Origin of the sequence: Actinomadura sp. RB99 (genome assembly GCF_014706005.1) — a bacterium.
In the GTDB taxonomy this organism is placed as follows: domain Bacteria; phylum Actinomycetota; class Actinomycetes; order Streptosporangiales; family Streptosporangiaceae; genus Spirillospora.
Genome location: NZ_JABMCA010000001.1, coordinates 163988 through 220012 on the forward strand (window position 1 = coordinate 163988; position 56025 = coordinate 220012).

Here is a 56025-nt window from a genome sequence, read left to right on the forward strand (position 1 = left end):
CGGCCCGAGCGCCACGAGTACCGGCTCACCCGCAAGGGCGTCGAACTGTGGCCGGCGATGATGACCCTGCTGATGTGGGGCGACCGCCACTACGCCCCCGACGGGCCACCGGTGATCGTCGGGCACCGCGGCTGCGACGGCACCCTAACCGCCCGCTTTACCTGCGACTCCTGCGGCGCCGCCCTGGGCCCCGGGGACGTCGACCCGCGGCCCGGCCCCGGCGCCTAGCGGATCCCGACGAAGAATCGGCCGGCCGTTCATCGGAATGTTGGTTGCTTGACGAAACCCTCTGCGCTCCAATGGGTTTCATGAAGCAACCCATTGGGCGCACCGCCGCGCCCGCGCTGGAGGACGTGCGGATCCGGCCGTACGGGGTCACCGACCACGACCGGCTCGTCCGGATGTCCGACCGGCTCTCCGGCAGCAGCCTCTACACGCGGTTCTTCTCCGGCACGCCGCGCATCCCGGACTACTACGTCGCCGCCATGGACCGCCTCGACCACTGGGACCGCGACGCCCTGGTGGCACTGGTCGGCGGGGAGATGGCGGGGATCGCGGAGTACGTCCGGGACGCACGGGAGCCGTTCCGGGCGGAGATCGCGGTGCTGGTCGCCGATCCGTGGCAGCGCCGCGGCCTCGGCAGCCGCCTCATCGGCTACCTGACGCACCTCGCCGCGCGGCGCGGCATCACCGAGTTCGGCGCCGACGTCATCCTCACCAACCGGGACGCCCTGCTGTTCATCCGGCACGGGTGGCCCGCCGCCCGCTCGCGCATGGAAGAGGGCGCCGCCCGGTTCCGCCTGCCCCTCCGCTCGTGATCCCCGGCGTCCGGGACGGTCACGACCGGTGCAGGCTGCCGTCGATCAACTGGCCGTCGGCCCCCAGCGCCCGGTAGCGCAGCACGTCCGACTGGAGGACGAAGAGCCCGTCACCGCTGACGCAGGCACCGCTCTTAACCTCGATATGGACCTTGATGGACATCGCCTGCGGCTCGGTGAGCGTCACGTCCGACCGGCATCCGGCGATCGGGATCTGGAACGACCCGATGTACCCGCCGGTCGCCCCCTGCTGGACGTAGAGGCCCACGTCGACGGTGGCGCCGTTGCTCACCGCGGTCCCCTGCCATGATCCGAGGAACGCCGGCGGGACGTCCTTCGCCGCACCGTCCGGCCCGCTCGGCGGCGTCGCCCCCGCCACCTGCTGTCCTCCGGCGGGCACGGTCGGCGACGGCGTGGGCTGCGGCGGCCGCAGCAGCCCGAACCCGCCCGTCACCACGGCGCCGCACACGGCGGCGATGACGGCCCCCGTCGCGGTGACGATCGCCGCGATGATCGTTGGTGATCGGTTACCTGGGTCGTGTGTGTTCATGGCACCAGCCGCTCGACGTCGACTCCGGACCGCACACACCCTCACTCGTTCATCCGCCGCCCGGCCGTGCGCGTTACGCACAGGACCGATCGCCGGCCGTGCGGATGGACCGCTCGCGCGCCGAAGGGGGCGCCGCCCGGCTCCGCCTCCCCTTACCCCCGTCTGTGGCCGTAGCGCGGCTCTGAGAGCCGGACGGGGCACGTCAGGACTCGTCGCCCCCGGCCAGGATGCGCCGGCGCTCGGGCGTGTAGTGCCACCAGGGGCGGCCGGGGCCGCCCTCGGCCTGCTCCACGGCGGACATGACGGTGTCCAGCAGGCACGGGTCGAGGCGCTCCCCGTACGCGGCCGACATCCGCTCGTAGAGCTCGACCGGGTCCCGGCCGGCCAGCTGCTCGACGCGGGTGATGCCGATGCGCTCGAAGTAGCGGGCCACCGCCCGTCCCACGTTGACCAGTCCGGTGAGGTCTGAGTCGGTCACGCCGTCCCCCTGCCGTCTTCGCGCTCTCCTTGCAGGTCAGCGTAGGCACGCCCGGCCCGGCGGCGCTTGCAGGAATCGGACGTTCCATATGAACAATCATGTCTGTATGATCGGGGACGCCTCCCGCCGCCGTCCGAGGGGAAACGAGGCCGTCCCATGCCCAGCATGATCACTCGACGAGGCCGCACGGCGGGCGGCGCGCTCGCCGGGACCGTCGCCGCGCTGGCCCTGGCCGCGGCGCCGGCGCACGCCGACGACGCGACCCCGTACGCGCTGCCGCCGCTGGTCGCGGCGGGCGCCGCGCACGACCGGGACCTCGCCGCCGAGGTGGCCTACTGGACGACCGACCGGATCGCGCGCATCGGCTTCAACGACGACTCCGGCAACGAGAACGGGCAGGGCGCCGACGCGTACGCGCCGGCCGGCGGCTGGGACACCCTCAGCGCCCCCTGGAGTTCCGGAGGGCTGATCTCCCGGACCGCCGGCAAGCTGCTCGTGCACTTCCACAACACGGGCAACGCCTCCGACACGCTGAGCACCTCGTGCTCCGCCAACGTGGTCACCAGCGCCAATCAGAGCGTCATCACCGCCGCGGGCCACTGCTTCCGCGTCGACTCCAACGTCGGCCTGACCGGGACGTACGAGGCCGACAACGCGGTCTTCATCCCCGGCTTCAACGGCGCGTCCCTGGCGCGCTACGTCCCCGGCAGCACGCCGGGGACCACAGCGCCTGGCCCGGCCGTCGCCCCCTACGGGGTATGGGGCGTGACCCGGGCATGGGTCACCTACGACTGGCACGTGCACTCCAACTGGACCCTGGGCAGCGACGTCGGCATGGCCGTGGTCGCCAAGCCGGGCGAGTCCCGGCCGATCGGCCAGGTGGTCGGCGCGCAGAACATCGCGTTCGGCGTCAGCGGCAACCCCAAGGAGCTGTACCAGTTCGGCTACCCGACCGATAACGTCCGCAACTGGTACTGGGGCAAGAACAACGACGGCACCAACGCGAGCTACGGCGTGCCCGCATCCCAGCGGCGAGGCTTTGACGGGCGCACCATGATGTACGCCCACAACAGCACCACGATCGACGACGCGCAGCTCGGGAACATGGGCCACGACATGGCCTCGGCCATGTCGCCCGGCTCCAGCGGCGGCCCGTGGCTCACCGGCTTCGACCCCGCCACCGGCACCGGCACCCAGATCGCCGTCACCTCCCGGTTCACCAACCCCACCGGCGACGCCCCCTGGTACCCGTGGGTCGCGCCCTCGTGGCAGGTCGGCCCCTGGTCGGCCGGGCAGGGGTTCGGCGTGCAGAGCAAGGCCGTCTACGACCTCGCACAGGCGGCGACACCGTGACGAGGCGGCCGGGGAACACCGCCGTGACCCGGGTTGAAGCGGACCGGGCGCGTCGACTTACGATGACCCGCATGACCCAGAACCTGCTCGGCGGCCCGCCACCAACGGAACTGCCGGACAACACCGAGGCCCGTGAGGCGCTGGACAACGGCGTCGACCCGTTCGAGGTCGCCGCGCGCCACCCCGACTACCCGGGCGCCTGGGCCGAACTGGCCGACCGCGCCTTCGCCAAGGGCAGCGTGATCGACTCCTACGCGTTCGCCCGCACCGGCTACCACCGCGGGCTGGACCAGCTGCGCCGGGCCGGGTGGAAGGGCCACGGCCCGATCCCCTGGGAGCACGAGGCCAACCGCGGCTTCCTGCGCGCCCTGCACGCGCTGTCCCGCGCGGCCGCCGCCATCGGCGAGGAGGACGAGGCCGAACGCTGCCGCGCGTTCCTGCGCGACAGCAGCGCCACCGCCGCCGACGCCCTCGCCGGCTGACCGCTTTCCGGACGCGCCGCCGGGGGTCCGTCCCCCGTACGGTGCACCGACCCACGCGTCGCACGCGTACCCGGCCGATGAGGTGCGGTTTCTTTAACGGCCGGGTACGGGTACGCTTTGATCGCAAGAGGCCCCTTCGCGCTTGCGGCGACCGGGGCCTTCGTCGTGGGAAGGAAAAGTGGCATGCCTGCCATCGTTCTTGTCGGTGCCCAGTGGGGAGATGAGGGCAAGGGCAAGGCAACAGACCTGCTCGGGGGCGACGTCGACTACGTCGTCCGCTACCAGGGCGGCAACAACGCCGGCCACACGGTCGTCATCGGGGACAAGAGCTACGCGCTGCACCTGCTGCCGTCCGGGGTCCTGTCGCCGGACGTCGTCCCGGTGATCGGCAACGGCGTGGTCATCGACCCGGCCGTCCTGCTGCAGGAGATCGACGGGCTGCGGGAGCGCGGGATCGGCTGCGAACGGCTGCTGATCTCGGCGGACGCGCACCTGATCATGCCGCACCACCGGGCCCTCGACAAGGTCACCGAGCGGTACCTCGGCAAGGCGCGGATCGGCACCACCGGCCGCGGCATCGGCCCGGCCTACGCCGACAAGATCAACCGGATGGGCATCCGGGTGCAGGACCTGTTCGACCCGAACATCCTCACCCAGAAGCTCGACCTGTCGCTGCGCGAGAAGAACCAGGTCCTCACCAAGGTCTACAACCGGCGCCGGATCGAGACCGGCCCGATCGTCCAGGAGTACCTGGCCTACGGCGAGCGCATCAGGCCGTTCGTCGCCGACACCACCCTCGTGCTGAACAAGGCCCTCGACGACGGCAAGGTCGTGCTGCTGGAGGGCGCGCAGGGCACGCTGCTGGACATCGACCACGGCACCTACCCGTTCGTGACGTCGTCCAGCCCCACCGCGGGCGGCGCGTGCGCCGGCTCCGGCGTCGGCCCCACGAAGATCACCCGCGTGATCGGCATCCTCAAGGCCTACACCACCCGCGTCGGCTCCGGGCCGTTCCCCACCGAGCTGCTGGACGAGTGGGGCGAGTTCCTCCGCAAGACCGGCGGCGAGTACGGCGTCACCACCGGACGCGACCGGCGCTGCGGCTGGTTCGACGCGGTGATCGCCCGCTACGCGTCCCGGGTGAACGGCATCACCGACTTCTTCCTCACGAAGCTGGACGTCCTGTCCGGGCTGGAGCGCGTCCCGGTGTGCGTCGCCTACGACGTGGACGGCGAGCGCGTCGACGAGCTGCCCGCCACCCAGACCGACTTCCACCACGCCAAGCCGATCCTGGAGTACCTGGACGGCTGGCAGGAGGACATCACCGGCGCGAAGTCCTTCGACGACCTGCCGAAGAACGCGCAGGCGTACGTCCGGGCGCTGGAGGAGATGTCGGGCGCGCAGATCTCCGCGATCGGCGTCGGCCCCGGCCGCGACCAGACGCTCTCCCTCCGCCCCCTGGTGTAACAGCTGACGCGCCGTTCCCCCCGTTCTCACCGGACCTCCACCTGGGGTTCGGCGACGACCGGTACCGTTCCCCCGGTGGTCGGGATCGGGGAGACCGTCGAACTGCACGGTCATCGGGGGGCGCGCGGGCTGCGCCCGGAGAACACGCTGCCGGGCTTCGCGCACGCCGCCGAGCTGGGCGTGGACGTCATCGAGCTGGACGTCGGCCTGTCCGCGGACGGCGTCGTCGTCCTCGGCCACGACCAGGTGCTGTCCCCGGCGAACCTCGCCGACACGGCGCCCGCCCAGCCGGACGACCCCGCGTTCCCCTACGTCGGCAAGCCGGTCAGGGAGCTGACGCTCGCGCAGCTCAAGACGGTGGACGCGGGCGTCCGGCAGCGCGACGACGCGTTCGCGCGGACCCAGCGCCCGCTGCCCGGCACCCCGATCCCCACGCTGGCGGAGGCGTGCGCGCTCCTCGCGCCCACGCACGTCGGCCTCGCCGTCGAGCTGAAGACCGACCCCGGCTGGACGGACGAGGAGATCGGGCTCTTCACCGCCGCCGTCGCCGGGGTCCTCGCCGCCGCCGGGATGACGGACCGCAGCCGGCTCCTCGCCTTCGACTGGCGCGTCCTGGTGGAGGCCCACCGCAACCACCCGGGGCTCCGCCGCACCGCGCTGATCGAACGCAAGACGCTCGTGCCGGGCACCCGCTGGCTCGCCGGCCTGCCGCCGGACGACCCGGTCGCGGCCGCCGCCGCGATCGGCGCGACCGCCCTGTCCCCCGAGCACGCCATCACCACGCCCGGCCTGGTCGAGGACGCCCACGCCCTCGCCCTCCCCGTCGCCGTCTGGACGGTCAACGCCCCCGCGGACATGGCCCGCTTCATCACGTACGGCGCCGACGCGATCGTCACCGACTACCCCGACCGCTTCGCCCGCGCAGCGCCCCGCCCCTCCGCGACCGCCCGCGCTGACAGATCCGACGGATAATTCGTCACTCCCACCGACCTGCCGGGCTACGCGCTCCAGGTAGTGGTGCTGGGCCCTGACGACGTTCCCGCGATCAGCGACGCCGCCGAGGCCGCGGCCCATCCCGAAGTGGCCGTGCTGTCGGTGCTGGTGCACCGGGAGCGGAAGGTGGCCGAAGCGTTCGTCGACGGCCTGCATCTCATGCCGAGTGATCACGCACCGCAGTACTATGAACACGCATACAGCATGGCCCCGCCACCAGTACGTCGCACCTTGGAGGAACTCATGGCCTCGACCGCGTGGCCGGTCCACAGCCCCTTCGCCCGCGAACACTTCGGCCGCGGGAAGAACGAAGGGCTCGTCGAGGGACTCTCGAAGGGCAAGGCGGAGGGCGAGGCCGAGGCCCTGCTGCTCATGCTGGACGCACGTGGCATGCACGTTCCCGATTCCGTCCGCGAGCGCATCATCCGCTGCGCCGACACCCACGTGCTCGAGAAGTGGATCCGGCGCGCCGCAGTGATCGAGAAGGTCGAGGACCTGTTCGATTGACGCCCCGACCGGTGTCCCAGGGGGGCGCCCCCCTGGGAATCACAGCCAGCCGTTGCGGCGGAAGCCTCGGTAGAGGGTGAGGCAGATGAAGGCGATGACGCCAACGATCATCGGGTAGCCGTAGTGCCACTTCGTCTCGGGCATGAAGTCGAAGTTCATCCCGTAGACGCCGGTGATCGCGGTGGGCACCATGAAGATCGCGCCCCATGCCGAGATCTTGCGCATGTCCTTGTTGTCGGTGACCGTCACCTGGGTCATGTGCGCCTGGAGGATCGGGTTCAGCAGCTCGTCGTAGGCCTCGACCTGCTCGCGGACGCGGGTGAGGTGGTCCTCGACGTCGCGGAGGTACTCCTTGATCTCGGCGGGCACGAAGCGCCGGCCGGACAGGTTGCGCAGCGGGCCGGCGAGCGGGCCGACGGCGCGCTTGAGCTGGATGACCTCGCGCTTGAGGCGGTAGATGCGGCGGGCCTCGTCGGTGCGCTCCGGCGAGAACACGGCCTCCTCGACCTCGTCGATGTCCTCCTGGACGGCGTCGGCGACGCAGACGTAGCCGTCCACGACGCGGTCGGCGACGGCGTGCAGGACGGCGGCGGGCCCCATGGCGAGGCGGGCCGGGTCCTTCTCGAGCAGGCGGCGGACGGGGCCGAGCTCGCCGTGGGTGCCGTGCCGGACCGTCACCACGAAGTCCGGGCCGCAGAAGATCATGATCTCGCCGGTCTCGACGACCTCGGCCTCGTCCGGGCCGCTGGAGACGTACCCGACCGTCTTCATCACCACGAAGTGGACGTCGTCGTAGCGCTCCAGCTTGGGCCGCTGGTGGGCGTGGATGGCGTCCTCGACGGCGAGCGGGTGCAGGCCGAAGACCTCGGCGAGCTCCGTCAGTTCCGTGGCCGACGGCTCGTGCAGCCCCACCCAGACGAAGCCGGCGCTGTCGCCGTCGGGGGTGAGGCGGCCGTCGCGGATCAGGCGGACGGCGTCCTCGACGGTGGCGGTGGACGCGCGGTGGCCGTCGATGTAGGCGGCCCAGTCGATGACGGCGGAATCGCGGGCACGCCCCTGTACCCGTGCACCGTGCGCGCGCCCGCGGGCCTTGAACAGCGACTTGGTGGCGCGCGCAGGACGGACTCGTGTCATGGCCATGAGGTGCTCCTAACCCGCCGGCCACGCACGCAGGGGCGCGCTCTACCCGTTCCGCATCGGCGGGGCCCGCTCAGCGGGACCGCGTCAGCGAGGGGAGCGCGCGAGGGCGATGGCCGGACGCCAGATGGAGGCGGACGGATGGACAGTCCAGTCCGGACTGTGAGGGTTCTCTGGCGAACTGCAAGTATCACCAGGACTCATCCCGACCACCTCCTTTCACCCACCTCGACCACGGGGCGTCAAGCCCGTCGCAGCTTACCAGCCGATATATAGGACGCCGGGCCGTTCGGTGAGGTTCACAAGGGGCGCGTGTGACGGCCGCCTCATCCGGGCCCGGCGGCGTCGGGGACGCCTGCCGGCACTGTCCATAACGCCTTGCCGCTCGGGCCTTATGCCCGCCTTCCCGCCGACCACACCGAACCGCCCGTACCAGTAAGCTCGCGTGACGTGCGAGTACTCGTCCTTGGATCGGGTGGCCGCGAGCATGCGCTCGTCCGCGCCCTGCACCGCGACCCTGCCGTGACCGCCCTCCACTGCGCCCCGGGCAACCCGGGCACGGCCGAGATCGCGGACAACCACCAGCTCGACCCCTGCGACCCGACGGCGGTGGTGGAGCTGGCCGGGCGGCTCGGCATCGAGCTGGTCGTCGTCGGCCCCGAGGCGGTGCTGGTGGCGGGCGTCGGCGACGCGGTGCGCCGGGCCGGCATCCCGTGCTTCGGCCCCGACAAGGAGGCCGCGCGGATCGAGGGGTCCAAGGCGTTCGCCAAGGAGATCATGGCGGCGGCGGGGGTGCCGACCGCCGACTCCCGCGTCTGCGAGACCACCGTGCAGGTGGAGGAGGCGCTCGACGCGTTCGGGCCGCCGTACGTGGTGAAGGACGACGGGCTCGCCGCCGGCAAGGGCGTCGTCGTCACCCTCGACCGGGACGTCGCCGCCGCGCACGCCGCCGCGTGCGGCCGCGTGGTCATCGAGGAGTACCTCGACGGCCCCGAGGTGTCGCTGTTCGCGCTGTGCGACGGCCAGCACGCCGTCCCGCTGCTGCCCGCCCAGGACTTCAAGCGCGCCCACGACGGCGACGAGGGCCCCAACACCGGCGGGATGGGCGCCTACACGCCGCTGCCGTGGGCTCCGGACGACCTGGTGGACGAGGTCATGTACCGGGTCGTCCAGCCCGTCCTGGACGAGCTGAGGCGCCGCGAGACGCCGTACGTGGGGGTGCTGTACGCGGGTCTCGCGATCACGTCCCAGGGCGTCCGGGTGATCGAGTTCAACGCGCGGTTCGGCGACCCGGAGACGCAGGTCGTGCTGGACCGGCTGGCGACGCCGCTCGGGGTGCTGCTCCAGTCCTGCGCGATCGGCGGCCTCGACCCGCGGGCGGAGCTGGAGTGGCGTCCGGGCTCCGCCGTCACGGTCGTCGTGGCGGCCGAGGGGTACCCGGCGGCGCCGGTGAAGGGCGGGGAGATCACCGGGCTGGACGAGGCCGCGGCGGTCGACGGCGCGTACGTGCTGCACGCCGGGACGAAGTACGGCGCGGACTGGCGGCTCGTCGCGGGCGGCGGGCGCGTCCTGAACGTCGTCGGCACCGGCCCTGACCTCGCCGCGGCCCGCGCCACCGCCTACGAGGCCGTCGCCCGGATCGGCCTGCCCGGCTCCCACCACCGCACCGACATCGCCCTCAAGGCCGCCCAAGGCTGACCCGCCCGGCCACCGCACCTACACGACCTGGGAGAATTCGAGCGTGATCGAGCGGTACACCCTTCCGGAGATGGGGCGCGTCTGGAGCGACGCGCACAAATACGAGCTGTGGTGCCAGGTCGAGACCCTGGTGGTCGAGGCCCACGCCGAGGCCGGCACGATCCCGCCGGAGGTGGTGGAGCCGGTGCGCAAGGCGCCGCCGCCGACGCCGGAGGCGGTGCACGAGATCGAGGCGGTCACCCAGCACGACGTGATCGCCTTCCTGTCGGCGTGGGCGGACAACACCGAGCCCCGCGAGGCGGCCCGGTACGTCCACTTCGGCATGACGTCGTCCGACCTGCTGGACACGGCGCTGGCGCTGCAGCTCGTCGAGGCGACGGACATCCTGCTGGCGAAGGCGGACGCGCTGGTCGCGACGCTGCGGGACCACGCGCTCGCGCACCGGGCGACGCTGCGGGTCGGCCGGACGCACGGCATCCACGGCGAGCCGGACGTGTGGGGGCACCGCGTCGCCGACTTCGCGTTCGCGATGGCCCGGTCCCGGGACCGGCTGCGCCGCGCCCGCGAGGCCGTCGGCGTGATGGCGATCTCCGGCGCGGTCGGGACGTACTCCAACATCGACCCGGCCGTCGAGCTGCACGTGGCGCGCAAGCTCGGGCTGAAGAGCGCGGACGTGTCGACGCAGGTCGTGATGCGCGACGGCATCTCCGAGTGGACGTCCACGCTGGCGATCATGGCGACGGTGTGCGAGGCGATCGCGCTGGAGGTCCGGCACGGGCAGCGCACCGAGGTCCGCGAGCTGTGGGAGCCGTTCGGCAAGGGCCAGAAGGGCTCGTCGGCGATGCCGCACAAGAAGAACCCGATCATCTCCGAGCGGCTCGCCGGGATGGCGCGGATCGTGCGCGCGCAGGTCGTCCCGGTGCTGGAGGGCATCCCGCTCTGGCACGAGCGCGACATCTCGCATTCCTCGACGGAGCGGATCGCGCTGCCGGACGCGTCGATCGCCCTCGACTACATGCTGAACCTGACGAACCGGCTGATGTCCGGGCTCATCGTGGACGAGGCGCGGATGACGGAGAACCTGGAGTCGACGGGCGGCCTGATCTACACCTCGACGGTGCTGCTGGAGCTGGTCGAGGCCGGGATGTCGCGCGACGACGAGGCGTACCCGCTGGTCCAGAAGGCCGCCATGGAGACGTGGGAGACGGGCGTCCCGTTCCGCGAGACGCTCCGCAAGCACGCCGCCGAGGCGGGCCTCGCGCTGGACGAGGCGCGGCTGGACGAGGTGTGCCGGCCCGAGCGGTTCGTGCAGCGCCTCGGCCCCGTCTTCGACCGCCTGGCCGCGCTGGCCTGACCCGATCCCTCGGAGCGACCGTGACGGCGATCCTGACCGAGCTGAACGCCTACCCGCTCAAGAGCGGCGGCGGCACCGCGCTGCGCACCGCCGAGCTGACCGCGCGGGGCCTCCCGTACGACCGGGAGTTCATGCTGGTCGCGCCGTCGGGCCGGTTCCTGTCGCAGCGGGACCTCGCCGGGATGGCGCTGCTGCGCCCGTCCTTCGACGGCGAGGTCCTCACCGTCGAGGCGCCCGGCGGCGCTCGGTTCGTCCACAAGGCGGTGGACGAGGGCGAGGTGCGCGAGGTGACCGTCCACCGGCACGAGGCCAGGGGCGTCGACCAGGGCGACGAGGCCGCCGCCTGGTTCTCGGCGCTGCTGGACGCCGACTGCCGGCTGGTCCGCTTCACCGGGCACCGGGCGACGTCGCGGGGCGGCGGCGAGGTGATGTTCGCCGACGGCTACCCGCTGCTGGTCATCTCCGCCGAGTCCCTCGCCGACCTGAACGCGCGGCTGGACGAGCCGCTGCCGATGAACCGGTTCCGTCCGAGCCTGGTCGTCGAGGGGCTCGGCGCGTACGCGGAGGACGCCGTGCGGCTGCTGCGCGTCGGCGGGACCGTCATCGAGATGGTCAAGGCGTGCGCGCGGTGCGTCATCACCACCACCGACCAGGAGACCGGCGAGCGGGGGCGCGAGCCGCTGCGGACGCTGGCGTCCTACCGGACCATCGACCGCGGCATCCGGTTCGGCCAGAACGCCGTCCCCCGCGAGCTGGGCACCCTGACGGTCGGCGACGAGGTGGAGGTCCTGGAAGCCGCCCGCTGAGGGGTCGGCCGCTGAGGGGGTCGGCCGGCGCGGGTCAGCCGACGACTTCGCCGGTCTCGTTGCCGAAGCGGTCGCGCATGCGGGTCGGGACGATCTCGACCGTCAGCCCCGGCAGCGACGCGATCGGGGTGGTACCGGCGACCGGGCGGAGCGCGGCGACGAACTCGTCCAGGCCCTCGGGCGGGATGCTCACGTCGAGGCGCCCGTCCTCGGGTTCCACGACCGCGTACGCGCCGGCGGGCTGGAACACCATCCGGGTGTCCTCGGTCTGCAGGAGCAGCGTGCGGCCGAAGGGGAGCCGCCCTTGGAGCGACTGCGCGATCGCCTCCGCCTGCAGCGCGCCGATCCGCAGGGTCGCGGACGCGCCGTCCAGGTCCCAGTGCGCCGTGGTCACGTACAGGGCGCCGCTGCTCGACCCGTCGCGCGCGATGCCCTCGCGGACGGCGCGGGCCAGCTCCGGGACGGCGAGGAGTGAGCGCCGGTCGATGTCGGTGACGAACAGCGGCAGGTGCGGCTCGACCGCCCGCAGGAACGACGTGGCGTCCCACTGCCGGACCGCCTCGTACTCCTCCGACGCGAGCCCGACCACCTGCAGGAACCGCACCCGGCCGTGCGGCGTGCCGATCTCGCCCAGCTCCGGGTCGGTGACGAACGCGACGGCGCGGATCTCCGAGTCCTCGCGGTCGGCGGCGATCGGCCCGTTGACGTTCATGTGGTGCCCGGGCTCGAACCAGTTGCCCGAGCTGAACACGTACCGGCCGAGGTTCTGCAGCAGGTTGGCCGCCCAGACCGGCGGCTCGGCCTCCGCCGGGTCGCGGGCGAGCCGGAACGTGAACTCGAATCCCCAGCCGGACTCGTCCGGGTCGGCCGACTCCTTGCTGTACAACTCGGACATTCCGTACGAAATGAAATGCCAGTGCGGGACGGGCTCCGTCCGGGCGTAGACGCTGATCCCGTCGAGCGGATCCGGGCCGCCCAGCGCCCACTTGACCAGGGTGCCCAAGTGGTACGGCTCGGCGTCCCCGTAGAGGGGCCGCAGCGCGGCGTCGATGGCGTCCCAACCCGGCGACTCGTCCATGGATGATCACCCTAGACCCGCCGGCCCGCACCCGTCCGCCGGACGCCTCAGCTCGGATTTTCCTCGGGAATGCGAACCTTTGGGCCGCTCTGGGGGTCTCACCAAGCAGACTGGCGCAAGGGTGGCGCATGCGGACACCCCACCCCCGGGCCGGTGGTTTACTGGGGGCGCGTTGGCGCAGCGGGACCGATCGGCGCGCCCGGCCCCCGTGGTCCCACCTTCATCGGGCAGGCACCTTAACCGCGTTTCAAAGGAGATATGGCGGAATGAGCATGGGCCACGAGGTTCGGTATCGCGTGCGCGGCGGCCGGCAGCTGCACGGCACCGTCTTCGTCCAGGGCGCCAAGAACGCCGTCCTGCCGATGATCGGTGCTTCGCTGATGGCCTCCCGCGGACGCACGGTGCTGCGGAACGTTCCGATCATCGAGGATGTACGCCGGGCGGTGGAGCTCGCCCGGGCCGTCGGCGCCAAGGCCGAGCTGCACGAGACCGAACGCACTCTCGTGATCGACGCCTCCTCGCTCAGCAGCCCGGTGCTGCCCGCCGAGATCGCCTCCCGCTTCCGCGGCTCGTTCCTGTTCGTGCCGGCGCTGCTGCACCGGCTCGGCGAGGCGGTCATCGAGGGCGTCGGCGGCTGCAATCTCGGCAGCCGCAACCTGGACTTCCACTACAACGGCTTCAAGCGGATGGGCGCCACTGTCACCGAGCACGTGGCCGACAACGGCGACGGCATCATCCACATCAAGGCCGGCGACCTGCGCGGCGGCACGCTGTACTGCGACACCCCGTCGCACACCGGCACCGAGAACCTGATCATGGCGGCCGCGCTGGCGCACGGCACCACGCTGATCAAGAACGCGGCGCTGGAGCCGGAGGTCCTCGACAACATCGCGATCCTGCAGGCGATGGGCGCGAAGATCAGCGGCGGCGGCACCGGCTTCATCACCGTCGAGGGCGTCGACGAACTGACCGCCGTCGAGCACACCGTCATGCCGGACCGGATCGACGCCGGCGTCTTCGTGATGGCCGCCGCGATCACCGGCGGCGACCTGAACCTCGTCGGCGCCACGCTGGAGCACCTCGGCGTCGCCGCCGACAAGCTCGAGCAGATGGGCGTGGAGTTCCACCAGCAGGGCGCGGTGCTCCAGGTCCGCCGCCAGCGCACGCTCCGCCCGATCAACGTGATCACCGACGAGTACCCGGGCTTCGCCACCGACCTGCAGTCGCCGATCATGGCGCTGTCCTGCCTGGCCGAGGGCCCCTCCTACATCTACGAGCGGATCTTCGACGGCCGGTTCAAGCTGGCCGACGAGCTGCGCAAGATGGGCGCCGACATCGAGGTGGACGGCAACCGCGCCAAGGTCAACGGACCGCGCGGGCTGCGCGGCGCCGAGGTGGAGGCGCACGACCTGCGCTGCGGCAGCGCGCTGGTGCTCGCGGGCCTGGCCGCCGAGGGCGAGACGACGATCACCTCCGCCTACTACCTGGACCGCGGTCACGCGCACACCGCCGAGCGCCTCTCGCAGCTGGGCGCCGACATCGTCCGCGAAGCGGACTGACCGGACCCCTTAACGACTCCGGAACCGGCCCGGCGGGATGATCCCGCCGGGCCGGTCTGCTGCTGACTGACTGGTCATTTTCGTCCGGTCCAATCGGCCGCATGTGGCCTTCGCTCTGACCCAATCGCGAGTGGTTCCTTACCGGCGTTGTCACAGCGGGCCGGGAAACGATGGGGACCAGTCGTCACCGGATGGTCACGCAAAGTCGGCGCACGGCGCCGCACCAGCGCGGACGGGCGGGTTCCTGACCAGCGGGGAAATCTGTATGGAACGATCCAAAAACGCCCCTTCCGGGGACGGTGAAAAATCACCGGGACGGCCCCTCCGGGCCGCCCGGACGGATCACTCGTCTTTCCCGGGCCGCCGGCAACGGGTTGATCGAGTTTCGGCCCGCGCGTAAACCAAACGGCCACCGCAGGGGTCTTCTCAGTGCGCGTCAGCGCCCGGAGGTGGGCCTCCTGGCGTTTTCGGGTCTTGTTTTTCAACTTCGGACGTCCGAAGATGCAGGATCAAGACTGACCGATTGGTGACAAATTACTGACCAGGGGGTCGCGTAGGTTACTTTTTCGCCGCACTCTTGATTCGATTTCGCGTCTGGGCGTCACACATCGCCGCCCTGACCCGATCTGCCCACTGAGGAACGAATCGCACGGGAACTGCGGTGCAGGGTCAGAAGGCAGGGGCGACAAGCCATGAGACGACCGTTGGGCGGAGCGTGCGCGAACGCGTGGCCGGGGCCGTGCCCCCGAGAGGATGGACCGGAAGCGAGCGATCATCGATGACGGCGGCACGAACGGGCTCGGTCACGCCCGATCTCACCATCGGCGTGGTGGGCCCCCATGACCTCGTCGAACGGGTCATGCTGATGGGCCACGGCCCCACGCCGGTGCCGAGCCGGCTGGTGGCCGCCGCCTACCGCGACGAGCAGGAGGCGGCCGACAAGGTCGTCCGGCTGGGGTCGGGGGTGGACGTCTGCCTGTTCGCCAGCCCGGTCCCCTACGACTTCGCGCGCAAGGCCGGCGTGCTCACGATGCCCGCCACCTACGTCCCGCTGAACGGCGCGGCGTTACAGGGGGCGCTGCTGCGCGCCTCCCTCGACGAGCGCTTCGACCCGTCCCGGGTGAGCATCGACGTGCTCGGCCGCGCCGAGGTCGAGGAGGCCTACGCCGAGATCAACCTCGGCACCGAGCAGGTCCACCTGCGCGAGGAGGCCGCCGGCCCCGGCACGCTCGCCGCCTTCCACGAGCGGCTGTGGCGGCGCGGCGCGACGACCGTCGCGATGACCTGCGTGCACGCCACCGCCGAGCGGATGGAGATGGCGGGGGTGCCGACCATCCGGGTCCGCCCGACCGGCGCGTCCATCCGCAGCTCCCTGCAGACCGCCGCGCTCCTCGGCGCCCACCACCGGCTGGAGGAGTCGCAGCTCGTCGTCGTGCTGGTGGACGTGCCGACCCTGCGCGAGACCCCGCGCCGCGTCACCCCCCGCTACTGGCGGGACGAGCTGAAGCTCGCGCTGCACCGCGTGCTGCTCCAGGAGGCGCACCGGATGAACGCGTCGGTGTGGCCGCTGGACGACCACAGCTACCTCGTCATCGCGACGCGCGGGTCCGTCACCGCGTCCACCGAGGGCTTCCGGACGCCGCCGTTCGTCGAGCGGGTCCGCGAGGAGCTCGGCCTCGCGATCGAGGTCGGCATCGGGATGGGGCGCACCGCGCACGAGGCGGAGAACCACGCCCGCGCCGCGCTCGCCCGGTCGCAGAGCTCCCAGCGCGCGCAGGGCTTCGCGCTCGACCGGGACGGCCGCGCGCTCGTCCCGGCGCCGCGCACCCCGCCGCGCAGCCAGCCGCAGGCCAAGCCGAAGGGCCTGGAGATCCTCGCGCGGCTCGCCGACAAGCTCGGCGACCAGGAGCAGCCGCTGATCGTGGACGCCGAGAACGCCGGGAAGATGCTCGGGGTCACGCCGCGCACCGCCCGCCGGCTGCTGCGCACCCTCGTCGAGGAGGGCCTCGCCTGGCCGCTCCCCCCGAACCGCACCCCGCAGCCCGGCCGTCCCCGCCAGCTCTACCGCCTGATCGTCGAGAAGCTCGGCCCGGCGAAGACCGGCTGACCCGCCCGGCCTGCCGCGCGCCCCGCCCGCCCCATCCGGGCCCGGGCCATGGGCCGCCGGAGCCCGTCCACCGGACGTCACGCCCTGGCGTCCGGCGCCTGCGTGCTGTAAAACAGACATCGGTGTTCTTTTGATCCGGCGCCCGCAACGCTCCCACCCCGCCCCCGGGCGGCGGCGCCGGGGACGGCTCCCGGCACCCCGATCTGGAAGGCGGCGGCGATGGCAGGTTCATCGGACGGCGACAGCGCGGCGACCGGGACGGCGGCTGGCGCTGGGGCGCGCCCCCGACGACGGTCATGGCCGGCCGCCGGTACGGCGAGATCTGCTTCCGCGCGATGGACGGCAAGTACGTCCTCACCTGGCTGGACGCCGCGACGGCGACGATCCGGGCGATGGTCTTCCCGCTCCCGACCTCGGACCTGACCCGGACGCTGGAGCAGACGATGATCGTCAACGGCCCGGCGCAGGCGCAGGTGGGCAACGTCGTCACCGCCCCGTACGGCGGGTTCGTCGTCCCCGGCTCGACGTTCGGCGACTTCCACATCATCGTCAGCCAGTGGTACGACCCGACGAACTACCGGTTCATGCAGTACCGGGTGTACATGCTGTCCTAGGCGGGGTGCTGTGCCGGGCGCCGTCCCGCGGGCGGCGCCCGGCGGCCCTCAACCGCGCTCCTTGGCGACCGCCTCGCGGACCGCCGGGACGACCTCCTCCGCCCAGCGGCCGAGGGAGACCTCGTCCTGGGTGCCGCCCTTGGGAGAGAACAGGATGAAACCGGACGCGCCGTGCTCCAGCACCGCGCCGGTCAGCTCCTCGACCCACTGGCCGGCCGACCCGCCGATCCAGCGCCCGTCGCCGTCGCGGGTGGCGGCGAGCGGCCGGTCGGTGATGCGTCCGGGCAGGTTGAAGACCGTGCGGACCGCGGCCGGGTCGCGTCCCGCGGCGGCGGCCGCCTCGTCGATGACCGGGCGCGACGTCCGGTACCGCTCGCTGAGCCAGTCCGCCGCGTGGCCCGGGATCCAGCCGTCGGCGACCCGGCCGGTGGCGGCCAGCGACCGCCGGCCCACCGAGCCCGTCCAGACCGGCGGCGCGTCCACCGGTGCCGGCTCGATCTCGGTCACCCGGTAGTGCCGCCCCTCGTGGGTGACCGGCTCGCCGCCACCGGAGAGCTCCCTGACCAGCACGATCGCCTCCTCGAAGGCGTCGACGGCGTCGGCGGGCGCGAGCCGCAGGACGCCCATGTCGGCGATCCGGTCCCACAGCCCGCCCGCGCCCATGCCGAGCACGACGCGCCCGCCGGACAGCGCGGACAGCGTCGTCACCGCCCGCGCGAGCATCGGCGCCGGGCGGGTCGGCAGGTTCGTGACGTTGGCGAACCCGGCGATGCGGTCCGTCCGGCCGAGGAGGAACCCGATGGTGGCGTAGGCGTCCAGGCGCGCGCCGATGTAGGGGTGGTCGGAGAGCGAGAAGATGTCCAGCCCGTCGCGGTCGGCGCGCTGGACCTTGCGCATGAGCGCCGGCCCCTCGTCGATGGTGCTGTGCGCGCCGAAACCGAAGACGACTTCCTGTGCGGACATGGCTCCGCCTTTCGTTTCGATGGGATCCGGGACGCCGCTGGGGCGTTCGCTTTCAGGCGGTGGGCCCGAACTGGGCGACGAATCGGCCGGTGAACAGGTCCGTTCCCTTGTACTCGGCGACCATCGCGGGCGACGCGGCGGTCGGGCCGTCCGGGGTCGGCAGCTGCCCGACACCGCCGCGCGTGCCGAGCGGGAGCAGCATCATCGGGTACGGCTGCGGCCGGTAGACGGCCGTGGGCCGCTCGCCGTTCAGCTGAGCCTTGATGTTCTCGACGACGACCTCGGCGTGCCGCGTCGCCCACCCGGCCATCTTGGCCTCCGCGACGTCGGTGATGTCGCCGACCGCGTAGACGTGGTCGTGCCCGGCGACGTTGAGGGACTCGGTGACGCCGACCCGGCCCAGCGCGTCCGGGGTCGTGAGCCGCCCGTCGGCGAGGTAGTCGCTGTTGGTCCGCACGCCGTAGGCGCGGAACCAGATGTCGGCCGTGATCTCCTCGCCCCCGGTGGTGGCGGCGGTGAAGGTGCCGGCCCGGCCGGGTTCGGTGGCCGGCGGCGCGGCGAGGGCGGTGCCGAGCCGCACCTCGATGCCCCGCTCGTCGAGCTGGCGCCGCAGGTCGGCGACCACCGCGGGCTCGAAGCCGGGCAGCAGGCCGGCGGCCGGGTCGACGACGGTGACCCGCTTGTCCGGCCAGACCTCCTTGATCTCCCCGGCCAGCTCCAGCCCGACCGGCCCGGCGCCGAGGATCAGCACCCGGCCGGCGCCCCGCAGCTCCTTGTGGGTCCGGCGGAGATCGTCGAGCGCCTCGTCGACGGTGTCGGAGCCGGGCTTGGCGGGATAGGCGTAGCTGGAGCCGGTGGCCAGGACCAGGTAGTCGGCGTCGACACGGCCGCCGGACGCGAGGGTGACGCCGCGGGGGTCGACGGAGGCCGCGCGGTCGCGGACCAGCCGGCCGCCCTCGGTGAGCAGCGTCGCATAGGGGAAGAACATGTTGGCGGCCCACTCGGGCCTGGTGAGCGCGCGCAGCGACGCGGCCGCGTTGACGAACGCGTCGCGCGGATCGATGAGGACGACGTCGGCCTCCGCCTGCAACGCCTTGGCGACCGACGCGCCGCCGTACCCTCCGCCGATGACCGCGACCGTACGACCCATGGTGACACCACTCCCGCAAGAAAGGTTCAGTTCGTAGTACGAACAGTAGCAGTTCGTACTACGAACAACAACCTCGCCGGTGCGGGAGGCGATTCCCCGGCGTCAGCGCGGGCGGTCGGCGGCGGCCTCCTCGTCCGGCTCCTGGAAGACCATCGGGACCTCGTTGTCCAGCACGACGCGGCCGAGCAGCCCGGCGAGCGCGTCCCGCTCCCCGGCGCTCAGACCGCCCGCCAGATCGTCGATCCGCTTGCAGGTCTCGGTGTAGAACGCGTCGACGAGCTCGGCGCCCCGGGCGGTCAGCGCGACCCGCACCGCCCGCGTGTCCCGGGGATCCGGCTCGCGCCGCACCAGCCCGTTGCGCTCGGTGCGGTCCACCAGCCCGGTGAGGCTCGACTTCGCCAGCCCCAGCGTCGCGCCCAGCTCGCCCATGCCGTACGACCGTCCCATCAGCACGCAGAGGAGCTGCCCCTGCTGCTGGGTCAGCCCGTACTCCCGGGCCGACGCCGCGTACACCGCGTCCACGAGGAACGAGGACCGCACGAGCGCGGCCACGACCCCGATCCGGCCGTCATCTTCTTTGACCACGGGGCCAGGTTAACACCGGACACCCTCTATAATTCGCGCAGCGAACTGCTTCGCCGGCGCCCCCGCGCCGGGCCGGGGCGGCCGGGCCGAGGCGGCCGGGCCGAGGCGGCCGCCCCGGCACTCCGCGCACCCGCCCCGCTTCGCCGCAGGCTCCCTTCGCGCTTCGCCGGAGGCGCCCCGTCGCGCGGGCGGTTCGCACCCGCCCGACCTCAAGATCATTTTCGGTCGTCCGATTTCCGGGGCCGCGCATTGCGGCGAGATCGGACGGCGCCGCCCGGAAACGAGTTTCCGGGCGGCCGGATCAAATGCGCCGCGAATGGCCTTGACCGATCACCTTTCGCCCTTCATGATGGCGGTCACGTGAGGCATCATCGCTGATCCCGGCCGCATGCCCGGCCGGATTCCTCGGCGCTGGGCGCGTGCCCCCGTACCGGTTCACCCCTTTCCGGATCCGTGGAGCGCGCCGTGCACCCGACAAGCCCGATCGCCATGGCCGGCGCGTCGCGCCTGCCGGCGGTCCGCGCCGGTCCGGCTCTCCCGCGGGCCTCAGCAGGGCAGACCGCCTCCCGTCCCGAACGCCCCGGCCGCGGTGCCCCGGGCGGCCGCGAGCCGCCCGGGCGGCGACCGGCCCTCACCGCCCCTCCCTGAACCCCACCCCGCCCCTTTCGAACCCCGCCAATTCCTCCCTGCGCACGCGCCATTCACCGGGCGCGCACTTTCGCATGCACAAATGCGCCAATTAGCCTTCCGGTCTAATAGAAACCAGGAAGTGTCTCAATCCGGCCACCCTCTTGAATTCGCCCGGCGGAGATGTGCTTAATCCCGGTACCACCCCCTTGACACCTCGCGAAGGGAGCCACAGGTGTCACGTGTTCGAAAGCTCGCAGTCGCAGGGGCCGCATCGGCCTCGGTGCTCGCCCTGGCGGTCGCGCCGGCATCCGCCGCGACCACCACGATCCACAGCGGCAGCCAGACCGGCCCCCTCTACTCCGGCGGCGTCGTCGCGACCAACCTCGGCAACGTCTCGGTCGTCACGTCGCTCAGCAACGCCACCTGCACGTCCGCGATCCAGAACGGCACGATCAACTCCGACGGCACCGCCCTGAACGTCACGTCGGCGTCGTTCACCGGCTGCACCAGCAGCCTCGGCACCGTGACCGTGACCGCCCAGAACCTGCCCTGGACCGGCGGCTCCGTCGTCTACGCCCCCGTCTCCGGCGGCAGGGACGGCACCATCACCGTCGCCCACTACACCGTCGGCGCCACCGTCTTCGGACTCAGCTGCGTCTACTCCGGGACCCTCACCGGCGACGGCTTCAACCCGAACAACGCCAACCGGCCCGACACCTCCGTCGCCCAGGCCCAGGCCAAGATCACCAATGGCACCGTGAGCAAGCTGAGCGGATCCGCGCTCTGCCCGGCCACGGCCACGGTGACCGCCGCCTTCAAGCTGGTCGGCAGCGGCGGCCAGCAGCTCTGGGCCGCGAGCTGACCCACGGCCGGGCCGTTCCGTCCCGCCGGGGCGGAACGGCCCGGTTCCGGGGCGCCGCGACCGGTGGCCGGGCGTCAGTTGCGGTGCGGGAACGCCTTCGCGACGGCCAGGAACGCGTCGTTCTCCTCCGGCGAGCCGATCGAGACGCGCGCGCCCTCCCCCTCGAACGGGCGGACGCTCACCCCCTGCGCGTCGCACGCCGCCGAGAAGTCCATCGTCCGCTCCCCGAGCCGCAGCCACACGAAGTTGGCCTCCGTGGGCGGGACCGTCCAGCCGTCCGCCAGCAGCGTCCCGCGGACCCGGTCGCGCTCCTTGACCGTCCGCTCGACCCGCTCCAGCAGCTCGTCCCTCGCCTCCAGCGACGCGATGCCCGCCGCCTGCGCCACGGAGTTCACGCTGAACGGCAGGAACGTCTTGCGGATCGCGCCCGCCACGATCGGGTGCGCCACCAGGTACCCGATCCGCAGCCCCGCCAGCCCGTACGCCTTCGAGAACGTCCGCAGGACCGCCAGGTTCGGCCGGTCGCCGTACATCGTGAGCCCGTCCGGGACCGCGTCGTCGCGGACGTACTCGCGGTACGCCTCGTCCAGCACGACCAGGCAGTCCTCCGGCACCCGGTCGAGGAACGCCTCGATCTCCGCGCGCGGCACCACGGTCCCGGTCGGGTTGTTCGGGTTGCAGAGGAACACCAGCCGGGTCTTCTCGGTGATCGCGTCGGCCATCGCCGGCAGGTCGTGCGTCTCGTCCTTCAGCGGCACCTGGACGCCCGTCGCGCCCGACAGCGACACCAGCAGCGGGTACGCCTCGAACGACCGCCACGCGTACACCACCTCGGTGCCCGGCTCGGCGACCGCCTCCAGCAGCATCTGGGTCATGCCGACCGACCCGCAGCCCACCGCGACGTGGTCTGGCGTCACGCCGCAGAACGCCGCGATCGCCTCCGTCAGCGCCGTCGCGTTGTTGTCGGGGTAGCGGTTGACGTTCCGCGCCGCCTCGGCGATCGCGTCCAGGACCGAAGGGAGCGGCCCCTCCGGCGACTCGTTGGACGAGAGCTTGAACGAGCGGCCTTCGGGCGACACCACGACCTTCCCGGGCTTGTAAGCCACGAACCGGTCGAGGACGGAGCGGAAGCGCGGAGTGGTTGCCTCGGACACCGTTGTCCTCCAGGTCTGCACAGGGGTGTTGGGGTCAAGCCTACGGAATGCGCCACGTCCCAGGCCAAAGCGGGACACGCCCCGGCTCAGGGGGCCGCGGCGTCCCGCATCATCCAGCACACCGCGACGATCCGGACGAACTCCCAGTCGCGGGTGCTGTCCGGCCACCAGCCGCGGTTGAACGCCTCCTCCGCGAACGACCGCAGGTAGCCCATCAGCTCGTCCTCGCCCGGCTCGCCCAGCTCGTCGCGCAGGCTCGCCACGTGCTGGTCGACCGCCGCCGCCAGCCCGGGGGACCCGGCCATCTCCGCGACGCCGGCCTCCCCGATGTCCCTGACGAGCAGGCCGAGCACTTCGGACGAGTCACCGTTCATAGGTCGCAAGCTAGCAATCCCGCCCGGATGCCCGCGACATCACCCCAGGTCAACGAGGCGATCTTTTACCCTCGCCGCCCTGGCCCCGGGGGACGGTCAGCCGCGGGGGCGCAGCATCGGGGGGCGCAGCTGCTCGGCGTCGCCGCGCCGGTACAGCCGCGCCGGGCGGCCGCCGTCGCGGGTCGTCGTCCGGTCGGTCGGGATCAGGAACCGGTCCGCGCCCGTCACCTTCCGGTGGAAGTTCCGCGGGTCCAGGACGGTGCCCCAGACGATCTCGTACACCCGGCGCAGCTCCGCGACCGTGAACTCGGGCGGGCAGAACGCCGCCGCGAGCGAGGTGTACTCCAGCTTCGCCCGCGCGCGCTCCATCCCGTCGCACAGGATCCGCCGGTGGTCGAACGCGGCCCGGTCGTTGTCGATCAGGTCGTCCACCGCCGTCCACAGCACCTGCGCCCGGCTGGAGGCGGGCAGGTCCGGGGCGAGGCCGAGGTAGGCGACGCTCACCACGCGCTGCCGCGGGTCCCGGTCCGGATACCCGTAGGTGGCGAGCTGCTCCAGGTGGATCCGGACGTCCGCGAGCCCGGCCCGCTCCGCCATCAGCCGGGACGCGGCGGCGGGCAGGTCCTCGTCGAGCTGGATGAACCCGCCGGGCAGCGACCACGCCCCGTCGTAGGGCGCCCGGTCCCGCCGCCACATCAGCGCGGACAGCCGCTGCTCCCGCACGGTGAGCACGACCAGATCGACGGAGACAGCGAGCCGCGGCACGGACATGGAGCGAGTCTATTGGGGCCCGGCGGGGGCGGCGGGCCCCTGCGGAAACGGCCGGTGCCCCGCCGCTCGGGCGGGACACCGGCCGCGTCGCCGGGACGGTCTTCGGGGGTCAGTCCTTGTCGGGGCCCTCCACGGGGCCGGCCGGGACGGCCGGGGCGGCGCCGTTGGCCGGGTTGCCGTTCTGTCCGTTCTGTCCGTTCTGGCCGTTCATGCCCGCCAGCAGCTGGCGGGCCACGCCGAGCCCGGTGCCGCCGAGCGTCAGCGCCTTGGCGAGCATGTCCTCGATGCCCTCCGCGCCGTTCAGCACCACCATGTTGTCGACGTTGCCGAACACGCCCGCGCCGGCCTGGACGATCTCCGGCCACTTCTCGGCGAGCTGCTGGGCGATGACCGCGTCGGTGTTCTGCGCCAGCGCGTCCGCGCGGGCCTTGATCGCCTCGGCCTCCGCGAGGCCCTTCTGCCGGGTCGCCTCGGCCTGCGCCTCACCGAGGAGGCGGGTCGCCTCGGCCTCCCGCTGCGCCTTCAGCTGCACCTCGGTGGCGGCGGCCTGCGCGTAGGAGATGCGCTCCTCCCGCTCGGCCTCGGCCAGCTTCACCTGCTCGTACGCGCGCGCGTCGGCCGGCTTGCGGACCTCGCTCTCCAGCCGCTTCTCGGTGCGCTCCGCCTCCAGTTCGGCGTTGCGGGTCTCCTTGAGGATGACCTCCTGGCGGGCCTGCTGCGCGGCCTGCTGCACCTGGCCCTCGTACTCCGCCTTCTTGATCTCGGTGTCCCGGATCACCGCGGCGTTCTCCCGCATGGCCTCCTGCTCCTTGCGGGTGGCCTCCTGGTCGCGCTCGGCCTCGGCGATGCGGGCCTCCGCGGCGACCCGCGCGGCGTGCGGGCGGCCCAGGTTGGTGATGTAGCCGGTCTCGTCGTCGATCTCCTGGATCTGCAGCGAGTCCACGACCAGGCCGAGCTTGCTCATCTCGTCGGCGGCCGAGCCGCGGGTCTCGGAGGTGAGCCGCTCGCGGTTGAGGATGAGGTCCTCGACGGTCAGGTTGCCGATGATCGAGCGGAGGTGGCCGGTGAACAGCTCGTGGATCGCGCCGTCCATCGACTTCTGCTGCTCCAGGAAGCGGCGCGCCGCGTTGGCGATCGACACGAAGTCGTCGCCGACCTTGTAGATCACGACGCCGCGGACCTTCACCGGGATGCCCTGCTGGGTCACGCAGTGCACCTCGAGGTTCGCGGCGCGGCTGTCGAGCCGGAGCCGGCGGGCCGTCTGGAAGCCCGGCAGCACCGAGGTGCCCTTCCCCGTGACGATCTTGAACCCGAGGCTCTCCACCCCGTCGATCGGCTTGGACCGGGCGCCCAGGCCGGAGATGATCAGGGCCTCGTTCGGCTCCGCGACCCGCCAGACCATCTTGAACAGCACGATCAACACGATGATGGCGACGACCACGGCGATCGCCACCGCGAAGATGGGCATGCGGCCTCCTCACTCTCGGCGGGCGGCCGGCCCGGTGGAGGCGGGTCCCGTCCGCGTTTTCCAGTAGACGCAGCGGACCCGCCGTTGGTTCGCCCCTTTTGGGGCGGTCTTAGGAACCCAGCGCGTGGGCCACGTACACCGTCCGCGGCGGGTGGTACTCGACCACGACGACGATCGAGCCGACCGGGATCTCCTCGCGCGGATCGACCGGATGCGCGTAGAAGGCCTCCGCGCCGCCGCGGATCGCGATCATGACCTCGCCGACCAGCCCGGGGCCGATCCGGCCGGTCACCCGGCCCTCCTTGCCGATCAAGGGCAACCCCCGCTCGTATCGTTCCGACGGAGCGGCCGGAGACGCCGGTGGGCCGCCCCCTCGCCGGGGTCCCGGCCCGCCCGGAGCCGCTCCCCGCACCGCGTAAGGCGAACGGTATCCGCCCGGTCCCCGTCCCCGCACCGTCAGATCGACCCCGCTCCCCGATCACGCACGGGCCCGCGGAGCGAGCGCCAGCGAGCGCAGCGGGCACGTGCGTCGGTCGGTGGGCTGTTTCGCGGGGAGCTCCAGCGGAGCGGGAAACGGCCCACCGACCGTTGACGGGGGTTCCAGGGGGTCGCCCCCCTGGAAAACACAGCCCCCTTGGGCTACTTGAGAATCTTGTGGGCCTGGGTCACGGAGGCTCGGGCGAGGGCCTCGGCTTCGGAGCGGGTCGCGTTCGGGCCGAAGACGGTGACGGTGCCGAGGTAGTGGCGGCCCTCGAACACCACGTACCAGGTGTTCGTGCGCTGGTCACCGCTGGTGGTGGCGACGCCGACCGTCCGGGAGCCGTTGCCGACGTCGCCGCGCCGGGTCTCGGTGACCTGGTGCTCGGCCCACTTCCCGGCGAGGCGGGTGCGGAACGTCAGGCAGCCGGTGGGGACGCGCGCCTCCACCTGCTTCTCGGCGTCGGCGTCCGCGACGCCCATCAGCGTCTCCGTCACGGTCTGGCCGTCGCTCTTGACGAAGGTGACGAGCGCGGTGGGCACGTCCGCGGCGACCTTCCCGCCGCCGGCCTGGGCGTCCGCGCACTTCGGCTTGTCGAGGGCCGCCTCCTCGCGGACCTGCGCGGCGTTCCGGAGCGCCTTCAGCGAGCCGTACTCGCCGGAGTCGGGCTCGCCGCGCCGGTAGCCGGTGACCTGCTGGAGCAGCGCCTGCCCGAGCTGGTCGGAGGTGTAGCCGGTGCCGGCGGGCGCGGCGCGGGCGGGGCCGACGGCCTCCCCGGCGCGCCCGCCGCCGGAGCCGCCGCAGGCGGACGCCGCCGCGACCGTCGCCAGCACCGCGATCGGGAGGAGCCTGTGCGCCATGCCCGCGACCCTAGGCGCCCGGCCCCCGCGGCGCCCGGCCGACACGCTGTGCGGGCGGCAGGAGCCCCCCATCCAGGCCGGAATCGGCCCGCAGGCGCCTATTGCGGGGCATTCCACAGGGCGGTGATCTCCGCGGCGCGCCGCAGGTGCGGGGCCGGGTCCTCGCCGACGAGGCGGGCGAGCTCGGCCAGCGTGCGGGCGGGCGGCGGCAGGGCGACGGCCAGGCTCTCCAGCCCCGCAGGCGGGCCGTCCCGATGCGGCAGCAGCGCCTTGTACAGCTCGGCCGCGCCCTGCTCGTCGCCCAGCGCGACCACGGTCATGGCGCGGAACGTGCTGAACATCGTGAAGAAGTAGTCCGGCTGGATCGGCGGGGCCGACGCGTGGAGGCGGCGCGCCTCGTCGAGCCGGCCGGCGGCGGCCTGCGCGGCGGCGAGGACGTCGGTGACCAGCGGCGCCAGCTCGGGCGGGACGTCCCCGGCCTCGGCGGCGAACCCGGCCAGCGTGCCGCGCGACACCGCCAGCGTCGCGCGCGTGAGCAGGGCGAACCCGGCGGTGTGCAGCGACCCCTGGTCGGCCATCGCCCGGGTCGCGGCGGCGTAGCGGCGCTCCGCCTCGTCCAGCCGGCCCTCGGCCTGGGCGAGCGCGGCCTCGGCGACCTCGCAGACGACGCCCGCCTCGGGCATCCGGTAGCGGCGGGCCAGCTCCGCCGCCTCGGCGACCCGGGCGCGCACCTCGGCGGGGCGCTCCTCCCACACGGCGGCGGCGGCGAGGTTGAACGTGCCCGACCACAGCGCGGTGGGCATGTCGTGCTCGGCGCCGAGGGCGCGGAGCTCGCGGGCCTGCGCCGCCTGGCGGCGGGTCTCGCCGGGGTCGTGCCCGCGGTAGTCGCGCTCGCGGCCGAGCGTGAACAGGGTCAGGGCGCGCAGCTTCGGGTCGCCCAGGCTCCGCGCGATCTCGACGGCCTCCTCGGCGGCGGCCCGTCCCCGCGCGTCCCCGGTGCCCGTCAGCTCGGCGGCGTAGGCGTCGAGGAGGCGGCACCGCACGTCCGGCGCGAGGCCGTCGAGGTCCAGCAGCCGGGAGAGCAGGCCGACCAGGTGCTCGTCGACGGCCCCGTACGGGCGGAGCTGCCAGGGGGCCGGTTCGGTCCACGCGGTGAACGCCGCCAGCAGCAGGTCGTCGCGCCCGGCCTCCTCGGCGAGGTCGACGGCGCGGCGGCGGGTGGCGCGGGCGTCCTGGACGGCGCCCGCGCGCGCTTGGGCGCGCAGCAGCCGGCCGAGCAGGTCGACGCGGTCTGCGGCGTCCCGGCCCGGCATGCGCTCGAACGACTCCAGCGCCTGGGTGAGCAGTTCGACGGCGGTCTCGTGCGCGTACCGGTGTTCGGCGAGGTCGGCGGCCCGGACCGCGTACTCGACGGCCTTGGCGGCGGTCGCGGCGGACGCGGCGCGGTGGAAGTGGTACGCCAGCGCCGGCGCGTCGTCGGGGGTCAGGCGCTCCAGGGCGGCGCCGAGCCGGGCGTGCATGCGGGTGCGGCGCAGCGCGCTGAGGTCGGCGATCATCGTGTCCCGGACGAGCGCGTGCGCGAACCGGACCCGGCCCGGGGCGCGCTCGGTCAGCAGGCCCGCCACGAGCCCGGCGTCGAGGGCGTCCAGCACCGCGTCCTCGCCGGCGTCGGCCGCGAGGACGAGCGCGTCCACGTCGGCCTCGCGGCCGGCGAGCGCGGCCAGCCGCAGGACCGCGACGGCGGGCTCGGGCAGGCGGGCGAGGCGGCGGCGCAGCACGTCCCGCACCCCCTCGGGGACCTCCGAGGTCGCCACGAGCGCGCCCTCGCTGCTGAGCAGCCGGGCGCTCTCCCGCACGTAGAAGGGGTTGCCGCCGGTGCGCTCGGCGAGGGCGGAGACCGTCGCCTCGTCCACGTCGGCGCCGCATTCGGCGGCGATGAGCCGGGCGACCGCCGGCTCCGGCAGCCCGGGCAGCGGCAGCCGCAGCGGCGACCGCCGGGCCAGCACCGCGAGGGTCTCGGTGAGGCGGGTGCCCGCCTCGTCGGCGCGGAACGCGGCGACCACGAGCAGCGGCGCGTCGCCGGACAGGGCGGCCAGCAGGGCGAGGGTCTCGGCGTCGGCCCAGTGCAGGTCGTCGAGCATGACCGCGAGCGGGCGCCGCCGGGCCGCGTCGTTCAGCCAGCCCCAGACGGCCCGGTGGAGGCGGAAGCGGCCGGCGGTGGTGTCGCGGGGCTCGCCGCCGGACGCGTCCCGCAGCAGCGGCGCCGCCTCGGCGGGGGCCGGGACGTGCCGGTCGAGCGCGGTGAGGGCCTCCGTCCACGCCCACGCGGGGGGCGCGCTCTCGCTCTCCGGGCAGCGGCCCGTCACGACGAGCCGGCCCTCCTGCTCCAGGACGCCGGCGAGCCGGGTCAGCAGGGCGGTCTTGCCGAGCCCGGCCTCGCCGGTGACGAGGGCGACGCGCACGCCGCCCTCGCGTGCGAGCCCGGTCAGCGCGGCCAGCTCGCCGTCGCGGCCCAGGAAGGCCGGACCGCCGGGGGCGGGAGCGGGCGCGGGCGCGGGGACCGGCACGGGGGCGGGCGCGGGGAGGTCGAACGCCTCGGTGCGCTGCTGGAGGATCGCCGTCTCCAGATCGGCGAGCGCGGGGCTCGGGTCGAGGCCGAGCTCGTCGGCGAGCGTCGCGCGGACCTCGCGGAGCGCGGCGAGCGCGTCGGCCTGGCGGCCCGCCCCCCACAGCGCCAGCGCCAGCAGCCGCCAGCCCTCCTCGCGGAGCGGCTCGTCGCGGGTGAGGATCTCCGCCTCGGGCACGGCGGCCGCGGCGTCGCCCGCGCGCAGCAGGGCGGCGACGTGCCGTTCGCGGGCGGCCAGGCGCAGCTCGTCCAGGCGGCCGATCTCGGCCCGCGCCCATTCCTCGTCGGCGAACTCGGCGAACGCCGGGCCGCGCCAGAGGGCCAGGGCCTCCGCCGGGCGCTCGGGGTCGCGGGCGAGCGCGGCGAAGTGCCAGGCGTCCACGGCCTCGTCGGGCAGGCGCAGCGCGTAGCCGGGCGCGGCGGAGACCAGCACCCGGGCCGGGGCCCGCGGCGGGCGGCCGGGCTCCAGCAGCTTCCGCAGGTTGGAGACGTACGCCTGGAGGGACGTGACGGCCTGGGCCGGGGGCTCGCCGCGCCACAGGTCCTCGATCATGCGGTCGACGGGCACGACCGCGCCACGCGCGGCGACCAGCAGCGCCAGCACCGCGCGCTGCCGCGGCCCGCCCAGCGCCGCCCGCACGCCCGCCACCTCGGCCTCGAAGGCGCCGAGCACCCGAATCCGCACCATCTCGGACAGATCGTAGCCACCGGCGCCGGGACCGCCGTCCAAGCCGCCCTCCGAGCAGCCCTCCAGCCGGTTTCCAAGTCGCCTTCCAGCTCGTGCTCCAAGTCGGTTCCAAGACGCCCCGGGCAGCGTTGGCGGCATGAGCACCGACACCGTTCACACCGCCCTCACCTTCACCCGCTCCATGGTCGTCATCCACCGCGGCATGCGCCGCGAGTCGCGCCTGCTCGCCGAGCTGATCGGCGCGACCCGCCCCGGCGACCGCCGCCGCGCCCGCGCCCTCACCGCGCACCTCGCCGACTACCTGCTCGGCCTGCACAACCACCACCACGGCGAGGACGAGCTGATCTGGCCGCTGCTGCTGTCGCGGGTGGACCTGGACGCCGACATCGTGCTGCGCATGGAGGCCCAGCACGAGAAGGTCGCCGCGACCATCGCCCGCCTGCACGACCTCGCCGGGCCCTGGGCGCGGTCGGCGGACGCCGCGGGCCGTGACGCCCTGGTCGCCGCGCTGGTCGAGCACCGCGCCCTGCTGGTCGAGCACCTGGACGACGAGGAGGCGCACCTGCTGCCGCTCGCCGAGCGCCACCTCACCGAGGACGAGTGGAACGCGCAGGGCGACCACTTCGCGGAGCACACCCCCAAGTCGAAGATCCTCACGCTGCTCGGCGTGGTGCTGGAGGACGCGACGCCGGACGAGCGCGCCGAGTTCCTCTCCGGGCTGCCCGCTCCGGCCCGCGGCTTCTGGCGGCTCTACGGCGAACGCCACCACGCCGCCCGGATGCGGCGGCTCCGCGAGGACGTCCGCACGTCCCGCACCGGCAGCGCCATCGCCCTGCTCACCGGGGTCGGCATCGGCTACGTCGGGCTCTCGTACATCCTCGACCCGGTGGGCACCGCGGCGGGTTTCGGGCTGCCGGCCGTGCCGTCCGGCGACGCCACCGCGTGGCTGAACATCAAGGGCGTCCGGGACCTCGGCACCGGCCTGGCCGTCCTCGCGCTGCTGGCCCGCGGGAAGCGGGAGGCGCTCGGCCTGGTGATGTGCGCGTTCTCGACGATCGCGGCCGGCGACATGCTGACGGTGCTCGCCCACCACGGCTCCAAGGCGACCGCGTTCGGCGTCCACGGCGCGACCGCCGCGGCGGTCCTCGCGTCGGGCCTGCTGCTCCTGCGCACCGCCCGCCGCCGCTGACCGGCGCGGACGGCCCGGTGATCCGGTGGCGCGGCACGTCCGCGCCACCGGACCGCCGCGTCATGCGGACCCTCCGTGACGGCTGTTGATCGCTGGGTAGGCCACGGAGGGCGCCCGGGACCGGGCGCGTGCTCACATCGGGGGAAGAAAATGTTCCGCAGAGTTCTGGTACTGCCCGTCCTGCTGCTGGCGCTGGTCGCCGCGTCCGGGTGCGGCGGAGGCGGTGAGAAGGCGCACGAGGACGGCGCCCATGCCGCCGCGGGACGGGGCGCCGCGGCGGGCTCGCCGGCCGCGTCGCCGTCGTCCTGCCCGACCGAGGCGACCAAGCACTTCGCGAAGACGCGGTTCGCCGCGGACGCCGGCCTGGCGATCGGCGCCTTCCACCGCTACATCTGGAAGCCGTACCAGGCGGGGAGCTTCAAGCAGGGCGCCGACGGCCGGACGAAGGCGTTCGCGAAGGCCGGGGCGGCGGGGCTGTTCGCGGCCAACCGGCTCAACGCCGCGCGCAAGCTGATCGGCGCGGACCCGAAGCTCTGCAACGCTCTGAAGGTCCCGGCGGAGAAGGTGGCGGCGATGTTCTCGGCGCTGGCCGGCAGGTTCAAGTCCGGGCGGCTCGACCAGTCGCAGATCGGGTCGGTGAACTCGGCGGTCGACGGCCTGAAGTCCGACGCCCAGAGCCGGGCGGGCGCGACCATCCAGGAGAAGGCCCCCAACCTCGGCGGCTGACCAGGGCGGGCCGGGGCGGGGCGCCCCTACTGCTGCCCCTCGTCGGCACGCTCGTTGTAGACGGGCGCGTACTCCTGGCCGGACATCTTCTGGATGGTCTCGACGATCTCGTCCGTGATGGCGCGGCGGGCCTTGGCGGGCGGGAGGTCGCGGTAGTGGGAGAAGTCCATCGGCGGGCCGATGCGGACGGTGGGGCGGGGCCCGAAGATCCGCGGCTTGGACGCCCCGATCGGCTGGATCTTCTCGGTGCCCTCCAGCGCGACGGGCAGGACGCGGGCGCCGGAGGCGAGGACGAGCCAGCCGACGCCGGTGCGGCCGCGGTAGAGGCGGCCGTCGGGGGAGCGGGTGCCCTCGGGGTAGATCGCGAAGGCGCCGCTGTTGGCGAGGACGTCGCCGGCCTGCTCCAGGGCGCCCATGGCGGCGCGCCGCGCGCCGCGCTTGACCGGGACGTGGCCGAGGTTCGTGAGGAACCAGCGGACGAAGCCGCGCTTGAGGCCGCCGCCCACGAAGTAGTCGGCCTTGGCGATGTAGGTCACCGGCCGCGGGACGGCGAGGGGGATGATGAAGCTGTCGATGAACGACAGGTGGTTGCTGGCCACGATGAGGGGCCCGTAGGCGGGCACGTTCTCCCCGCCGATCACCCTCGGGCGGAAAAGCAGCCAGAGGATCGGACGCACCACTCGCGTCATGAACGTGTAGAACACCCAGCCTCCTGTCATTCGCACCGCCACTGTAACCTCTGCGCCGATCCGTCCCCGGGTCAGCACCTGCTTTTCCCGCCGCACCGGACGTAAGAAATGGTTCAACCGCTGGTCATGGGGGGCGCCGGTGAACTATTGGGGGCCTTGATCCCGGGGTGGGACTTCGGTCACATTGGGGAGGTGCGGCAATCGTGAAACCATTTCCTACCATCCAGTAAGTTCCTCTGGAGTAAGTTATTCGGGCGGCGGTCGCGGCACGCCGGGACGCACGGGACGGCGCACGGACGGGGCGCCGCGCGGCCCCGGCGGCCAGGGGTGTTACGGTCCGGGACGGGGGAGGGCGACCCGGTCCTTATCCCTGGAAGTGCTTGGATTGCGGGCACGGGTGCGCAATCCTGAGGAGTCACCTGAGGTGGGGTACCAGGTGCGCGGGACCGAGGCGCCCCCGGAGCCGGGGCGAGAGGTGGCCATGGACTTCGACATCAGCCTGATGAAGGACGAACGCTGCACCCTCGTCCGGGTGCAGGGCGACATCGACGTGGTCTCCCGGGCCCGCTTCGAGGAGGCCCTGTTCGAGGTGGTGGACGCGGGCGAGCCCATGGTCGTCGACATGCGGCAGGTCACGTTCTGCGACTCGACCGGCCTCAACGCGATCGTCGCGGCGAACCGGCGCGCCGGGGAGCGCGGCGGCACGGTGGCGCTCGTCGCGCTGCCGCCGCGCGTTCAGCGCGTCTTCCGCATCACCGGGATCGACAAGTTCGTCCCGATCTACGACACGCTGCGGGAGGCGATCGGCGCGCTGCCGTCCACCACGGCCTGACCGCATCACGGCCTGACGGCGGCCGGGCGCCGGAGGCGGCGGGCGTCAGCTGCAGCCCTCGAACTGCGGCACGCTCGTGGTGAGCTTGAGCCCCGACTTGCCGAACCACTTGGTCAGCAGCCGCGCCGCCGTCCCGTCCTGGTACATGTCGGTGATGGCCCGGTTGATCCGCTCGCAGCCCTCCAGGTCGCCCTTCTTCAGCCCGACGCCGTACTTCTCGTCCGTGAACGGCGCATTGATGATCTTGCCGGGGCGGCCGGCGGCGAAGCCGGCGAGGATCAGGTCGTCGGTCGACACCGCGTCCAGCCTCCCGGCCGCGAGGTCGCCCATGCAGGCGCCGTAGGTCGGCGCCTGCACCGGCACCGCGGCGATCTTGCGCTCCTCGATCACCCGCCGCCACGAGTTCGACCCGGTCACCGCGCAGATCTTGCGGCCCTTCAGGTCCCGGATCGCGTGGATCGCCGTGTTGCCCGGCGCGACCAGCGTGTCCTGGTGCGCGACGTAGTACGGGCCCGCGAACGTGACGACCCGCTTGCGGGTGGCGGTGATCGAGTACGTCGCGACGATCATGTCGACGGTGCCGTCCGCGAGGGCCTTCTCCCGGACCGAGGAGTTCGTCGTGCGCCACCTGATCCGGTCCTTCGGCACGCCCAGCCGTCCGGCGATGTAGGTGGCCACGTCGATGTCGAAGCCCTGGTACGTCCCGTCCTTGCCCTTCACGCCGAGGCTCGGCTGGTCCGCCTTCACGCCGATGGTCAGCGAGTGCTTGTGGGCGATCGTCGGCCGGTCCGCGCCGCCGAGCCCGCACGCCGACAGCGGCCCGGCGGCGGACAGGACGGCGCAGGCCAGGGCGGCCGTGCGCCGGGAAGGGAGGCGGACGGAACGGGCACGGGTGGCGCGCATGGGGGGTCTCCTCCGGTCAGCGGAACTCGGCCAGCCGGGGACGGACCCCCGCGACGATCAGCAGCGCGATGACGGCGGCGGCGGGCGGGACGGCCTTCCAGCTGCGCAGCCCGCCGTCCGCGTCCTTGATCTGCCTGGTGAACGCGTCCTGGTGCACGGCGATCAGCGAGCCGAGCGCGGCGTCGTAGGCGTCGAAGTCCGGGATCGCGCCGGTCTGGCGGCCCATCCGCAGCGCGATGGCGCCGGTGCGGTTCCCGGACGCCGCGAGCGACCGCATCCGCTGGTCGTCGCGCTGGACGACGATGTACGCGCGCAGCGTCCGCCGCACCGCGTCGGCCTCGCGGGCGTTCCGCGCCGAGGCGGCCTCGTCCGCGAGGAAGCCGAGGAACGGCGCCGCGCCCTCGCGCGGGCGGTACGGCCCCACCTTCTGCTCCAGCCCCGCGTAGTAGTTCTCCAGGTTCAGCGGCTTGTCGCCGATGTCCGGATAGACCACCGAGAGGGACTTGTCGAGGTAGGTCTGCTCGTAAGTGTCGGCGCGGCCGGGGTCGAGGAGGTAGCGGCTCTCGTCCGCGAACGCGCTGTGGCTGATCGACCGCGCCCGGGACAGCGACAGCACGGAGTCGAAGCCGTCCTCCTTCGCCTTCCGGATGTGCCCCGCCTGCGCCGACAGCAGGCCCGCGCCGACGGCGGTGAGCGCCACGGTCCCGAGCGTCGCCAGGACGAGCGCCGGGTTCAGCAGCCGCCGGAACGTCCGCGCCAGGTACAGCTGCGTCGCGACCAGCAGCAGCAGCGCGACCACGCCCGCGACGACCACCCAGTCACGGCCCGCCAGTACCGACGTCCGCTTCGACTCGTACGCCTGCCGGACGTGCGCGCCGGTGTCGAGCGTGATGTTGTACGCCTTCGGCAGCAGCTCCAGCTTCATCAGGTCGGTCGCCTGCCGGTAGGCGTCGACGACCTCCTTCGGCGGCTCCCCCGCCGGATGGTCGGCCTGCTGGTTGAGCTGCATCGCCGACCCGACGAGCCGCTCGTACCGGCCGAGGCCGTCGAGGACGTCCTGGACGGTCTGCCGCAGCGCCGGGTCGCGCCCGGCGAGCTGCGCGGCCTGCACCGCCGCCGCGTCGGCGTCCGCGCGGCGCCGCTCGTAGGCGCCGATCATCTGGTCGTAGCCGCTGCCGAGGTCGTGCTGGCGGCCGATCAGCAGGATGTTGGAGACCTGCGCGTCCATGTCGCTGAGCGCGAAGTACAGCGTGCTGGTCGCGACGACCTGCGGACCCGCGTCGTGCCCGATCGTCTGGACGGAGTCGCGCGCGTTCCCCACCGCGACCGTCAGCACGGCCAGCAGCGCGACGAGCGCGGCCAGGACGAGCGCGACGTGCGCGCGGATCCGGCCGGGGATCGTGCGCAGCCAGCGGCCGCGCGCGAACGTGGCGAGCCGCCCCCGCCGCGCCGGGGGAGCGGCGGGCACGGCGTCCGTGCCGGGCGCGGGCGCCGGCGTCCCGGGAGGGCGGGCGCCGGGCGGCGCCGCCGGCTGCGCGGGCGTCATCGTCATGGCGGGCCCTCCTGAAGGGACAGGGTGATGGTCGTCCAGGCGCCGACGTGGACGCGGTCGCCGTCGCCGAGGGGGACCGGCGTGTTCACCGCGATCGGGTCGGCGCCGCCGTTCACCGTCGTCCCGTTGGTGGAGCCGGGGTCGACGAGCAGCCAGCCGCCGTCGGGCCGGGCGAGCAGCACGGCGTGCAGGTGCGAGACGCCGGGGTCCTCGGGCGGGCCGCCGAGGTCGATCTCCGGGACGGTCGCGCGGGACGCGCTGCGCCGGCCGATCCGGATCTGCTCGCCGAGCAGCGGGACGCGGCGCTCCGGGCAGTACGGCGGGAACTCCAGCGACGCCGAGTCGGGGCCCTCCTGCGCGATCACCGAGGCGTAGTAGTCGCGGTCGGCCGTGATCACCGCGTGCCAGCGCGCGGGGGCCTGCGGCCCCGGGCCGGGGGCCTCCCCGGCCTGGGCGGTGCCGGTCGCGAAGTCGTAGCCGCAGTTCTCGCAGAACCGGCCGCTGCGGGGGGTGCCGCAGTCGGGGCACTCCTCGGACTCCGGTGCCTCCTCCGGCGCCGGGCGGGAGGCCGCTCCCGCCCCGGCGGGGTCGGCGACCGAGACGGCGCCGTGCTCGACCATGGTGAACTCCGCGCGCTGCGCCCCCTCCATGAGGTCGCCGCACACGTCGCAGTAATCGTCGGCGGCGGACACGTGCCCGTTCGCGCAGACCGGCATGGCCTCAGCTCCCGGCCTCGTCCGGCGGCGTGCCCGGCGGCGTGCTCGGGGGTGCGCTCGGCGGCTCGCCCGGGGACGCGCTCGGGGACGCGCTCGGGGGCGCGCTCGGCGGCGCGCTCGGCGGCTCGCCGGGGGCCCTGGGCGGCGGCACGTCGTCCTTGCGCGTCCGGGCCGTCCGGACGGTCCGCACCGAGCGGGTGTCGAGCGACATCTCGTCCGCCTTCGACACGTCCGACTTCAGCCGGACGGTCCCCGTCGCCGGGTCGATGACGTCCACCACCTTGTCCAGCAGCCCCGCGATCTGCTCGTTGCCGACCTCCCGGGCGAGCACCACGGCGCGGCCGAGCCGGGCCGTCGCGGTGTCCTCGTCGCCCTCGCGCCGGGCCTCCAGCCCCTCCTGAATCGCGTCGGCCAACTCCGACTGCCCGGTGTGGTGCGCGACCCGCCCGTTGATCCGCGTCGAGCGGGCCTCGTCGTCGGTCCACTCGGCGAGGACGTTCCCGGACGCCAGCACGCGCTCGGCCTCGCCGCCCGCGCCCGGCGCGATCAGCTTCACCCACGCCGCGCGCATCTGCCGCCCGATGTCGCCCGGCGGGACCTCCACGCACAGGTGGTACTCGCGGTTCTCGCTGCCCCACGCGCCGAGCGGGTAGTCGATGGTCTGCGTCCCCGACTCCGCCCGCCGGGCCGTCAGGTCGTCCACGGTCGGCACCATCTGCTTGAGGAACCGCAGCTCCGCGTTCTGCGGCGTCCACACGCGCAGCGCCACGTCCGCGAGCTGCTTGCCCATCGCCGCCCGCGTCATCGCGAGGAAGTCGGCCTCCAGGTCCTTCGGGTCGGGGACGTCCAGGAACCCGCCCAGCAGCGCCGAGGTGATCTTGCGCAGCTCGGCGACCTCCCAGTCCGTGCCGACGCCGCGCGCGTCGCACAGGAAGCGCCCGGTGCACTGCCGCAGCGCTGCGTCCAGCTCCTCGGCGCTCTCGTGCTGGTTCTTGCCGTCGGTCAGCAGGATCGCGTGCTTGACGAGGCCGTCCTGCCCCTCGAACAGCCGGTCCGCCAGCCGCAGCCACGACCCGATCGCGGTGCCGCCCGCCGCGTCCAGCCGCGCGACCGCGTTCGCCGCGCTGCGCCGCGTCGACGCGCTCGCCTCGACCAGCCGCTCCCCCTGCGGGTAGATCATCCGCGGCCGGTTCGCGCCCGCGACGACCGCGAACCGCACCCCGTCCCGCAGCACCTCGACGGCCGCCTTCGCCGCGCGCCGCGCCGCGGCCATCTTGCCGCCGTACGACATCGACCCGGACGTGTCGATGATGATGACCTCCGCGGCGCCGCCCTCGGCGGGCGGTCCGGTGTCGCCGTCCGCGCGGGACTCGACGGTCACGATGGCGTGCATCTCGCGGCCGCCCGCCGGGAGGTAGGGGTTCTGGTCCACGCGGATCGTGAACTCGGGACGTTCGCTCATCTGCCGGGCTCCCTCGTCGGGTCGGGCGGCGGGAACTCGATGACCACCACCGTCACGTTGTCGTGTCCCCCCGCGTCCAGCGCCGCCCGCACCAGCCGCCGCGCCGCCCCCAGCGGCCCCGCCTCCCCGCCCGTCCCGCCGAGCGCGACCGACGCCAGCGCCGCCGCGTCCGGGAGATCGTTCCACAGCCCGTCGCTGCACATCAGCACGAGTCCCGGGCCGTCCGGCTCGAACGCGGCCACGTGCGCCTCGAACGCGCCCGCGTCCGCCCCCATCCACGCCGTCAGCATGTGCGCGCGGCGGTCCGTCCAGGCCGCGTCGGCGGTCAGCTCGCCCCGCGCGACCGCCCGCACCGCCCACGAGTCGTCCGTGGTCAGCGGGAACGACTCCGCCGCCGACAGCCAGTAGGCGCGGCTGTCGCCGAGCCAGGCGATCGTGACCCGGTCCGCCGCCACGACCGCCGAGACGAACGTGCAGGCCGGGCCGGGGCCGTCGGCGTCGGCGAGGGCCGCGACGGCCTCGCCCGCCCGCCCGGCGGCCTCCCGGGTCGCCTCGTCGGGGGCCGCGCCCGCCGCGATCCGGTCGAGCAGCACCGCCGACGCCGTCTGCGCCGCGGCGCGCGCCGCCTCCCGCGACCCCGGCGCCGTCGCGACCCCGTCGCAGACGACGCCGCACGCCCCGTGCGGCAGCGCCGCCAGCGCGAACGCGTCCTCGTTGCGGACGCGGCGCAGCCCCGGGTCGCTGATGCCGGCGCCCAGCGCGGGCCGCCCGTCCACCACCAGGTGCGCCTCGGCGTGCTCGTCGGCGCCCGGCTGCCGCAGCCCGCACCGCTCGCAGAAGCCGTCCGCCGTGACGGCCCAGCTCCCGCAGTCGAGGCAGGCGGCGTCCCCGCGCGCCGCGTTCCGGTGGCCCCTCATCGTCAGAACAGCGTCCTCGGGCGGACGGCGTTGGCGCGCTTCACCATCGCGTGGCGGTGTCCCGGTCCGTCCGCGAGCTTGGCGAGCACCCGGTAAGTCTCCTCCAGCTTCGCCCGCAGTCGAGGCTCTTCCAGCGGGATGCCGAGGATGTCCTTTTCCGGTCGCAGCTGCGCCGGGGTCCGGTCGGCGCGCAGCCAGCCGAGCGCGGCCTCCAGCACCTCCGCGACGAACGCCGAGTACCGCTCGGTGTCCAGCCGCAGCGACCGCAGCCGCCGCCCCGCCTCCACCAGCGCCGCCGCGTTCAGCTCCCCGGCCGGACGGCCCCGCACCGCCGCCCCGACCGCGCCGAGCTGCGCGGCCAGGTAGTGGCTGGAGATGCGCGGCACCGAGTCCAGCACGCGTCCCGCGCTGCCCCGGTCGCCGCCCGCCAGGTACGCGCGGGCCAGCCCGAACGCGGCGCTGACGTGCGTCGGGTCGGTGCGCCAGACCGTCGCGTAGAAGCGCCCGGCGGCCACGTGCTCGCCCAGCAGCTCCTTGCAGAAGCCGAGCGCGAGCTTCGGCGCCTGCTCGCCCGGCATCAGGTCGTACAGGTCGGAGAACACGGCGGCGGCGTCGGCGGCGCGGCCGTCCGCCAGCGCGCGGGCGCCCCGGTACCAGTCGACCCGCCAGTCGTCGGGCTGCTCGGCCTCCAGCTCCCCCAGCAGCCGCGCGGCGACGTCCAGGTCGCCCAGCTCGATCCGGACCCGGACCAGCGCGAACCGCACCTCCCGCGACGCCACCGGCGCGGCGGCCAGCGCCGCCGCGAGGTCGCCCGGGTCGCGGGCGGTCAGCCCGGCGAGGAACGCGGCGGCCGGGTCCGAGCCGTGCACGAGCGGGACGGGCAGCGCGATCGCCGCCGCGCCCGGCTCCAGCGGCGCCAGCACCGGCGTCGCGCCGTCGCGCGCCGGGTCGGGGTCGATGATGTCGGTCCCGGCGGTGTGCTGCTCCGGGCCGAACAGCGGCGACGGCGCCGGACGGGCCTTCCCGTCCTCCGCCGACAGCACCTCGCGCAGCACCCCGGTCAGCTGCTCGGCCATCTCCGCCGCGCTCTGGAACCGGCGCGCCGGATCGGGATGCGTCGCCCGGCGCAGCAGCCGGTGGTACGACTCGTGCCGCTGGAACAGCGGCACCTCCTCGCGCGGCGGCAGGCTGCGCAGGTGCCGCCGCGTGTAGCCGCGGAACGGGAAGCTCAGCACGGCGAGCGTCCGGCCGACCGTGTACAGGTCCGACACGACCGACGGGCCCGACGAGCCGATCTCCGGCGCCTGGTAGCCGGGGGTGCCGAAGATCGGGCTGTCCACGTCGAACGCGCGCCGCACCCCGCCGAGGTCGATCAGCTTCAGCTGCTCCTCGGACTGGATCGCGTTGTCCGGCTTGAAGTCGCAGTACAGCAGCCCGACGCCGTGCAGGTAGCCGAGCGCGCTCAGCACCTCCAGGCCGTAGGCCAGCACCTGCCCGAGCGGCAGCGCCGCCTGGTCGCCCTCCTCCTCGCGGCGCGCGAGCAGGATCTCCTTGAGCGAGCGCCCGCCGACGTACTCCATCACGATGTAGCCGGAGTCGCCGTGCCGCACGAAGTTGTAGATCTTGACGATGTTGGGGTGCTCGACCTCGGCGAGGAACGCCCGCTCGGCCGCGGCGGCGGCGAGGGAGTCGGCGTCGCCGGTGTCCAGCAGGCCCTTCAGCACCACCCACCGCTCGCTGACGTTGTGGTCGCGCGCCAGGTACACCCAGCCGAGGCCGCCGTGCGCGAGGCAGCCCAGCACCTCGTACTGCCCGCCGAGCAGCTCGCCGGGCTTCAGCTTCGGGGTGAAGGAGAACCGGTGCCCGCAGGTCGCGCAGAACCCCTCGGTGCGGCCCGGCCGCCCGTCCCGGCCGCGGCCGACCTTCTCGCCGCACCGGCTGCAGTACCGCCGGTTCTCCGGGACCTCCGGGTTCTCCATGATCGCGGACGCGGGGTCGCGGAACGGGACCGGCGGCACCTCGACCAGCCCGGCGCCGAGCATCCCGCGCCGCGCGGACCCGCTGGAGCCCGTCCCGCGCGTCCCGCCGCGGGACGCGGTGCGGCCCGAGCTCCCGGACCCGCTCGTGGGCTCGCTGCGCGACCCGCCCGATCCGCCCGATCCGCCCGGCCCGCTCGACCCGCCCGGCCCGCTCGACCCGCCCGGCCCGCTCGACCCGCCCGGCCCGGCGGTCCCCGAGGGGACGGACGGGCCCGTCCCGGGCGCGGGACCGCCGCCCGGCCGGGGCGCGGGCCGCTCGACCGACGTCGCCGGCGCGTTCACCACCGTCACCGGAGCCGGCGAGACGGGCGCCACCGGCCCGGACCCGCCGGACGGCGGCCCGGACGAGAGCGCGGCGGGCGGCCCGGGCGGCGGCCCGGCCACCGGGCCGGAGCCTCCCGGGTCCGCGGGCGGGGGCTCCGCCAGCGGTGCCATCCCGCACACGTCGCAGAAGCCGTCCTCGCCGACCTCTCCGGTGCAGCCGGGCTGGGTGCATCGGGTCATGTGGTCCCCGTCCCGTCGTTCTCGCGCGCCCTGATCGCGCGCTGGTACTCGGCGAGCAGCGCGGTCGCACGGCGCAGGTCGCACGGCGCCGACCACAGCACGTCCCGGGCCAGCCGGTGCAGCGCCGTGAGCGCCTCGTCCTCGGCGAGGCCGAGCCGCGCCGCCTTCGCCCGGTACGCCTCCAGGCGCCCGCGCAGCTCGCCCCGCCGGTCGAGGAGCCCCTCGCTGAGACGCAGATCGTCGCGCGCCCGTTCCAGCGCCTCCGCCGCCGCGCTCTCCAGCGCCGCGACCCGGCCCGCCATCTCCACCCAGCGGCCCGCCTCGCGCAGCCGCTCCAGCGCGGCGAGCCGGTCCCGCAGCCCTTCCCCGAGCCCCCGCGACGGCGCCGGCACGTTCGGCGCGTGGATCTTCAGCAGCACCGTCGCGTGCGCCTCCCAGGCCCGCCGCTCGGTCTCCTCGACCCGCCCGATCGCCTCGCCGAGGCCCGCGACCAGCTCGGCGTACTCGTCGCGGAGCCGCGCCACCCCGGCCAGCTCGTCGCCGATCGACCGCAGCGACGCGCGGACCCGGTCCAGCCGCGCGGTGTCGGGACGGCCGTCCGGGCACAGCGACAGCGGATCGGTGCGGACCAGCCGGCCGAGCGACGTCAGCTCGCGGCCCAGCCGGTCCAGCTCCGGGTGCCGGGTGCCGTCCAGGGAGTGCGCCAGCCGCGCCGTCCGCTGCCAGCTCTCCTCCGCCTCCTCCAGCGGCTTCAGCAGCGCCGACCACGCCGCGTCCGCCGCCGCGACCTCCTTCGCCACGAACGCGAACGCGTCGGACATCATCCCGACCGCCTCGTCCAGCGTCGCGCGCTTCTCCTGCGGGCCGAGCAGCGTCCGGTCCTCGAGGGGGATCTCGCCGTCCGGCAGCTCCACCGACCGCCCCGACAGCATCCCGGTCAGCTCCACCAGCGTCGGCACGTCCGGGCGCGGCGACCGGCCGCGCAGCGCGCACGCCGCGTCCAGCACCCGCTGGTAGGCGTCGAAGACCCGCCACAGCAGCGTCAGCCGGTCCCGCACCCGCTCCCAGCGCCGCCACGTCTCGCCGGTGAGCCGGGCGCCCTTCAGCAGCCGGACGCCGGTGTGGCCGTCGAGCTCCAGCAGGGACGCCGCGATCCGCTCCCGCTCCGCGCCGAGCGTCCTGAGGGCATGGTCGACCCCCTCCCGGCTCATGGGCGCGGCGGCCCCGGCCCCGCTCTCGTCCACCTCAGCCCCGCGTTCGGTTCTCTCGGTCCCCGTGCGCACCCTCGTTCCGGCGGCCTGGGAGCAAAGGACCGTCCAAGTATCGGGCACGCTCTCCCCAACAAGTGTGATCCGTGACACTTGGCGACACAAGCGCCTGTCCTCGCGGGACAGGCCGCCGCGCCGGTGGGACGATCGGCGAGGGGCTTTACCCTGGTGCGCCGGGAACCTCGCCGCCCGAGGCGGCGTTACGCAGGTAGGCCCAGATGAGAGGAGTGGTGAGTCCGCGGTGTCGGACCCCAGTCATAGACCCGGTGCCCCATGCTGACGGCGGCGCTGGGAGTGCTCGCGGTGATCGTTCTCACCGCCGCGACCGGATATTTCGTCGCCCAGGAATTCGCCTACGTCGCCGCCGACCGCGCGTCCCTCGAGCAGGCCGCCGCGCGCGGCGACGCGTCCGCCCGCCGGGCCGTGAAGGTCATCGGCCGGCTGTCGTTCATGCTGTCCGGCGCGCAGCTCGGCATCACGATGACCACGCTGGTCGTCGGGTTCATCGCCAAGCCCGCCCTGGCCGAGCTGATCAGGCCGCTGCTGGACGCCGCGGGCGTGCCCGCGGGCGCCACCGGCGCGATCGCGCTGGCCGCCGGGTTCGTGCTGGCCACGCTGATCCAGATGCTGCTGGGCGAGCTGTTCCCCAAGAACCTCGCCCTGGCCCGCGCTGAGTCGCTGGCGCGCGCGCTGGCCGCGTCCACGCTCGTCTACCTGGCCGTGGCGGGGCCGCTGATCCGGCTGTTCGACCGCGCCGCCGAGCGGCTGCTGCGCCTCGTCGGCGTCGAGCCCGTCGAGGAGCTGCACAGCGGCGCCACCCTGGAGGAGCTCGGCGACATCATCGGCAAGTCGCAGAGCTCCGGCCACCTGCCCGCCGACCTGTCCGGCCTCCTCGACCGCGCCCTGTCGTTCGGCGACCTCACCGCCGACGAGGTCATGGTCCCGCGCCCGCAGGTCAGCACGCTGCCGTCCACCGCGCCCGCCGCCGACCTCGTCGCGCTGATCCGCGAGACCGGGCACAGCGCCTACCCCGTGTACGACGGCGAGGTCGACGACGTCATCGGCGTCGCCGGGGTCCGCGAGGTCGCCGACGACGCGCTCGACCCGGCCACCCCGGTCGGGCGGATCGCCCGCCCCGCGCTGCTCGTCCCCGGCAGCCAGCCGCTGTACGGCGTCATCGAGCGGATGCGCGAGTCCGGCGAGGAGTTCGCCTGCGTCGTCGACGAGTACGGCGGCCTCGCCGGAATCCTCACCTTCGAGGACGTCGCCGAGGAGCTCGTCGGCGAGATCGCCGACGAGACCGACGCCCGCGAGGACGCCCCGACCAGCGGCCCCGACGGGTCCTGGCTCGTCGACGCCGGCATGCGCATCGACGAGGTCGGCCGCCTCACCGGCCTCGACCTGCCCGAGGGCGACGCCTACGACACCCTCGGCGGCCTCGTCATGGCCGAGCTGCGCCGCCTCCCCTGCCCCGGCGACCGCCTCACCGTCGCCCTGGACGGCGCGGCCGGGCACGCCGAGCTGGAGGTCGTCAGCGTCGCCCGCCGCGTCGCCGAGAAGATCCGGATCCGCACCGCCGCCGCCCCGGCGCCGTCCGGCCGGCCGGAGGTCTCCGACCCGCCGTGCGCCGCCGCGCCGTCCCCGGACGCCGAGGAGGTGTCATGGACCCGCTGACCTCCCTGCTCGTCACCGTCCTGCTGCTGATCGGGAACGGCTTCTTCGTCGCGTCGGAGTTCGCGCTCGTCGCCGCCAACCGGTCCCAGCTGGAACGCGCCGCCGGCAAGGGCAGCCGCCCCGCCGCGGCGGCCCTCGCGGGCGTCCGCGAGCTGTCGCTGATGCTCGCCGGCGCGCAGTTCGGCATCACGATGTGCTCGCTGGGCCTCGCGATCGTCACCGAGCCCGCGTTCGAGCACCTCCTCGAACCGCCCCTGCACGCCGTCGGCGTCCCCGATGCCGGCGCCAAGGCCGCCGCCCTCGCCTGCGCCCTCGGCGTCATCACGTTCCTGCACATGGTCGTCGGCGAGATGGCGCCGAAGTCCTGGGCGATCGTGAACCCGGAGCGCTCCGCGGTCCTGCTCGCGCTGCCGTTCCGCGGGTTCGCGAAGGTGTCGCGCCCGATCCTCGCCGCGCTGAACGCCACGACCAACGGGCTGCTGCGGCTCGTCCGGGTCACCCCCCGCGACGAGCTGGACAGCCACACCGACCCGGCCCGGCTCAGCCACCTGGTCGGCGAGTCCCGCCGCCTCGGCCTCATCGGGCGCCACGACCACGAGCTGCTCCGCCGCGCGATCTCCGCGCGCGAGGCGACCGTCCGGCACCTGGTCATCCCCGCCTCGTCGGTGACCACGATCGACGCGGGCGCGTCCGCCGCCGACATCCGCCGCACCGCGACCGCGAGCGGCCACAGCCGGCTCCTCGTCCGCGGCCCGGACGGCACCGCCACCGGCATCGTGCACGTCCGCGCCGCCATCACCGAGCCGGACGGCGACCGGCCCGCGGGCGAGCTCGCCTACCCGGCGCCGGCCCTCACCGCGGAGACCACCGTCCTGGACGCCGTCAGCCGGATGCGCCGCGCCCGCGCGCAGCTCGCCGTCGTCAACGGCGACCGCGGCGCGTTCGCCGGGATCGTCACCCTGGACGACCTCCTGGCCGAGCTCCTGGCCACGAATCCGCACTGACCGGTGAAGATCATCACGCGCGACCGCGCGGGCCACGAGTGATCGTTTCCATGTGAGACGTTAGACGCGGGCAAAAGGGGACACATACGGCCCCGGGTCGATCTGGGACGGGATGGCGTAGGTGAACCACTCAACGGAACCCAACGGGCCGGACGGCGTGCCGGAGCCCGAGCTCGACGCCCGTCCTGACCTGGAGACGATCCCGCTGGCCGAGGCTCCGGTGGAGGAGACGCCGGCCCTGGGCGTGGAGGAGGTCTCCTGGGGCGGTCCCGAACTCGTCGAGAACGTCTACGCGCCGCTGACGGAACAGTACGAGCATCTCCAGTCGGGCCTTGAGGACGACGCGCTCGGCTGGACGGCCCAGATCGACGCGCTCCGGGCGCTCCGGGGCGCACGTGTCGCCGGCGACTGGGAGACCCTTGCCCGCCTCCTCGTCGCCCCGGGCACCCTCGAAGAGACCGGGACTCTTGAGGAGACGGGCGCGGTCCGCCTCGTGCGGACGGCGGACGAGGCGGAGACCGTCCGGTCCCTCCTCGGGGACCTCAAGGCCGCCGGCGAGCGCACCCTGCTCCTCGCGCCCACCCCCGAGAAGGCCGCCGAGCTCCTCGAAGCCGTCCAGGACGACCCGGAGATCCGCACCCTCCTCATCGAGACCGGGCCGCCCCGGCCCGCCGCGCCGCCGCCCGCGCCGTCCGTGTCGCCGACTCCGTCCGTGCCGCCCGCTCCGCCCGTGCAGCCCGCCCCGTCGGTGCAGCCCGCTCCGTCGGTGCAGCCCGCCCGGTCCGACGAGACCCTCAAGCTTCCGACGCTCCCCGACGAGCCGCCCGCTGACGCCGCCCCGGCGGAGCCCGCCGCCCCCGAGGCCGTCCAGCCGCAGGAGGAGGACGCCGCCGCGGCGCCGGCCCGGAACGACTTCGGATCCCACGGGACCGTCGAGTTCAAGCCGGTGACCGGCCTCCCCGAGCCCGGCGCTGGAGCGACGCGGGCCGAGCCCCTGCCCGGCGCGCGCGCTGAAGGCATGCCTGAGGCGGACGCCGCGGACGCGACGCGAGCCGAACCGCTGCCCGCCCCCGTGGGAGACGACCTCCTTCCCGGCGCGGACGCGACGCGCGCGGAGGCCCTGCCCGGCCCCATGGCGGACGACGAGCAGCCCGCCGCGCCGGACCATCCCGAACCCGGGGCAAGCCCGGACGTCCTCGCCTCGGCGGAGGCGACGGCGGCCCATGCGCTGCCCGGACGGCCAGGCGACGACGCCGGAGCCCCGTCCGGCCCGAGCGCCCCGGACTCCACGGAGACCATGGCGCTCCCCGTCCCGGTGCCCGACGAGCAGAGCCCTGGCACCGCGTCGGCGGAACACGTGCAAGGCGAGGCCGGGGCGCGTCCTGACGTCCCGCCCGAGGAGAGCGCCGCAGAGGCGACGCTGAGCGATGCGTCCGGAGATCCGGCAAGGGAGACCGGCGCGCACGCGGAGGATGCGGCACCGGCGGCAGGTGGCTCAGACGCCCATGGCGGCATCGGCGAGGCCCTGCCCGGCGCGGCCGAGCGTTCTGCGGGAGACGGCGCCGATCCCGGCTCGACGCTGCCCGGGCCGGCCGATGAGGTCTACGAGCGCATGGAGGGCGCGTCCGAGGCCGCGGAGGCGCGCGCGCTGGAAGCCGCGTTGCGGGCCGTCGGCGAGGGATGGCCTCGGACATGGCGGGCCGAGGCGGGAGCGCTGCGGCGCGGGTTGATGCTGCTGGAGCAGTGGCCTCGGGACGCGGAGGCGCTGGCGGCGGTGCGGGCGGAGACGGCCGCGCGGAAGGAGGCGCTGGAAGCGGAGCTGGCGAGCATCGCGAGCGGGATCGAGGAGGCGCGGGACGCGGCGCAGAGCGCGGAGGAGCGGGCCGCCGAGGCGGAGGCCGAGGCCGAGCGGCTGGTCGCGGTGCAGCGGGAGGCGGAGGAGGAGCTGGCCGGTCCGCGCGCGGAGGCGGAGCGGTTGCAGGCGCTCGCGGACGCGGCGGGCGCTGAGGCGAGCGAGCTGACGCGGGTGGCGGACGAGGCGTTCGCGCGGTGCACGCAGCTGGAACAGCGGACCCATGAGGCGCAGAACGAGCTGCGGGACGCGCAGCAGGTGGAGGCGTCGCTGAAGGACGAGCTGGCGCGCGCGCAGGCGGCGTTGCCAGCGGCGATGGAGGAGGCGGACAGGCTGGCCGCCGTGGACGCCGACGCGTCGGCGGAGGGCCACGCGGCCTACTACCGGCTGGTGTCGGCGGAGTCGGCGCTGGCGGCGGTGCGGCGGAAGATGACGCTGACGCAGCGGTTGCATGTGGCGGCGCCGCCGTCGAACCTGCGGAGCGTCCGGGCGGAGGTACGGGCGCGGGCGCGGGAGGCGGACGAGGCGGCGAAGCGCGCGCAGGAGGCGAAGGACGCGGCGGAGCGCGCGGAGGCGCACCGGCAGGGCCTCGCGACGTTCGTGGCGGAGAGCGGGCCGCGGCTGGCGACGGCGCGGGAGGCGCAGGAGCGGTTGACGACGGAGCTGGCGTGGCTGGCGACGGAGCGGGAGACGGCGGGCGCGGAGCACCAGGAGCAGGCGCGGCGCGCGGCGGAGTCGGTGGACCGGGCGACGCAGGCGGGCCTGGAGGCGCGGGCGGCGCAGCAGGCCGCCCGGGTGATCGAGGAGCGGGTGGAGGCCGCGCGGACGGGCCGGGAGGAGGCTCTCGCGGCGGTCGAACGCGCGCGGGCGGACGCGGAGGCGGCGGTGGCACGCGCCGCCGAGGGACGGGCGGAGCTCGACCGGCGCGGCGCGGAGGGCGAGGCGGAGACGGCCGCCGCCGAGGCGGACCTGCGGGCGGCGGCGGAGACGGAGGCGCGGTCGCGGGAGAAGGTCCGGGAGGTGTTCGGAGCGGACCCGGCGGACGATCCCGAGGTGTTCGGGGAGCGCCGGCGGGCGGCGATGGCCCGGATCGAGGAGCTGGGCGGGCTCCTGGGAGGCGGCGAGGCGGACGGCGCCGCGCTGCTGCCCGCTGCGGACCTGGTGGTCGGGACGCCGGTGGGCGTGGGGGCGGCGGTGCCGGGCGAGCGGTTCGGCGCCCTGGTCGCGGTGGGCGCGCTCGACGACGCGGACTTCCTGGTCGGCGCCGTCAGGGCGGCCCGCTGGGTCCTCGTGGGCTCGCCTGATGACGAACAGCCGGGGCACGGCGTGTTCGCGCGTTGCGCGGTCGCCGCACCCCGGCTGGTGGGGGACGGGAGCTAGTCAGTCCCGGTCGTCGTCATCGTCGTCGTCGCCGGGGACGAGGACATGCAGGAGCCAGCCGACGACGCCGACGACGATCGCGCCCCAGAAGGCCGGCCAGAACCCGCTGACGTGGAACGGCAGGTCGAGGCGGCCGGCGAGGGCGCTGGTCAGCCAGAGCAGCAGGCCGTTCACGACGAGGCCGATGAGGCCGAGGGTGAGGATGTAGAAGGCACAGCCGAGCGTCTTCACGATCGGCTTGATGACGGCGTTGACCAGGCCGAAGATGACCGCGACGCAGAGCAGTGTCAGCGCGCGGTGGGCGGTGTCCCGGCCGGTGAGGGTGATGCCGTCGATCAGCGCGGTGGCGGCCCAGAGGGCGATCGCGGTGATGACGACCTTGATGAGGATGCGCACAGCACGAGGATCGTAGGGCAGGACGCGGAATTCATCCCTCTGCGCGGCGATTCGCCATGGGTGCGGCTCATCATCCGGAACGACCGGGGACGGCCCGGCGGGCGGGCGTCAGTCGGCCCGGTCGAAGAACGGGGAGCGGGCGGAGACCTGGGAGCGGGGTCCGCCACGGGGGGCCTGCGGGCCGGACGCGGCGGGCGCCGGGGCCGGGGCGGGGGCGGACGGCGCGGCGGCGCCCTGGCGCGACAGCGGCGGCGCACCCGCGCCGGAACGCGCCGGCGGCGCGGACGGCGCGGGGCCGCCGGTCTGCCGGACGCGGGCGAGCTCGCGCTGGAGCCGGCGCTTCTCCATCTCGAGCGTGGTCAGCGACTCCTCGTGCTCCTCGCGCAGGTAGCGCAGGTCGCGGCGGGCGCGCAGGATGCGGCCGGCGCCGGCGAAGGTGAGCATCACGCCGACGACGAAGACGACGGCGACGGCCGCGCCGGCGAGGAAGACCTGCCACTCGTTGTGGATGCCGGGGACGGCCTGGCCGAAGGCGGTGAGGTGGGAGGGGTCGGTGTTGTCCATGATGATCCCGGCGGCGACCGCGACGGCCGCGGCGAGCAGGAGCAGTCCGATGAACGCCATGTGCAGATCTCCTCTGCGGTGACTCCGGAGGGGGTACGGAGGCCCACCACCATGCCAGACGCGAAGCCGATCATGTCGAATTCGTCGGATAAATCCAGGTCAGGGGCTGTTAGTCCGATTGATGACCCGAGGTTGCCCGCCGAGCGCGGTGGGTAATGATCGTTGCCGTAGGCGGCGCCGATTCCCGGGAGGGGCCATGCCCTTGGAGGCCATCGTTTTCGACCTGGACGGCGTGCTGATCGACTCCGAACCGGTGTGGGAGGAGGTGCGGCGCGGCTACGTCGCGTCCCACGGCGGGCGGTGGCTGCCCGACACGCAGCGGCGCCTCATGGGCATGAGCACCGTGGAGTGGGCCCGGTACATCGCGGCAGACCTCGTCGACGGCGTCACCGCGGAGGAGGTCGCCTATGCGGTGATCGACGAGATGTCCCAGCGGTACGCGGCGGGGCCGCCGCTGCTGCCGGGCGCCGAGGACGCCGTCCACCGGCTCGCCGCGTTCCGCCCGCTCGGCCTGGCCAGCTCGTCCCCGCGCGCGCTGATCGACCTGGTGCTCGGGCAGCTCGGGATCGAGTCGCTGTTCCGCGCAACCCTGTCCACCGAGGAGGTCGACGCCGGAAAGCCCGCACCGGACGGCTACCTCGCCGTGGCCGGTCAGCTGGAGGTCCCGCCCGAGGAGTGCGTCGCGGTCGAGGACTCCAGCAACGGCCTGCGCTCCGCGCACGCGGCCGGGATGACGGTGATCGCGATCCCGCGCGAGGCGCACCCGCCCTCGGACGACGCGCTCGCGCTCGCCGCGCACGTCGCGAAGGACCTCGACGAGCTGACCCCCGCCCTGCTCACCGCCCTCTGACCCCATCCCGGGGACGGCTGTCGGCGGGCGCTCATAGTATGGGCCGATGGCCTCCCCCGACTTCCTCGAGACCCCGGAGACACTGGACACGCTGCGGCGCGTGTTCGGGTACGACGCGTTCCGGGACGGGCAGCGGGAGATCATCGAGCATGTCGTCGGGGGCGGGGACGCGCTGGTCCTGATGCCGACCGGCGGCGGCAAGTCGCTGTGCTACCAGATCCCGTCGCTGGTCCGGAAGGGCACCGGCGTCGTGATCTCGCCGCTGATCGCGCTCATGCAGGACCAGGTGGACGCGCTGCGCGCGCTCGGCGTCAACGCCGGCTTCCTCAACTCCACGCAGGACCTCGACGAGCGCCGCGTCGTGGAGGCCCAGTTCCTCGCGGGCGAGCTCGACCTGCTCTACCTCGCGCCGGAGCGGCTGCGCGTCCCGGCGGCGGTCGAGCTGCTCGACCGGGGCGACGTCGCGCTGTTCGCGATCGACGAGGCGCACTGCGTGTCGCAGTGGGGGCACGACTTCCGGCCCGACTACCTGATGCTGTCCGGCCTGCACGAGCGCTGGCCGGACGTGCCGCGCATCGCGCTGACCGCGACCGCGACGGAGGCGACCCGCGCCGAGATCGCGTCCCGGCTCCGGCTGGAGGACGCCCGGCACTTCGTCGCGAGCTTCGACCGCCCGAACATCCAGTACCGGATCGAGCCGAAGACCGACGCGAAGCGGCAGCTCCTCCGGCTGCTGCAGACCGAGCACCAGGGCGACGCGGGCATCGTGTACTGCCTGTCCCGCAACTCGGTCGAGAAGCACGCCGCGTTCCTCACCGAGAACGGCATCGAGGCCCTGCCGTACCACGCGGGCCTCGACGCGGAGACGCGCGCCGCGAACCAGGCGCGGTTCCTGCGCGAGGACGGCCTCGTCATCGTCGCGACGATCGCGTTCGGCATGGGCATCGACAAGCCGGACGTCCGCTTCGTCGCGCACCTCGACCTGCCCAAGTCCGTCGAGGGCTACTACCAGGAGACGGGCCGCGCCGGGCGCGACGGCCTGCCGTCCACGGCCTGGCTCGCCTACGGGCTGCAGGACGTCGTCAACCTCCGCAAGATGATCGACTCCGGGGAGGGCGACGCCGCGTTCCGCCGCCGCCAGTCCCTGCACCTGGACGCGATGCTGGCGCTCTGCGAGACCGTCGAGTGCCGCCGCGTCCAGCTGCTGAACTACTTCGGGCAGTCCGGCGAGCCGTGCGGCAACTGCGACACGTGCCTGTCCCCGCCCGAGACGTGGGACGCGACCGTCGCGGCGCAGAAGGTGCTCTCGGTGATCGTCCGGCTGGAGCGGGAGCGGCGGCAGAAGTTCGGCGCCGGCCACATCATCGACATCCTGCTCGGCAAGAAGAACGCCAAGGTCATCCAGTTCGACCACGACGCGCTGAAGTCGTTCGGCATCGGCGCGGAGCTGCGCGAGGCGGAGTGGCGCGGCGTCGTCCGGCAGCTGCTGGCGCAGGGCCTCGTCGCGGTCGAGAGCAACCACGGCACGCTGGTGCTGACCGAGGCGAGCGCGGACGTGCTGCGCGGGGAGCGCACGGTGCCGATGCGCCGCGAGCCCGAACGGGCCCCGGCGAAGGCGGCGAAGGCCGCGAAGGAGCGCAAGGCGCCCGTCGAGCTGCCCGCCGAGGCGGCGCCGCTGTTCGAGCGGCTCCGCGCCTGGCGCGCCGCCACCGCCAAGGAGCAGGGCGTCCCCGCCTACGTGATCTTCCACGACGCGACGCTCCGCGAGATCGCGACGGCGCGGCCGTCGTCGCTCGCCGAGCTGGGCAAGGTGAGCGGCGTCGGCGAGAACAAGCTCGCCAAGTACGGCGAGCAGGTCCTGGAGACCCTCGCCGAAACGGCCTGACCAGGGGGTCCCGCCGAGAATCCTCATCAGGTGAGGGCGGCGGCGACCTCGCGGGCGGCCCGGTGGCCGGACTCGACGGCGCCGTCCATGTACCCGGCCCAGCGCGTGGCGGTCTCGGTGCCGGCCCAGTGCAGCGGCCCGACGGGCCTGCGCAGGGCGGGGCCGAACCGCGTCAGCGTGCCGGGCGTGGCGAACGCGCCGTAGCAGCCCCGCGAGTACTCCTCCTCCGCCCAGTCCCGCTCGATGAACGCGATCGGGTCGCGGGCGCGCGGGCCGAAGTACCCGGCGAGGTCGGCGAGGACCCGCTCGCGGCGGGACGCCGGGTCGAGCCGCGCGGCGGCGTCGGCGTGCCGGCCCTCCAGGAACCCGACGAGCACCCCGGGCGCCCCGCCCTCCGGGGTGTTGTCGAAGACGACGGCGAACCCGCGGCGGTCGCTGTTGGCCTGGCCGCTGAAGCCGTCCGCGCGCCAGAACGGCTCGTCGTACACGACGTTCACCTTGATCACGCGGCCCATCGGCAGGCGCTGGACGAGCTGGTCGCGGTCGCCGGGCAGGCCGGGCGCGTACCGGACGCGGGCGGCGAGCGGCGGCGGGACGGCGATGACCGCGCGCCGCGCCCGCACCTCCGCGCGGGGCGTGCGGAGCCGGACGGAGCCGTCCGTCCACTCGATCTCGGTGACGGGCGCGTTCGGCACGACCCGGTCGCCGAGCTCGTCGGCCAGGGCGAGCGCGATCCGCTGGGAGCCGCCGGAGACGCGGTCCTGCTGCGCGCCGCCGGTCGTCTCGATCAGCGGGTCGAGGCCGCCGGCGGACGCGACGTAGAAGCCCGCCCACAGCGCGGACATGTCGTCCGGCTCCGCCGCGAAGACCGCCTGCGTGATCAGCCGCATGAACGAGCGGCCCGCGCGCGTGTGCAGGTTCCGCCGGATCCAGGTGCCGAACGTCCGGCCGTCGAGGCGCGCGGCGTGCGCGGCGGCCCACGGCTCGTCCACCGGGATGCGGCGGGCGAGCCGGTCGAGGCGCGCCGAGCCCTGGCCGATGTCGAGGATCGCGGCCGGGGAGAGGCGCGGGACGCGCCCCGCGTACTCGCTGCGGCGCCCGCCGAACTCGGCGATGTGCCGTCCCTCGTCGTACGTCGGGTAGGTGGTGAGGCCGAGGTCGCGGATCAGCGCGAGCACCTCGTCCTGCCCGGGGCCGACCCACTGGCCGCCGACCTCGATCGGCCCGCCGCCGGGGAGCTCGCCGTTCAGCAGGCGCCCGCCGACGCGGTCGCGGGCCTCCAGGACGACGGCGTCGTGCCCGTCCCGGACCAGGTCGCGGGCCGCGACCAGCCCCGCGGCGCCCGCTCCGACGATCGCGACCTCGGCCTCCATGGCGCCTCCCATACGTACCGCATCTCACATACGTCTTGTATGTGTTATACATGCCGCGTGGAGCATGTCAAGAGCCGGCGCGAGCAGTACGTCGAGAGCACCCGCACGGCCCTCCTCGACACCGGACGCCGCCACTTCACCGAGCGCGGCTTCGCCGACGTCTCCGCCGAGGAGCTGGTCCGCGCCGCCGGCCTCACCCGCGGCGCCCTCTACCACCACTTCAACGGCAAGCAGGGCCTGTTCGAGGCCGTCTTCGAGGAGTTCGAGGACGAGGCCGCCCAGCGCATCGCCGCCGCGGTGGAGGGCGCGGGCGGCGACGCGTGGCACCGCGGCATCGCCGGGATCCGGGCCTTCCTCGACATCTGCGCCGAGCCCGGCTACCGCCAGATCGTCCTGCTCCAGGGCCCCATCGCGCTCGGCTGGCAGCGCTGGCGCGAGCTGGACCAGCGCTACCTCGGCGCCCTCCTGGAGGACGGCCTCACCGCGATCCTCGGCGCCGCCCCCGCCCACCCCCTCCCGCTCTCGGCCGCCGCCCTCTACGGCGCGCTCACCGAGCTCGCCCTCACCATCGCCGACGCCGCCGACCCCGCGCAGGCCCGCGACCAGGCCGTCCAGCTCGTCGCCGCGATGCTGAAGGGCCTGCGCACCTTCCACTGAGCCCTCCACTGAACGGCGCCGGGAGAGCGCGCACAGGAGGCGTGCGGCCGATTCCCAGGGTTCTCCCAGGATCCGCCACGGACTCCTACCAGCCGGCCCGGCTTCAATGGCCACCATGCGAACCAACAGGAAGACCATCGCCGCCGGGGCCGGCGCCGCCGGACTGCTCGGGCTCGGCCTGTACCTCGCCGTCCCCGCCGCCGCGAACTCCGCCCCGTCCCCCTCCCCCTCCGCGACGACCGCCGCGCCGAAGGAGCACCCCGGCCACGGCAAGCGCATGGCCGCCCTCCGCCGCGTCCGCGGCGTGCACGGCGAGGCCACCGTCCGCACCAAGGACGGCTTCCGCCTCGCCGACTGGCAGCGCGGCACGATCACCGGCGTCTCCGGGACGACCCTCACCGTCCGCAGCGCCGACGGCGCCACCTGGACCTGGACCACCAACGGCGACACCCGCGTCCGCAAGGACGGCGGCAAGTCGACGCTGTCCGGGCTCACCGGCGGCGCGCAGGTGTTCGTGCTCGGCGAGCGCTCCGGCGGCACCCGCACCGCCAAGTTCGTCCGCCAGCCGAAGAAGGGCTGACTGAGGAGTACAGGGCGGCCGCCCGGCGCAGCTCCTTCGAGCGCCGGGCGGCCGGCCCGCGGGCGCGGGGCGAGCGCTCTGGCCTGGGAAGGCGGCGGCGGGAGGTAGTTTCGGGGCGAGGACGGCGGCCGGGCGCGGTGCCCGGCCGGAGGCCGACGGCGGGAGCGCATGAGCGAGAACCGGCGGGTGCTCGTCGTGGACGACGAGGCCAACATCCGCGACCTCATCGAGGTCGCGCTGCGCTTCCACGGCTTCGCCACCGTCACGGCGGCGTCCGGGGAGGACGCGCTGCGCGTGGCCGCCGGCGAGCGGCCCGACCTCGTCCTGCTGGACGTCATGCTCCCCGACCTCGACGGGTTCGAGGTGTGCCGGCGGCTCCGCGCGGGCGGCGACCAGGTCCCGGTGATCTTCCTGACCGCGCGGGACACCCCGTCCGACACCGTCACCGGGCTCACCCTCGGCGGCGACGACTACGTCACCAAGCCGTTCTCGATCGAGGCGCTCATCGCCCGGGTGCGGGCCGTGCTGCGGCGGGCCGCGCCGCCCGCCGGCGCGGTGCTGCGCGTCGCCGACCTGGAGCTCGACGAGGGGCAGTGGACGGTCCGCCGCGGCGGCGTCGAGGTCGACCTGTCCCCGACGGAGTTCCGGCTGCTCGCGCACCTGATGCGCAACGCCGGGATGGTGCTGTCGCGCGCCCAGCTGCTGGAGGGCGTCTGGGGCTGGGACCACGGCAACCCGCAGGTCGTCGAGACCTACATCAGCTACCTGCGGCGCAAGCTCGACCCGCTGGGCACGCCGCTGATCCACACCCAGCGCGGGGTGGGGTACGCGCTGCGGCCATGACGCTCAACGCCCGGCTGCTCGCCGGCCTGCTCGCCGTCACCCTCGCCGGACTGACGATCATGGGGCTGGTCAGCGCGCTCGTGCTGCACGGATACCTGATGCACCGGGTGGACGGGCAGCTCCAGGCGACCCGCGACCGGGCGGTCGCCCGGCTGGTCCGGCCGGGGCTGCCCGAGCAGGGCGTGGCGCCGGCCCGGTTCGTGGTGCTGGCGGTCGGGCCGAACGGGCGGGTCCGGGTGCTCAGCGGGGACGCACCCGCGCCGGACCACGCGGTCGGCGAGGTCGAGCGCCTCGGCACCGCCGGCCTCGCCGCCCGCGCGCGGTCGCTCGAACCGTTCTCCCTGCCGGGGCTGCGCGCCGTCGCCCGCCCCTGGCGCAACGGCACCGTCGTCGTCGCCTCCCCGCTGGACGAGATCCACTCGGCCGTCCGGAACCTGGTCCTCACCGAGGCCGCCACCGGCGCGCTGCTGCTCGCGCTGCTCGCCCTGCTCGGCCGGTGG

The 56025-nt window shown here is 74.1% G+C and carries 52 protein-coding genes (2 of these 52 only partly in view); 27 read left to right on the forward strand and 25 right to left on the reverse strand.

Annotated features, from left to right (window positions below):
- Together amrb99_RS00880 and amrb99_RS00885 are read left to right on the forward strand one after the other, a co-directional pair.
- A protein-coding gene (locus tag amrb99_RS00880) for a winged helix-turn-helix transcriptional regulator (RefSeq protein ID WP_190850824.1) crosses the window boundary here: on the forward strand, window positions 1–228 show its 3' portion. Its footprint begins 222 nt before the window's first position; 228 of the gene's 450 nt are visible here — the last part of the coding sequence; its start codon lies beyond the left edge, outside the window; it ends in the stop codon at window positions 226–228.
- 80 nt (window positions 229–308) lie between these two features.
- The gene (locus amrb99_RS00885; RefSeq protein ID WP_241755110.1) at window positions 309–818 is read left to right on the forward strand and encodes a GNAT family N-acetyltransferase; all 510 of its coding nucleotides are present in this window, start codon (window positions 309–311) and stop codon (window positions 816–818) included.
- Window positions 819–837: 19 nt separating this feature from the next.
- Here the strand turns inward: amrb99_RS00885 and amrb99_RS00890 are convergent, their stop codons facing one another.
- Both amrb99_RS00890 and amrb99_RS00895 read right to left on the reverse strand, forming a co-directional pair.
- Window positions 838–1368, reverse strand: coding sequence for a hypothetical protein (locus amrb99_RS00890; protein ID WP_190850829.1), 531 nt, complete (start codon window positions 1366–1368; stop codon window positions 838–840).
- A gap of 202 nt (window positions 1369–1570) precedes the next feature.
- Window positions 1571–1846 (reverse strand): helix-hairpin-helix domain-containing protein, encoded by a 276-nt coding sequence (locus amrb99_RS00895; protein WP_190850832.1) that lies wholly within the window; start codon window positions 1844–1846, stop codon window positions 1571–1573.
- 165 nt (window positions 1847–2011) lie between these two features.
- On the opposite strand from amrb99_RS00895, the gene amrb99_RS00900 reads away from it, so the two are divergent.
- The 5 genes from amrb99_RS00900 (at window position 2012) to amrb99_RS00920 (ending at window position 6648) form a co-directional block, all read left to right on the forward strand.
- Window positions 2012–3199, forward strand: a complete 1188-nt coding sequence (locus amrb99_RS00900) for a hypothetical protein (RefSeq protein ID WP_190850834.1) — start codon at window positions 2012–2014, stop codon at window positions 3197–3199.
- A gap of 62 nt (window positions 3200–3261) precedes the next feature.
- On the forward strand, window positions 3262–3681 hold the full coding sequence (locus tag amrb99_RS00905; protein ID WP_190850836.1) for a DUF3151 domain-containing protein: 420 nt from the start codon (window positions 3262–3264) through the stop codon (window positions 3679–3681).
- 183 nt (window positions 3682–3864) lie between these two features.
- On the forward strand, window positions 3865–5148 hold the full coding sequence (locus amrb99_RS00910) for an adenylosuccinate synthase (RefSeq protein WP_190850839.1): 1284 nt from the start codon (window positions 3865–3867) through the stop codon (window positions 5146–5148).
- Window positions 5149–5223: 75 nt separating this feature from the next.
- Window positions 5224–6120 carry a glycerophosphodiester phosphodiesterase family protein gene (locus tag amrb99_RS00915; protein WP_347256480.1) on the forward strand — a complete coding sequence of 299 codons (897 nt, stop codon included), beginning with the start codon at window positions 5224–5226 and terminating at the stop codon, window positions 6118–6120.
- Between the two features lie 45 nt (window positions 6121–6165).
- On the forward strand, window positions 6166–6648 hold the full coding sequence (locus tag amrb99_RS00920) for a hypothetical protein (RefSeq protein WP_190850842.1): 483 nt from the start codon (window positions 6166–6168) through the stop codon (window positions 6646–6648).
- Window positions 6649–6687: 39 nt separating this feature from the next.
- Here amrb99_RS00920 and amrb99_RS00925 read toward each other — a convergent pair whose 3' ends face one another.
- On the reverse strand, window positions 6688–7788 hold the full coding sequence (locus amrb99_RS00925; RefSeq protein WP_190850844.1) for a magnesium and cobalt transport protein CorA: 1101 nt from the start codon (window positions 7786–7788) through the stop codon (window positions 6688–6690).
- 447 nt (window positions 7789–8235) lie between these two features.
- Between amrb99_RS00925 and purD the strand changes: the two genes are divergently transcribed.
- Genes purD through amrb99_RS00940 form a run of 3 tightly spaced genes read left to right on the forward strand, consistent with a single transcriptional unit; the run spans window position 8236 to window position 11643 of the window.
- Window positions 8236–9483 carry a phosphoribosylamine--glycine ligase gene (gene purD / locus amrb99_RS00930; RefSeq protein WP_190850847.1) on the forward strand — a complete coding sequence of 416 codons (1248 nt, stop codon included), beginning with the start codon at window positions 8236–8238 and terminating at the stop codon, window positions 9481–9483.
- A 43-nt stretch (window positions 9484–9526) separates the two neighbouring features.
- The gene (gene purB / locus amrb99_RS00935; protein ID WP_190850849.1) at window positions 9527–10837 is read left to right on the forward strand and encodes an adenylosuccinate lyase; all 1311 of its coding nucleotides are present in this window, start codon (window positions 9527–9529) and stop codon (window positions 10835–10837) included.
- Window positions 10838–10857: 20 nt separating this feature from the next.
- On the forward strand, window positions 10858–11643 hold the full coding sequence (locus amrb99_RS00940) for an MOSC N-terminal beta barrel domain-containing protein (RefSeq protein WP_190850851.1): 786 nt from the start codon (window positions 10858–10860) through the stop codon (window positions 11641–11643).
- Between the two features lie 34 nt (window positions 11644–11677).
- On the opposite strand, the gene amrb99_RS00945 is transcribed toward amrb99_RS00940, so the two are convergent.
- Window positions 11678–12721: a suppressor of fused domain protein gene (locus tag amrb99_RS00945; RefSeq protein WP_190850853.1), complete on the reverse strand. Its 1044-nt coding sequence runs from the start codon at window positions 12719–12721 to the stop codon at window positions 11678–11680.
- Between the two features lie 272 nt (window positions 12722–12993).
- On the opposite strand from amrb99_RS00945, the gene murA reads away from it, so the two are divergent.
- The 3 genes from murA (at window position 12994) to amrb99_RS00960 (ending at window position 17001) form a co-directional block, all read left to right on the forward strand.
- On the forward strand, window positions 12994–14280 hold the full coding sequence (gene murA, locus amrb99_RS00950; protein ID WP_190851343.1) for a UDP-N-acetylglucosamine 1-carboxyvinyltransferase: 1287 nt from the start codon (window positions 12994–12996) through the stop codon (window positions 14278–14280).
- 778 nt (window positions 14281–15058) lie between these two features.
- On the forward strand, window positions 15059–16387 hold the full coding sequence (locus amrb99_RS00955; RefSeq protein WP_190850855.1) for a transcriptional regulator: 1329 nt from the start codon (window positions 15059–15061) through the stop codon (window positions 16385–16387).
- Between the two features lie 230 nt (window positions 16388–16617).
- Complete coding sequence (locus amrb99_RS00960) at window positions 16618–17001, forward strand: DUF4185 domain-containing protein (RefSeq protein ID WP_347256494.1); 384 nt, start codon at window positions 16618–16620, stop codon at window positions 16999–17001.
- A 48-nt stretch (window positions 17002–17049) separates the two neighbouring features.
- Here the strand turns inward: amrb99_RS00960 and amrb99_RS00965 are convergent, their stop codons facing one another.
- The 3 genes from amrb99_RS00965 to amrb99_RS00975 all read right to left on the reverse strand — a co-directional run bounded on the left by amrb99_RS00965 (window position 17050) and on the right by amrb99_RS00975 (window position 19699).
- Window positions 17050–17964: an LLM class flavin-dependent oxidoreductase gene (locus amrb99_RS00965; protein ID WP_190850859.1), complete on the reverse strand. Its 915-nt coding sequence runs from the start codon at window positions 17962–17964 to the stop codon at window positions 17050–17052.
- Between the two features lie 52 nt (window positions 17965–18016).
- A complete protein-coding gene (locus amrb99_RS00970) occupies window positions 18017–19114 on the reverse strand; it encodes an FAD-dependent oxidoreductase (protein ID WP_190850862.1) in 1098 nt (365 codons plus the stop codon).
- Between the two features lie 102 nt (window positions 19115–19216).
- Window positions 19217–19699 carry a MarR family transcriptional regulator gene (locus amrb99_RS00975; protein ID WP_190850864.1) on the reverse strand — a complete coding sequence of 161 codons (483 nt, stop codon included), beginning with the start codon at window positions 19697–19699 and terminating at the stop codon, window positions 19217–19219.
- 862 nt (window positions 19700–20561) lie between these two features.
- On the opposite strand from amrb99_RS00975, the gene amrb99_RS00980 reads away from it, so the two are divergent.
- Window positions 20562–21191: a hypothetical protein gene (locus amrb99_RS00980; protein WP_190850866.1), complete on the forward strand. Its 630-nt coding sequence runs from the start codon at window positions 20562–20564 to the stop codon at window positions 21189–21191.
- 74 nt (window positions 21192–21265) lie between these two features.
- On the opposite strand, the gene hisC is transcribed toward amrb99_RS00980, so the two are convergent.
- The 7 genes from hisC to amrb99_RS01015 form a co-directional block, all read right to left on the reverse strand.
- On the reverse strand, window positions 21266–22345 hold the full coding sequence (hisC, locus tag amrb99_RS00985; RefSeq protein WP_190850876.1) for a histidinol-phosphate transaminase: 1080 nt from the start codon (window positions 22343–22345) through the stop codon (window positions 21266–21268).
- A gap of 86 nt (window positions 22346–22431) precedes the next feature.
- Complete coding sequence (locus amrb99_RS00990) at window positions 22432–22719, reverse strand: DUF6401 family natural product biosynthesis protein (RefSeq protein ID WP_190850881.1); 288 nt, start codon at window positions 22717–22719, stop codon at window positions 22432–22434.
- A 96-nt stretch (window positions 22720–22815) separates the two neighbouring features.
- Entirely contained in the window at window positions 22816–23490 is a 675-nt protein-coding gene (locus amrb99_RS00995; protein ID WP_151543091.1) for an NUDIX domain-containing protein, read from the reverse strand.
- A gap of 109 nt (window positions 23491–23599) precedes the next feature.
- A complete protein-coding gene (locus tag amrb99_RS01000) occupies window positions 23600–24958 on the reverse strand; it encodes a flotillin family protein (RefSeq protein WP_190850885.1) in 1359 nt (452 codons plus the stop codon).
- 109 nt (window positions 24959–25067) lie between these two features.
- Entirely contained in the window at window positions 25068–25250 is a 183-nt protein-coding gene (locus amrb99_RS01005; RefSeq protein ID WP_241755165.1) for a hypothetical protein, read from the reverse strand.
- Between the two features lie 347 nt (window positions 25251–25597).
- The gene (locus amrb99_RS01010) at window positions 25598–26296 is read right to left on the reverse strand and encodes a hypothetical protein (protein WP_190850888.1); all 699 of its coding nucleotides are present in this window, start codon (window positions 26294–26296) and stop codon (window positions 25598–25600) included.
- Window positions 26297–26394: 98 nt separating this feature from the next.
- On the reverse strand, window positions 26395–29610 hold the full coding sequence (locus amrb99_RS01015; RefSeq protein WP_190850898.1) for a BTAD domain-containing putative transcriptional regulator: 3216 nt from the start codon (window positions 29608–29610) through the stop codon (window positions 26395–26397).
- Between the two features lie 136 nt (window positions 29611–29746).
- On the opposite strand from amrb99_RS01015, the gene amrb99_RS01020 reads away from it, so the two are divergent.
- Both amrb99_RS01020 and amrb99_RS01025 read left to right on the forward strand, forming a co-directional pair.
- Window positions 29747–30799: a DUF4267 domain-containing protein gene (locus tag amrb99_RS01020; RefSeq protein ID WP_241755111.1), complete on the forward strand. Its 1053-nt coding sequence runs from the start codon at window positions 29747–29749 to the stop codon at window positions 30797–30799.
- Window positions 30800–30949: 150 nt separating this feature from the next.
- Complete coding sequence (locus tag amrb99_RS01025) at window positions 30950–31525, forward strand: hypothetical protein (protein WP_190850901.1); 576 nt, start codon at window positions 30950–30952, stop codon at window positions 31523–31525.
- A gap of 26 nt (window positions 31526–31551) precedes the next feature.
- Here the strand turns inward: amrb99_RS01025 and amrb99_RS01030 are convergent, their stop codons facing one another.
- Window positions 31552–32229 carry a 1-acyl-sn-glycerol-3-phosphate acyltransferase gene (locus tag amrb99_RS01030; RefSeq protein WP_190851351.1) on the reverse strand — a complete coding sequence of 226 codons (678 nt, stop codon included), beginning with the start codon at window positions 32227–32229 and terminating at the stop codon, window positions 31552–31554.
- Window positions 32230–32638: 409 nt separating this feature from the next.
- Between amrb99_RS01030 and amrb99_RS01035 the strand changes: the two genes are divergently transcribed.
- The gene (locus tag amrb99_RS01035) at window positions 32639–33046 is read left to right on the forward strand and encodes an STAS domain-containing protein (protein WP_347256481.1); all 408 of its coding nucleotides are present in this window, start codon (window positions 32639–32641) and stop codon (window positions 33044–33046) included.
- A gap of 45 nt (window positions 33047–33091) precedes the next feature.
- Here amrb99_RS01035 and amrb99_RS01040 read toward each other — a convergent pair whose 3' ends face one another.
- From amrb99_RS01040 to amrb99_RS01065, 6 genes are read right to left on the reverse strand one after another with little or no spacing between them, the layout of a single operon-like run.
- Entirely contained in the window at window positions 33092–33949 is an 858-nt protein-coding gene (locus amrb99_RS01040; RefSeq protein WP_190850905.1) for a glutamate ABC transporter substrate-binding protein, read from the reverse strand.
- A 16-nt stretch (window positions 33950–33965) separates the two neighbouring features.
- On the reverse strand, window positions 33966–35501 hold the full coding sequence (locus amrb99_RS01045; protein WP_241755112.1) for a hypothetical protein: 1536 nt from the start codon (window positions 35499–35501) through the stop codon (window positions 33966–33968).
- Window positions 35498–36217, reverse strand: a complete 720-nt coding sequence (locus amrb99_RS01050; RefSeq protein ID WP_190850907.1) for an FHA domain-containing protein — start codon at window positions 36215–36217, stop codon at window positions 35498–35500. Before amrb99_RS01050 ends, amrb99_RS01045 begins: the two co-directional genes overlap by 4 nt.
- A gap of 4 nt (window positions 36218–36221) precedes the next feature.
- Window positions 36222–37679, reverse strand: coding sequence for a VWA domain-containing protein (locus amrb99_RS01055; RefSeq protein WP_190850910.1), 1458 nt, complete (start codon window positions 37677–37679; stop codon window positions 36222–36224).
- Entirely contained in the window at window positions 37676–38596 is a 921-nt protein-coding gene (locus amrb99_RS01060) for a PP2C family serine/threonine-protein phosphatase (RefSeq protein WP_190850912.1), read from the reverse strand. The genes amrb99_RS01055 and amrb99_RS01060 overlap by 4 nt, the downstream gene beginning before the upstream one ends.
- A 2-nt stretch (window positions 38597–38598) precedes the next feature.
- The gene (locus amrb99_RS01065; RefSeq protein ID WP_347256495.1) at window positions 38599–40638 is read right to left on the reverse strand and encodes a tetratricopeptide repeat protein; all 2040 of its coding nucleotides are present in this window, start codon (window positions 40636–40638) and stop codon (window positions 38599–38601) included.
- Here amrb99_RS01065 and amrb99_RS52940 point away from each other — a divergent pair.
- Window positions 40574–41173, forward strand: coding sequence for a hypothetical protein (locus tag amrb99_RS52940; RefSeq protein ID WP_347256497.1), 600 nt, complete (start codon window positions 40574–40576; stop codon window positions 41171–41173). The two genes, amrb99_RS01065 and amrb99_RS52940, sit on opposite strands and share 65 nt — an antisense overlap.
- On the opposite strand, the gene amrb99_RS01070 is transcribed toward amrb99_RS52940, so the two are convergent.
- Window positions 41136–42383: a hypothetical protein gene (locus tag amrb99_RS01070; protein WP_347256482.1), complete on the reverse strand. Its 1248-nt coding sequence runs from the start codon at window positions 42381–42383 to the stop codon at window positions 41136–41138. The two genes, amrb99_RS52940 and amrb99_RS01070, sit on opposite strands and share 38 nt — an antisense overlap.
- Window positions 42384–42680: 297 nt before the next feature.
- Here amrb99_RS01070 and amrb99_RS01075 point away from each other — a divergent pair, with 297 nt between their 5' ends.
- The 3 genes from amrb99_RS01075 (at window position 42681) to amrb99_RS01085 (ending at window position 48317) form a co-directional block, all read left to right on the forward strand.
- Window positions 42681–44081 (forward strand): hemolysin family protein, encoded by a 1401-nt coding sequence (locus tag amrb99_RS01075; protein ID WP_190850914.1) that lies wholly within the window; start codon window positions 42681–42683, stop codon window positions 44079–44081.
- Window positions 44069–45085, forward strand: coding sequence for a hemolysin family protein (locus amrb99_RS01080; RefSeq protein ID WP_190850916.1), 1017 nt, complete (start codon window positions 44069–44071; stop codon window positions 45083–45085). Before amrb99_RS01075 ends, amrb99_RS01080 begins: the two co-directional genes overlap by 13 nt.
- Window positions 45086–45206: 121 nt before the next feature.
- Window positions 45207–48317: a hypothetical protein gene (locus amrb99_RS01085; RefSeq protein WP_190850918.1), complete on the forward strand. Its 3111-nt coding sequence runs from the start codon at window positions 45207–45209 to the stop codon at window positions 48315–48317.
- Here amrb99_RS01085 and amrb99_RS01090 read toward each other — a convergent pair whose 3' ends face one another.
- Both amrb99_RS01090 and amrb99_RS01095 read right to left on the reverse strand, forming a co-directional pair.
- On the reverse strand, window positions 48318–48713 hold the full coding sequence (locus tag amrb99_RS01090; RefSeq protein WP_190850920.1) for a phage holin family protein: 396 nt from the start codon (window positions 48711–48713) through the stop codon (window positions 48318–48320). It abuts the gene before it with no gap.
- A 108-nt stretch (window positions 48714–48821) separates the two neighbouring features.
- Window positions 48822–49337, reverse strand: a complete 516-nt coding sequence (locus tag amrb99_RS01095; protein ID WP_190850922.1) for a hypothetical protein — start codon at window positions 49335–49337, stop codon at window positions 48822–48824.
- A 196-nt stretch (window positions 49338–49533) separates the two neighbouring features.
- Here amrb99_RS01095 and amrb99_RS01100 point away from each other — a divergent pair, with 196 nt between their 5' ends.
- Both amrb99_RS01100 and recQ read left to right on the forward strand, forming a co-directional pair.
- The gene (locus tag amrb99_RS01100) at window positions 49534–50187 is read left to right on the forward strand and encodes an HAD family phosphatase (RefSeq protein ID WP_190850924.1); all 654 of its coding nucleotides are present in this window, start codon (window positions 49534–49536) and stop codon (window positions 50185–50187) included.
- Between the two features lie 46 nt (window positions 50188–50233).
- Window positions 50234–52072 (forward strand): DNA helicase RecQ, encoded by a 1839-nt coding sequence (gene recQ / locus amrb99_RS01105; protein ID WP_190850926.1) that lies wholly within the window; start codon window positions 50234–50236, stop codon window positions 52070–52072.
- A 26-nt stretch (window positions 52073–52098) separates the two neighbouring features.
- On the opposite strand, the gene amrb99_RS01110 is transcribed toward recQ, so the two are convergent.
- Window positions 52099–53445 carry an FAD-dependent oxidoreductase gene (locus amrb99_RS01110; protein WP_190850928.1) on the reverse strand — a complete coding sequence of 449 codons (1347 nt, stop codon included), beginning with the start codon at window positions 53443–53445 and terminating at the stop codon, window positions 52099–52101.
- A 57-nt stretch (window positions 53446–53502) separates the two neighbouring features.
- On the opposite strand from amrb99_RS01110, the gene amrb99_RS01115 reads away from it, so the two are divergent.
- The 4 genes from amrb99_RS01115 to amrb99_RS01130 all read left to right on the forward strand — a co-directional run.
- Window positions 53503–54102, forward strand: a complete 600-nt coding sequence (locus tag amrb99_RS01115; RefSeq protein WP_206699737.1) for a TetR/AcrR family transcriptional regulator — start codon at window positions 53503–53505, stop codon at window positions 54100–54102.
- A 115-nt stretch (window positions 54103–54217) separates the two neighbouring features.
- The gene (locus amrb99_RS01120; RefSeq protein WP_190850933.1) at window positions 54218–54682 is read left to right on the forward strand and encodes a DUF5666 domain-containing protein; all 465 of its coding nucleotides are present in this window, start codon (window positions 54218–54220) and stop codon (window positions 54680–54682) included.
- A 168-nt stretch (window positions 54683–54850) separates the two neighbouring features.
- Window positions 54851–55525 (forward strand): response regulator transcription factor, encoded by a 675-nt coding sequence (locus amrb99_RS01125; protein WP_190850935.1) that lies wholly within the window; start codon window positions 54851–54853, stop codon window positions 55523–55525.
- Window positions 55522–56025: the beginning of a HAMP domain-containing sensor histidine kinase gene (locus tag amrb99_RS01130; RefSeq protein ID WP_190850938.1), read on the forward strand. Its footprint extends 846 nt past the window's final position; 504 of the gene's 1350 nt are visible here — the first part of the coding sequence; it begins with the start codon at window positions 55522–55524; its stop codon lies beyond the right edge, outside the window. Before amrb99_RS01125 ends, amrb99_RS01130 begins: the two co-directional genes overlap by 4 nt.

Excerpts from the sequence above, each read along its gene's own strand:
- amrb99_RS00885 (WP_241755110.1), top strand. The coding sequence starts at position 309 with ATGAAGCAACCCATTGGGCGCACCGCCGCGCCCGCGCTGGAGGACGTG.
- amrb99_RS00890 (WP_190850829.1), bottom strand. The coding sequence starts at position 1,368 with ATGAACACACACGACCCAGGTAACCGATCACCAACGATCATCGCGGCG.
- amrb99_RS00900 (WP_190850834.1), top strand. The coding sequence starts at position 2,012 with ATGATCACTCGACGAGGCCGCACGGCGGGCGGCGCGCTCGCCGGGACC.
- amrb99_RS00905 (WP_190850836.1), top strand. The coding sequence starts at position 3,262 with ATGACCCGCATGACCCAGAACCTGCTCGGCGGCCCGCCACCAACGGAA.
- amrb99_RS00910 (WP_190850839.1), top strand. The coding sequence starts at position 3,865 with ATGCCTGCCATCGTTCTTGTCGGTGCCCAGTGGGGAGATGAGGGCAAG.
- amrb99_RS00925 (WP_190850844.1), bottom strand. The coding sequence starts at position 7,788 with ATGGCCATGACACGAGTCCGTCCTGCGCGCGCCACCAAGTCGCTGTTC.
- amrb99_RS00945 (WP_190850853.1), bottom strand. The coding sequence starts at position 12,721 with ATGGACGAGTCGCCGGGTTGGGACGCCATCGACGCCGCGCTGCGGCCC.
- murA (WP_190851343.1), top strand. The coding sequence starts at position 12,994 with ATGGGCCACGAGGTTCGGTATCGCGTGCGCGGCGGCCGGCAGCTGCAC.
- amrb99_RS00955 (WP_190850855.1), top strand. The coding sequence starts at position 15,059 with ATGACGGCGGCACGAACGGGCTCGGTCACGCCCGATCTCACCATCGGC.
- amrb99_RS00965 (WP_190850859.1), bottom strand. The coding sequence starts at position 17,964 with ATGTCCGCACAGGAAGTCGTCTTCGGTTTCGGCGCGCACAGCACCATC.
- amrb99_RS00970 (WP_190850862.1), bottom strand. The coding sequence starts at position 19,114 with ATGGGTCGTACGGTCGCGGTCATCGGCGGAGGGTACGGCGGCGCGTCG.
- amrb99_RS00990 (WP_190850881.1), bottom strand. The coding sequence starts at position 22,719 with ATGAACGGTGACTCGTCCGAAGTGCTCGGCCTGCTCGTCAGGGACATC.
- amrb99_RS00995 (WP_151543091.1), bottom strand. The coding sequence starts at position 23,490 with ATGTCCGTGCCGCGGCTCGCTGTCTCCGTCGATCTGGTCGTGCTCACC.
- amrb99_RS01000 (WP_190850885.1), bottom strand. The coding sequence starts at position 24,958 with ATGCCCATCTTCGCGGTGGCGATCGCCGTGGTCGTCGCCATCATCGTG.
- amrb99_RS01010 (WP_190850888.1), bottom strand. The coding sequence starts at position 26,296 with ATGGCGCACAGGCTCCTCCCGATCGCGGTGCTGGCGACGGTCGCGGCG.
- amrb99_RS01015 (WP_190850898.1), bottom strand. The coding sequence starts at position 29,610 with ATGGTGCGGATTCGGGTGCTCGGCGCCTTCGAGGCCGAGGTGGCGGGC.
- amrb99_RS01020 (WP_241755111.1), top strand. The coding sequence starts at position 29,747 with ATGAGCACCGACACCGTTCACACCGCCCTCACCTTCACCCGCTCCATG.
- amrb99_RS01025 (WP_190850901.1), top strand. The coding sequence starts at position 30,950 with ATGTTCCGCAGAGTTCTGGTACTGCCCGTCCTGCTGCTGGCGCTGGTC.
- amrb99_RS01040 (WP_190850905.1), bottom strand. The coding sequence starts at position 33,949 with ATGCGCGCCACCCGTGCCCGTTCCGTCCGCCTCCCTTCCCGGCGCACG.
- amrb99_RS01045 (WP_241755112.1), bottom strand. The coding sequence starts at position 35,501 with ATGACGATGACGCCCGCGCAGCCGGCGGCGCCGCCCGGCGCCCGCCCT.
- amrb99_RS01050 (WP_190850907.1), bottom strand. The coding sequence starts at position 36,217 with ATGCCGGTCTGCGCGAACGGGCACGTGTCCGCCGCCGACGATTACTGC.
- amrb99_RS01055 (WP_190850910.1), bottom strand. The coding sequence starts at position 37,679 with ATGAGCGAACGTCCCGAGTTCACGATCCGCGTGGACCAGAACCCCTAC.
- amrb99_RS01060 (WP_190850912.1), bottom strand. The coding sequence starts at position 38,596 with ATGAGGGGCCACCGGAACGCGGCGCGCGGGGACGCCGCCTGCCTCGAC.
- amrb99_RS52940 (WP_347256497.1), top strand. The coding sequence starts at position 40,574 with ATGATCGCGGACGCGGGGTCGCGGAACGGGACCGGCGGCACCTCGACC.
- amrb99_RS01065 (WP_347256495.1), bottom strand. The coding sequence starts at position 40,638 with ATGCTCGGCGCCGGGCTGGTCGAGGTGCCGCCGGTCCCGTTCCGCGAC.
- amrb99_RS01075 (WP_190850914.1), top strand. The coding sequence starts at position 42,681 with ATGCTGACGGCGGCGCTGGGAGTGCTCGCGGTGATCGTTCTCACCGCC.
- amrb99_RS01080 (WP_190850916.1), top strand. The coding sequence starts at position 44,069 with ATGGACCCGCTGACCTCCCTGCTCGTCACCGTCCTGCTGCTGATCGGG.
- amrb99_RS01095 (WP_190850922.1), bottom strand. The coding sequence starts at position 49,337 with ATGGCGTTCATCGGACTGCTCCTGCTCGCCGCGGCCGTCGCGGTCGCC.
- amrb99_RS01100 (WP_190850924.1), top strand. The coding sequence starts at position 49,534 with ATGCCCTTGGAGGCCATCGTTTTCGACCTGGACGGCGTGCTGATCGAC.
- recQ (WP_190850926.1), top strand. The coding sequence starts at position 50,234 with ATGGCCTCCCCCGACTTCCTCGAGACCCCGGAGACACTGGACACGCTG.
- amrb99_RS01110 (WP_190850928.1), bottom strand. The coding sequence starts at position 53,445 with ATGGAGGCCGAGGTCGCGATCGTCGGAGCGGGCGCCGCGGGGCTGGTC.
- amrb99_RS01120 (WP_190850933.1), top strand. The coding sequence starts at position 54,218 with ATGCGAACCAACAGGAAGACCATCGCCGCCGGGGCCGGCGCCGCCGGA.
- amrb99_RS01125 (WP_190850935.1), top strand. The coding sequence starts at position 54,851 with ATGAGCGAGAACCGGCGGGTGCTCGTCGTGGACGACGAGGCCAACATC.